General features: G+C 36.4%; 47 protein-coding genes and 1 tRNA gene (1 of these 48 cut by a window edge). 18 read left to right on the forward strand and 30 right to left on the reverse strand.

What is annotated here, in order from left to right:
* From EG849_RS03855 to EG849_RS03920, 15 genes are all read right to left on the reverse strand, one after another.
* A protein-coding gene (locus tag EG849_RS03855) for an acyl-CoA dehydrogenase family protein (RefSeq protein WP_125011770.1) crosses the window boundary here: on the reverse strand, nt 1-1313 show its 5' portion. 973 nt of this gene lie to the left of the window's left edge; the window shows 1313 of its 2286 coding nt (coding positions 1-1313); it begins with the start codon at nt 1311-1313; its stop codon lies beyond the left edge, outside the window.
* Nucleotides 1314-1388: 75 nt separating this feature from the next.
* The gene (locus EG849_RS03860) at nt 1389-1862 is read right to left on the reverse strand and encodes a nuclear transport factor 2 family protein (RefSeq protein ID WP_125011771.1); all 474 of its coding nucleotides are present in this window, start codon (nt 1860-1862) and stop codon (nt 1389-1391) included.
* A 46-nt stretch (nt 1863-1908) separates the two neighbouring features.
* Nucleotides 1909-2385 carry a hypothetical protein gene (locus tag EG849_RS03865; protein ID WP_125011772.1) on the reverse strand — a complete coding sequence of 159 codons (477 nt, stop codon included), beginning with the start codon at nt 2383-2385 and terminating at the stop codon, nt 1909-1911.
* 1 nt (nt 2386) lies between these two features.
* Nucleotides 2387-3064: a peptidoglycan DD-metalloendopeptidase family protein gene (locus tag EG849_RS03870; protein WP_125011773.1), complete on the reverse strand. Its 678-nt coding sequence runs from the start codon at nt 3062-3064 to the stop codon at nt 2387-2389.
* Between the two features lie 69 nt (nt 3065-3133).
* Nucleotides 3134-3292 (reverse strand): hypothetical protein, encoded by a 159-nt coding sequence (locus EG849_RS15570; protein ID WP_158611913.1) that lies wholly within the window; start codon nt 3290-3292, stop codon nt 3134-3136.
* A gap of 97 nt (nt 3293-3389) precedes the next feature.
* Nucleotides 3390-4397 carry an LLM class flavin-dependent oxidoreductase gene (locus tag EG849_RS03875; protein WP_125011774.1) on the reverse strand — a complete coding sequence of 336 codons (1008 nt, stop codon included), beginning with the start codon at nt 4395-4397 and terminating at the stop codon, nt 3390-3392.
* Between the two features lie 36 nt (nt 4398-4433).
* Nucleotides 4434-4865 carry a lysozyme inhibitor LprI family protein gene (locus tag EG849_RS03880; RefSeq protein WP_125011775.1) on the reverse strand — a complete coding sequence of 144 codons (432 nt, stop codon included), beginning with the start codon at nt 4863-4865 and terminating at the stop codon, nt 4434-4436.
* Between the two features lie 245 nt (nt 4866-5110).
* Nucleotides 5111-5749: a Rossmann-fold NAD(P)-binding domain-containing protein gene (locus EG849_RS03885; RefSeq protein ID WP_125011776.1), complete on the reverse strand. Its 639-nt coding sequence runs from the start codon at nt 5747-5749 to the stop codon at nt 5111-5113.
* Nucleotides 5750-5839: 90 nt separating this feature from the next.
* Nucleotides 5840-6925 carry a glycosyltransferase family 9 protein gene (locus tag EG849_RS03890; protein WP_125011777.1) on the reverse strand — a complete coding sequence of 362 codons (1086 nt, stop codon included), beginning with the start codon at nt 6923-6925 and terminating at the stop codon, nt 5840-5842.
* A gap of 404 nt (nt 6926-7329) precedes the next feature.
* Complete coding sequence (locus EG849_RS03895) at nt 7330-9735, reverse strand: alpha-ketoacid dehydrogenase subunit alpha/beta (protein ID WP_125011778.1); 2406 nt, start codon at nt 9733-9735, stop codon at nt 7330-7332.
* Nucleotides 9736-10129: 394 nt separating this feature from the next.
* Complete coding sequence (locus tag EG849_RS03900) at nt 10130-12871, reverse strand: gluzincin family metallopeptidase (RefSeq protein WP_125011888.1); 2742 nt, start codon at nt 12869-12871, stop codon at nt 10130-10132.
* Nucleotides 12872-13143: 272 nt separating this feature from the next.
* Nucleotides 13144-13869, reverse strand: a complete 726-nt coding sequence (locus EG849_RS03905; protein ID WP_125011779.1) for an LOG family protein — start codon at nt 13867-13869, stop codon at nt 13144-13146.
* A gap of 23 nt (nt 13870-13892) precedes the next feature.
* Nucleotides 13893-16724, reverse strand: coding sequence for an excinuclease ABC subunit UvrA (gene uvrA, locus EG849_RS03910; protein WP_125011780.1), 2832 nt, complete (start codon nt 16722-16724; stop codon nt 13893-13895).
* A gap of 120 nt (nt 16725-16844) precedes the next feature.
* Nucleotides 16845-18665 (reverse strand): chloride channel protein, encoded by a 1821-nt coding sequence (locus tag EG849_RS03915; RefSeq protein ID WP_125011781.1) that lies wholly within the window; start codon nt 18663-18665, stop codon nt 16845-16847.
* Between the two features lie 70 nt (nt 18666-18735).
* Nucleotides 18736-19320 carry an acyl carrier protein phosphodiesterase gene (locus EG849_RS03920; RefSeq protein WP_125011782.1) on the reverse strand — a complete coding sequence of 195 codons (585 nt, stop codon included), beginning with the start codon at nt 19318-19320 and terminating at the stop codon, nt 18736-18738.
* A 134-nt stretch (nt 19321-19454) separates the two neighbouring features.
* On the opposite strand from EG849_RS03920, the gene glmM reads away from it, so the two are divergent.
* From glmM to EG849_RS03960, 8 genes are all read left to right on the forward strand, one after another.
* Entirely contained in the window at nt 19455-20843 is a 1389-nt protein-coding gene (gene glmM / locus EG849_RS03925; protein WP_125011783.1) for a phosphoglucosamine mutase, read from the forward strand.
* Between the two features lies 1 nt (nt 20844).
* Nucleotides 20845-21201 (forward strand): CCC motif membrane protein, encoded by a 357-nt coding sequence (locus EG849_RS03930; protein ID WP_125011784.1) that lies wholly within the window; start codon nt 20845-20847, stop codon nt 21199-21201.
* A gap of 10 nt (nt 21202-21211) precedes the next feature.
* Complete coding sequence (gene def, locus EG849_RS03935) at nt 21212-21847, forward strand: peptide deformylase (protein ID WP_125011785.1); 636 nt, start codon at nt 21212-21214, stop codon at nt 21845-21847.
* A gap of 296 nt (nt 21848-22143) precedes the next feature.
* Nucleotides 22144-23634 carry an aminotransferase class V-fold PLP-dependent enzyme gene (locus EG849_RS03940; protein WP_125011889.1) on the forward strand — a complete coding sequence of 497 codons (1491 nt, stop codon included), beginning with the start codon at nt 22144-22146 and terminating at the stop codon, nt 23632-23634.
* 49 nt (nt 23635-23683) lie between these two features.
* Entirely contained in the window at nt 23684-24469 is a 786-nt protein-coding gene (locus EG849_RS03945) for a sulfite exporter TauE/SafE family protein (protein ID WP_125011786.1), read from the forward strand.
* 17 nt (nt 24470-24486) lie between these two features.
* The gene (locus tag EG849_RS03950; protein ID WP_125011787.1) at nt 24487-25896 is read left to right on the forward strand and encodes an MBL fold metallo-hydrolase; all 1410 of its coding nucleotides are present in this window, start codon (nt 24487-24489) and stop codon (nt 25894-25896) included.
* Nucleotides 25897-25982: 86 nt separating this feature from the next.
* Nucleotides 25983-27128, forward strand: a complete 1146-nt coding sequence (locus EG849_RS03955; RefSeq protein WP_125011788.1) for a TlpA disulfide reductase family protein — start codon at nt 25983-25985, stop codon at nt 27126-27128.
* Between the two features lie 161 nt (nt 27129-27289).
* Nucleotides 27290-27370: transfer RNA gene (locus EG849_RS03960), tRNA-Tyr, on the forward strand.
* A 238-nt stretch (nt 27371-27608) separates the two neighbouring features.
* On the opposite strand, the gene EG849_RS03965 is transcribed toward EG849_RS03960, so the two are convergent.
* The 9 genes from EG849_RS03965 to EG849_RS04005 form a co-directional block, all read right to left on the reverse strand.
* Nucleotides 27609-28361 (reverse strand): maleate cis-trans isomerase family protein, encoded by a 753-nt coding sequence (locus EG849_RS03965; RefSeq protein ID WP_125011789.1) that lies wholly within the window; start codon nt 28359-28361, stop codon nt 27609-27611.
* A 64-nt stretch (nt 28362-28425) separates the two neighbouring features.
* Nucleotides 28426-29334, reverse strand: a complete 909-nt coding sequence (locus EG849_RS03970) for a fumarylacetoacetate hydrolase family protein (protein ID WP_125011790.1) — start codon at nt 29332-29334, stop codon at nt 28426-28428.
* A gap of 51 nt (nt 29335-29385) precedes the next feature.
* Complete coding sequence (locus EG849_RS03975; protein WP_125011791.1) at nt 29386-30498, reverse strand: cupin domain-containing protein; 1113 nt, start codon at nt 30496-30498, stop codon at nt 29386-29388.
* A 193-nt stretch (nt 30499-30691) separates the two neighbouring features.
* Nucleotides 30692-31672, reverse strand: coding sequence for a carbon-nitrogen hydrolase family protein (locus EG849_RS03980; protein WP_199732247.1), 981 nt, complete (start codon nt 31670-31672; stop codon nt 30692-30694).
* Nucleotides 31673-31685: 13 nt separating this feature from the next.
* Nucleotides 31686-32117, reverse strand: a complete 432-nt coding sequence (locus EG849_RS03985; RefSeq protein ID WP_125011793.1) for an acyl-CoA thioesterase — start codon at nt 32115-32117, stop codon at nt 31686-31688.
* Nucleotides 32118-32150: 33 nt separating this feature from the next.
* Nucleotides 32151-33734 (reverse strand): FMN-binding glutamate synthase family protein, encoded by a 1584-nt coding sequence (locus tag EG849_RS03990; RefSeq protein WP_125011794.1) that lies wholly within the window; start codon nt 33732-33734, stop codon nt 32151-32153.
* Nucleotides 33735-33792: 58 nt separating this feature from the next.
* On the reverse strand, nt 33793-35403 hold the full coding sequence (locus tag EG849_RS03995; RefSeq protein ID WP_125011795.1) for an AMP-binding protein: 1611 nt from the start codon (nt 35401-35403) through the stop codon (nt 33793-33795).
* 115 nt (nt 35404-35518) lie between these two features.
* Nucleotides 35519-37822, reverse strand: coding sequence for an oxidoreductase (locus tag EG849_RS04000; protein WP_125011796.1), 2304 nt, complete (start codon nt 37820-37822; stop codon nt 35519-35521).
* 21 nt (nt 37823-37843) lie between these two features.
* Complete coding sequence (locus EG849_RS04005; protein WP_125011797.1) at nt 37844-38449, reverse strand: flavin reductase family protein; 606 nt, start codon at nt 38447-38449, stop codon at nt 37844-37846.
* Nucleotides 38450-38646: 197 nt separating this feature from the next.
* Between EG849_RS04005 and EG849_RS04010 the strand changes: the two genes are divergently transcribed.
* The 6 genes from EG849_RS04010 to EG849_RS04035 all read left to right on the forward strand — a co-directional run bounded on the left by EG849_RS04010 (nt 38647) and on the right by EG849_RS04035 (nt 45384).
* Nucleotides 38647-39282, forward strand: coding sequence for an alpha-ketoglutarate-dependent dioxygenase AlkB family protein (locus EG849_RS04010; RefSeq protein WP_125011798.1), 636 nt, complete (start codon nt 38647-38649; stop codon nt 39280-39282).
* 39 nt (nt 39283-39321) lie between these two features.
* Nucleotides 39322-40161 carry a hypothetical protein gene (locus EG849_RS04015; RefSeq protein WP_125011799.1) on the forward strand — a complete coding sequence of 280 codons (840 nt, stop codon included), beginning with the start codon at nt 39322-39324 and terminating at the stop codon, nt 40159-40161.
* A 22-nt stretch (nt 40162-40183) separates the two neighbouring features.
* Nucleotides 40184-41002, forward strand: coding sequence for an alpha/beta hydrolase (locus EG849_RS04020; RefSeq protein WP_125011800.1), 819 nt, complete (start codon nt 40184-40186; stop codon nt 41000-41002).
* A 101-nt stretch (nt 41003-41103) separates the two neighbouring features.
* Entirely contained in the window at nt 41104-41286 is a 183-nt protein-coding gene (locus EG849_RS04025) for a CAL67264 family membrane protein (RefSeq protein ID WP_125011890.1), read from the forward strand.
* A gap of 120 nt (nt 41287-41406) precedes the next feature.
* The gene (gene ettA, locus EG849_RS04030; RefSeq protein WP_125011801.1) at nt 41407-43101 is read left to right on the forward strand and encodes an energy-dependent translational throttle protein EttA; all 1695 of its coding nucleotides are present in this window, start codon (nt 41407-41409) and stop codon (nt 43099-43101) included.
* A gap of 78 nt (nt 43102-43179) precedes the next feature.
* A complete protein-coding gene (locus EG849_RS04035; protein ID WP_125011802.1) occupies nt 43180-45384 on the forward strand; it encodes a response regulator in 2205 nt (734 codons plus the stop codon).
* A 1-nt stretch (nt 45385) separates the two neighbouring features.
* Here the strand turns inward: EG849_RS04035 and EG849_RS04040 are convergent, their stop codons facing one another.
* The 3 genes from EG849_RS04040 to EG849_RS04050 form a co-directional block, all read right to left on the reverse strand.
* Nucleotides 45386-46222, reverse strand: a complete 837-nt coding sequence (locus EG849_RS04040) for an endonuclease/exonuclease/phosphatase family protein (RefSeq protein WP_125011803.1) — start codon at nt 46220-46222, stop codon at nt 45386-45388.
* Between the two features lie 117 nt (nt 46223-46339).
* The gene (locus EG849_RS04045) at nt 46340-47599 is read right to left on the reverse strand and encodes a DEAD/DEAH box helicase (protein ID WP_125011804.1); all 1260 of its coding nucleotides are present in this window, start codon (nt 47597-47599) and stop codon (nt 46340-46342) included.
* Between the two features lie 154 nt (nt 47600-47753).
* A complete protein-coding gene (locus EG849_RS04050; protein ID WP_125011805.1) occupies nt 47754-48791 on the reverse strand; it encodes a formimidoylglutamase in 1038 nt (345 codons plus the stop codon).
* Between the two features lie 108 nt (nt 48792-48899).
* Here EG849_RS04050 and EG849_RS04055 point away from each other — a divergent pair, with 108 nt between their 5' ends.
* Nucleotides 48900-49781 (forward strand): hypothetical protein, encoded by an 882-nt coding sequence (locus EG849_RS04055; protein ID WP_125011806.1) that lies wholly within the window; start codon nt 48900-48902, stop codon nt 49779-49781.
* A 78-nt stretch (nt 49782-49859) separates the two neighbouring features.
* On the opposite strand, the gene hutI is transcribed toward EG849_RS04055, so the two are convergent.
* Nucleotides 49860-51095 (reverse strand): imidazolonepropionase, encoded by a 1236-nt coding sequence (hutI, locus tag EG849_RS04060; protein ID WP_125011807.1) that lies wholly within the window; start codon nt 51093-51095, stop codon nt 49860-49862.
* 297 nt (nt 51096-51392) lie between these two features.
* Between hutI and corA the strand changes: the two genes are divergently transcribed.
* Nucleotides 51393-52472: a magnesium/cobalt transporter CorA gene (corA, locus tag EG849_RS04065; RefSeq protein ID WP_125011808.1), complete on the forward strand. Its 1080-nt coding sequence runs from the start codon at nt 51393-51395 to the stop codon at nt 52470-52472.
* A 42-nt stretch (nt 52473-52514) separates the two neighbouring features.
* Nucleotides 52515-53213 (forward strand): DUF1003 domain-containing protein, encoded by a 699-nt coding sequence (locus tag EG849_RS04070; protein ID WP_125011809.1) that lies wholly within the window; start codon nt 52515-52517, stop codon nt 53211-53213.
* A 120-nt stretch (nt 53214-53333) separates the two neighbouring features.
* On the opposite strand, the gene fumC is transcribed toward EG849_RS04070, so the two are convergent.
* Nucleotides 53334-54731: a class II fumarate hydratase gene (fumC, locus tag EG849_RS04075; RefSeq protein ID WP_125011810.1), complete on the reverse strand. Its 1398-nt coding sequence runs from the start codon at nt 54729-54731 to the stop codon at nt 53334-53336.
* 167 nt (nt 54732-54898) lie between these two features.
* On the opposite strand from fumC, the gene EG849_RS15695 reads away from it, so the two are divergent.
* Nucleotides 54899-55069, forward strand: a complete 171-nt coding sequence (locus tag EG849_RS15695; RefSeq protein ID WP_199732248.1) for a hypothetical protein — start codon at nt 54899-54901, stop codon at nt 55067-55069.
* A gap of 98 nt (nt 55070-55167) precedes the next feature.
* On the opposite strand, the gene EG849_RS04080 is transcribed toward EG849_RS15695, so the two are convergent.
* Nucleotides 55168-57666: a TonB-dependent receptor domain-containing protein gene (locus EG849_RS04080; RefSeq protein ID WP_125011811.1), complete on the reverse strand. Its 2499-nt coding sequence runs from the start codon at nt 57664-57666 to the stop codon at nt 55168-55170.
* Nucleotides 57667-57671 lie beyond the last annotated feature (5 nt).

Below are 57671 nucleotides of genomic sequence, written 5' to 3' on the forward strand. Positions count from 1 at the left end.
AAGGCTGATTTTGCAACAGCCAAAGCCGAACGCGGAATGCCGATTCGACCGCCCACCAAAGTGCCGAGCATCGTAAAGAAACGTCGGTTGTCACTGGAAATCGGGCTTTCGAATTCGCCTTTACTGTTTACTGAAGCAAATCTATCAAGCATATTTTCCTTTGGAATGACGACGTTTTTGAAATAAATAATCCCGTTATCAACGCCGTTTAAGCCCATTTTGTGACCGCAATCTTCAATGGTTATTCCATCTAAAATAGTGTTTTTTGAATCGCGAATTGGAACGATAAAAGCGTTTACTCCGTGGTCTTTTCCGTCAATAATCAATTTGGCGAAAACCGTGGCCATTTGTCCGTCACGTGCGGCATTTCCGATGTATTCTTTTCGTGCTAATTTATGAGGCGTATTTACCGTAAAAGTTTTGGTTTTGTGATCGTAGGTTGCGGTAGTTTCTAACGATTTTACATTGGAGCCGTGATTGGTTTCGGTCATCGCAAAACAGCCCGGAAGTTTTAAGCTTCCCACATCTTTCAGGTATTTTTTATAGTGTTTTTCTGTTCCCAGGGATTGGATGCTCATTCCCCAAAGCCCAAATTGCACTCCGAATTTGATGACCAAGCTTAAATCATGGTAGCTCAATGTTTCCATAATGGAGAAATAAGCTTCCACATCATCTTCACCGCCATGCTCTTTTGGGTAAGCCGTTGCTCCAAGACCTTCTTTGGCTAAAATTTTACACCATTTCAAAACTTTTTCACGGTAGACCTCGGTATCAGTCGATTCTTCGTATTTGAAAGCAGGCAGGGTGAATATTTTTTTTACTTTATTGATGGTTTCTGCTTGAGAACCGTCGAGAATTTCGGTGAGTTTTTCTACTTCAAAAGTAGCTTCAGTCACGTACTTTGAAGTGATCGTATCGTGTTTTTCTTTAAATGCAAAAATAGCTTCGCTACTGATTATTCCTAAAGATTTTTCAAGTTCTTGAAGAAAGAAATATAGTTTTTTTAGCTCCTCATTATCCGTTTCTGGATTTTCTACTAATGCTAATTTTAGGGCAACATCTGTAAGCAATTCGTCGTCATTGTTGTCATCGACTCCTTTTGAAATTATTTCTTTCCACTCGTTTATTTGAGATCTTGAAGGTGGATTTTCAACGTCTATTTTTGAGAAAAGTTCGTCTTTGTCGGTTTTTGTAAGCCAATCTTGAGAATCGATTGCGTCTTTCATGGTTTTCATTTCTGTTTCTGTCAGCACATCGTCAAACCAGGAAATGTAAAATAACGGCAGGAAGGAATTTAAAAGTGGATTTGCCATACTGTTTAATCTTAGAAATTGAGTTTCCTTAAAATTAAGCAATTACAGCTCATTTCAATTTAAATGTTTGTTAATTTACAGCGTTTTTTGTTGGTATTTTCTTAAGGATTCAAGCGCTTGCCTTTGCACTTTTTTGCGAAGGAAAGAGCTCCAGCCTAATAGTATGCCAGTTATTCCTAATGCTTGTTTGGACCAGGTATGAAAATCAAAATGATCGTTATGTTTGATGATCAGTCCGTCTTTAAATTCAAAATAGGCATGAATTTTATTGACAACATTTCTATTTGTTTTTGCAAAATGGTACTTCGCTACCCATTTTGCATTACCGCTTTTATCATTTGCATGGATATCTGAAAAAGAAATGTGAAGGTTTCCTTTTGCGCGGTCAATAAGCATGTGCCACATGTCAGCAACATCTTTTCCGTGCAGTTTTCCAAACGCGGGATCTTCAAAAACAATATCGGGATGGTAGCAACTTGCCATTGTTTCAGGATTCTGCGATGCAAAAGCAGCATAAAATTCTTCGATAATTTGTTCGTGGGTATTCATTCGGCGCTTGTTTAGAATTTAAAAATACACAAAATAATTATAGAAATTACGGCACATAAACATCCGTCCAATCGGTTGATTTTATGGCCGCTACTTTGTTTTCGTCGTTCATCGTTACTTGCAATTCTTTTTGAATAAATTTTCTTTGGTATTCGGCTTTATATCTAAAAATATGGGAATTATCTTTATTATTTTTAATTACTTCTACTAATTGAATGTCTTTAAATTGTCCGTATTTTAATAAATATTTCGAACAAGTGCTTGATAATCTTTCTAAAGTTGTGTTTTGAATCACCTTATCTGTGGCTTCCTGAGTTGTAAAAGGTTTGAATTTTGAAGTATTGCAAGTGTTCAAGATTCTTTTTCCCAATCCGTATGCTTTTGATTTTAAAGCTGGATTTATCTCTTCAGAAGCTAAAACTTCGATGTCTGGTTTTTTAGTTGAATTAAAAATTCCTGTTGATTTTGATTTACACGCGCTTAAAAAAGCTACGGCCATTAGAAGTAAAATTACTTTTTTCATTTTAATTTATTTTTAAGAGTAGGTTGGGATCAGGACAGTTTTCGAGATAATATGCTAATTTATTTTTGCTACAGACTCCGGGATAATCTCCAGAATTTTGATCGATATTTTTAATTATTTGAAAATGTAAGTGGGGCGAATATCCTCCATTGACGCTTGCATTTCCCAGCGTTCCAATTTTCTCGCCTTTTTGAAATTGGTCTCCGATTTCGAGATTTGAAATACTTTCAAGAGAAAGGTGGCCATATAATGTATAGAATTTTACATCTTCCAATTGATGTTCCAAAATAATTGTCGGTCCATAATCGCCCAGCAAATTATTGAAGTTAAAACTGTGAACGGTGCCTTGCAAAGCAGCTACGACATCGGTTCCTTCCTTTATCCAAAGGTCTAAGCCGATGTGGATATTTCTTTCGTCAAAATCTTCGCCATTGAAAATCGTGCTCCTTTTGTACAGATTTCTAATTTCATTGTAACCTCCAAATGCAACTAAAGCATTTTTTTTTGCTAGATAATTTTCGATGTAATTTTCAAAAGCTGCGGCGTCTGACAAAAGTTCTTTATTCAGGTCAGGATTTTTATCGGATAAATCTATAGCAACATAATCCGCATAAGAAATGCCGGGAGCGATAACTTTTACATCAGTAAGCTGGGTTATTAAATTTTCGAATGGTGCCATATATTGGTTTTGGAATACAATTTAATTTGCTGTTGCTTATGGTTTTGGTGCTGTTGAAATGGAAGTGCTTTATTGTATTTCAGCCGATTCCAATGATTGCGTTTTAGGATCAGGAGTCGGCACTGGATTAGTAACAGGAGGGGTGGTTGGCGCAGGATTTGGCATATTTTCTTTGCAAGAACTGAAAATTAGAATTAACAGTCCTAAAATGAGAAGTGACTTTTTCATCTTGATGGGTTTTAGTTGGAATTTATCGGTAAATCAATTTTGAATTTACTGTTTTTAACGGAAAATTACAACCAAAAAGTATCATTTTGGGAATTAATTATGATTCTAAAAATAATTTTGCCAGCAGTTCATACGATTTTTTTCGATCATCAAAATCATCACAAATTGTAGCAACCATCACTTCATCGGTCTGATAATCAGTTGCGATCTTTTCAATGGAAGCCTTTAATTTTTCTGGATTTCCGGCAATATATCTCCCTTTGTTATATGCGATTCTTGCTTTTTGATTTAAATTGTATTTCATTGCTTTAATTTCTTCAAGAGAAGGTAGTTCTCCTGACGCACCTGATTCAATGTGCAACAGCCTGTAATCAAATTCAGTAATCCAATCTTTTACTTTTTGCTCATTTTCAGAGCAAAAAGCAAAAATACCTACGTTTACTTTCGGTTCTTTTAATTCTGGCGAAGGCTTGAAATTTTCACGATAAAAAGCAGCTGTTTCAGCGCCGCCATCCGGATTTATAAATTGCGCAAATGAAAGCCCGATTCCAAAATGTGCCGCAAATCGAGCGCTTCCGCCACTTGACGATAAAATCCACAAATTAGGAATAACATCTGGTTTTGGATAGGATTTTACTTTTTCGTGAACAGTTTCCGGAGTTTCTTCGTGGCGTAAAAAACCTTTCAAATCTGTTAATTGTTGGTAATATTCTTTTTCGCTAAAAGCATTTGAAGGATTTAAAAGATAAGAAGACATCCTGTCGCCGCCTGGAGCGCGGCCGACGCCAAGATCGATTCGGTTTGGATATAAAGTTTCCAGTAAGCCAAAAATTTCTGCTACTTTAAAAGCACTGTGGTTGGGAAGCATTATTCCGCCAGAACCCACTTTTATTTTGGTAGTCTTTGAAGCAAGATAAGGAATAAGTACTTCTGGAGCAGTTCCGGCAAGCATCTTGAAATTGTGATGTTCTGAAACCCAATAGCGCGTGTAGCCTAATTTTTCAGCCAATTGAACTAGTTCGCCTGAATCATTAAGCGCCTGTTTTGCAGTTCCATTTCGTCGTATTTGGGATTGGTCAAGAATGCTTAATTTGATTTTTTTCATAATGTAATGATGCGTAACTATATGTTTTTATTGCTTTTAGATTATGAAATTTAATAATTTATTTAAATCAACAAGCAGTAATTGCAATTTCTGGGTTCGATTTCGGGTAATTTCTAAAATCTTGTCCATTTTAATAACCTGCCACATAGTGCCGTTGGCTTTGCCATAGGTTGCATTAATTAATTCAACTTCTTTTTGCTTGAATTTTATCCATTGGCGCTGTGAATCTTTAAGTTTCTGTTCTGCTTTGGAATCTAATTTGGTCTGCAGCAATTTATAGGTGGCATTTAATTCTAAGTCCCATTCAGCAAGCGCGTCATTAAGGCATTGTGACATCGCGGCGGTCGATTTGTTTTCTTCCGCAGTTAAACAATTCTTTAATTCTAGATCAATTTTATGTGTTATTTTTTCTTGAGAAAATGTGAATACAGTAAAAAATAGTGCAAGGAGTTTAGCGGTGTTTTTCATAATTGTAAAGATACGGAACAATTAATTTTTAGAACTTTTTTGGACATCTCTTAGTTGTTATATTTTTTATAAAGTTTACTTAAAGCTTAATAATTTTTTATTCCACCACTACAATTTTAAAGATGATAGCGCGATGGAAATTGGTCAAATCTGTAAGTTTTGACAATTTTAAGTTATAAACTATTGACAGTGATTAAATGGATATTCTTCTATGAATATCTGTTTTGAAAAAAATATATGAGAATTTAAATCTGCTTAATTTCTTGGGAATCGTAAATTCTTACCCCCGCTTTTTTTAAAAAAACAACAGTCATTAGTGATCTTCCGATTATTCTTGCGTGAATTGGCTTGTAATTTTTTAAGGAACCAAACAAAAATGGACTTAGAAATTTTGCAACTGCTAGTCCGATTTTTTCCCCCAACCTTTTCTCTTTTCTTTGGCCATCGATAATTGCCGGCCTGAAAATAGATAAGCTTTCAAAACCAATTTTTTGCATCTCCTTTTCCATTTTTCCTTTTACCTTAGCATAGAAAAAAGTAGAATTTTGGTCAGCTCCCATGGCTGATATTACAGCGGCGGTTTGACATCCGTTTTGATATAAATGATTCGATAAATAAAGGGGTAATTCCAAATCAATTTTAGAAAAGGCTTCTTTTGAGCCTGCCTTTTTAATTGTAGTTCCTAAACAACATATAAAAGCATCGGCTACAACTTTGGTGTTGAGCTTATTGTCTTCTAAAATAACTTCTTCTAATTTTGGATTTTGAATTCCTGTTGATTTCCTTCCAATAGAAATTACTTTGGTTATTTTTAATTGAAGCAGAAGATATTCAAGACAGTAAGATCCAGTAAGTCCTGTGGCGCCAGCGATTGCTATGATCATAATTTTGGGTTTTACTTAAATTTACGTAAAACCTCAAAAAAATGTCCGAACTTCGATTTACTTTAAGATTATTTTAAATAATGTTGAAAGTTATACTACTATTTGAGTTTCGACAAAAACCAACATTCGAAGTCCAATTGCCATAACGCCTGCGGCTACTTTCATAAAATCATCCATAGAACAATTACATGTTTTTATTCCTATGCTACGATTGTTGTAAGGTTCGTAAATTTCAGGTTCAGTAATTGAAAATAATCCGACAGTAGGCGTGTGAACGGCACTAGCTAAATGCATAATTCCGCTATCAGCACCAATAAATACCTTGGTATTGGCTATCAGTGCTCCGATTTCTCGAACATCTTTGCTGTAAAATGTAGGTGCTTTAAAATTGATTCTCGAAATATTTTCTATGGGTAAAACTTCAATAATATTGTATTCGGTGTATTTTTCTTTTAAAGAAGTATAAAAAATTTGCCACCATTCTTCCGAATAACATTTTTCGCCTGTGGCATAAGTAAAGATGCAAATTGTTTTGCGGTCATTTTTTACAATTTTTTGTAAAGCCTTTTTACCTAATGTAATTTCTTCAGAAGTTAATTTTAAATCAAGAGAAGGAATTGGTTTTTTATTTTCAGGAAAACCGAGCCTGTTTAAAAATAACCTTAAATTATACACGGGATATTTTGCAATATGCATTTGGTCCTCATTTTTAATTTCATCAATAGCATCTCCAAAATATTTAAAATTTGCATTAGAAAGCTTTGTGGATAATCGGCCTGAGGAAGAATTTTTGCTGACATTGATTACCAAATCATATTTTTTTCTTCTCAATGAAATCCAGCTCGCTATATATTTTAGTAAACTTTTAAAAGGTTTTTTAGGAAGCTGAATAATTTTATCGACGTTTTTATAGTTTTCAAAAAGAATAGGAGCGAGGCCGCCTTTTACTAAAATATCAATTTTGCTTTCCGGAAATGTTGCAATAACATCTTGTAATAAAGGGGTAATAAGCAACAGATTTCCTAATCGACCATTGGGCCTACTGATCAAGATCTTTTGGATTTCAGGCAATTGGTCACTATCAAATTTTGTAATTTCAGACTTCCTACCTATGTTTTTGGTCAGACCTTGCATTAATTGTCTTCTGACACGGTTTACTATTTTTGGAATTTTCATTCGCAATCTATTTTTTTTGGTTGGTTAGTAGTTTTGGATGCAATTTTTATCAAATATAATCCAACAACTAAAATAAGACCTTTAAATTATTAATAAAGTTCAAATTTTATTTGGAAATATTTATGTGCTAAAATTCTAAATATTTGAAAGACCAATATAAATAGAAAAATAGGGTATTAATGTTAATATAGAGTAAAGATACAACTTGATTTGTGAATGTTTTAGTGATTATTTAATGAATATTTAATGATTTAAATCAATTTCGTTTCTAATTTGAAATAAAATATATTTTTTATAAAGTATACTATTTTTTATTACTATATATATTCTAATTTTAGGCATAACTGTAAAAAAAAATCCCAATCATTGATTGGGATTTCTATAATAAATAAGAATTTAATTATTTAAAACAAGCTCGGATACTTGGAAGGGTTCACTTCGCTCATGATCGCATATACTTTTTCATAAATATCTTCCACAGATGGTTTCGAAAAATAATCTCCATCCGTTCCATACGCTGGACGGTGTGGTTTAGAAGCCAAAGTTTCTGGTTTGCTGTCCAAATGTCTGTAGCCGTTTTGAACATCTAAAATTTCTTGCAAAATATAAGCTGAAGCTCCACCAGGAACGTCTTCATCAACTACCAAAAGACGGTTGGTTTTTGCTAAAGACTTCACGATATCGTGATTCACATCAAAAGGCAATAACGATTGAACGTCAATGATTTCTACGTCAATTCCGACTTCTAATAATTCTTTGGCAGCTTGTTCCACCAATCTTAAAGTAGAACCATACGACACCAAAGTAATATCTTTTCCTTCTTTTAAGGTTTCCACAACACCAATTGGCGTTTTGAAGTCGCCCATATTGGTAGGCATTTTTTCTTTCAATCGGTAACCGTTCAAGCATTCTACAACCAAAGCCGGTTCATCAGTTTCCAACAATGTATTGTAAAAACCTGCTGCTTTTGTCATATTCCTCGGAACCAAAACATGAATTCCACGAATCGCATTGATGATCATTCCCATTGGTGAGCCAGAATGCCAAACACCTTCCAAACGGTGTCCGCGTGTTCTGATAATCAGCGGTGCTTTTTGTTTTCCTCGAGTTCTGTATTGCAAAGTCGCCAAGTCATCACTCATAATTTGGATGGCATATAAAAGGTAATCCAAATACTGAATTTCAGCAATCGGGCGCAGGCCTCTCAAAGCCATCCCGATTCCTTGCCCAAGAATTGTTGCTTCGCGAATTCCTACATCGGCAACACGAAGTTCCCCGTATTTTTCCTGCATTCCTTCCAAACCTTGGTTCACATCGCCAATGTTTCCGGCATCTTCACCAAATACCAAAGTCTCTGGATATTTGCTAAAAATAGCGTCAAAATTATCACGGATGATTAATCGAGCATCCACCTGTTCAGCAGATTCGTCATACGTTGGAAGCACTTCTTTTACAGAGAAAACATTTTTATCAGACTCAGAAAATAGATTGGAACTGAACTTCTTTTGTATGGTTTCGGTGTACTTTTCAATCCATTTTGCCAATTGGTTTCTGCCGTTTTCTTTTACGATAATTCGCAAAACTTTTCGGGCAGTTGACAAAATATCTTTACGAATCGGCTCCTTGATCGCCTTTAATTCGTTGCTGTATTTTTCTATGAAAACTTTATTATCGCTTGAATTTGCAATAGTTTCCAAAATTGAAATCAATTCCTTTTGTTCATTTTTGACTGGTTCTACAAAAGCGTTCCAAGCGGCTTTTTTACCCTCAAGAACTTCTTTTTTAATGGCATTGTCAATTTCTTCTAATTCTTCCGGCGAAGCCATGTTAGTAGCAATCATCCACAATTTCATCTGGCGAAGACAATCAAAATCAGCTTCCCAGGCCAATCTTTCTTCATTTTTGTAACGCTCGTGCGAACCTGAAGTAGAGTGTCCTTGCGGTTGCGTCAGTTCTTGAACGTGGATCAAAACCGGCACGTGCTCTTCTCTTGCAATTTGCGAAGCCTGTTCGTAAGCCGTGATTAATGCTGGATAATCCCAACCTTTCACTCGAATGATTTCGTATCCTTTATTTTCAGCGTCTCTTTGAAAACCTTTTAAGATTTCAGAGATGTTTTCTTTAGTGGTTTGATGTCTTGCGTGAACAGAAATTCCATATTCATCGTCCCAAACGCTCATGACCATTGGCACTTGCAAAACTCCGGCAGCGTTGATCGTTTCAAAAAACAGGCCTTCAGAAGTACTTGCGTTTCCAATGGTTCCCCAAGCGATTTCGTTTCCGTTGATGGAGAAATTGGTTTTGTTATTGATTCCCGTAACGTTTCTGTAGATTTTTGAAGCTTGCGCCAAACCTAACAAACGTGGCATTTGGCCAGCGGTTGGAGAAATATCTGAACTTGAATTTTTTTGCATCACCAAATTTTTCCAAGAACCGTCTTCGTTCAAACTGTGCGTTGCAAAGTGCCCGCCCATTTGGCGTCCCGCAGACATCGGGTCATGGTCAATATCTGTATGGCCATATAAACCCGCGAAAAATTGCTGAATTGACATTTGGCCGATTGCCATCATAAAAGTCTGGTCGCGGTAATATCCTGAACGAAAATCTCCATTTTTAAATGCTTTGGCCATTGCCAATTGCGGTACTTCTTTTCCGTCGCCGAAAATTCCGAATTTAGCCTTTCCTGTCAAGACTTCACGTCTTCCTAAAAGACTGCATTCTCTACTGGTTACGGCAATTTTATAGTCATTTAGTATTTCTGTTTTGAAATCTTCAAACGAAAGTTCTTTTTTGGAAGCTATATGTGTCATAAATGAAATTTCTTTGTATGGAAAACAAATTTAGTCAAATAATCGTATAAAACAAAATAGCAATGATTTAATTATGTGCAATCGATTTACTGAATAAAGGGGTTTTAATGAAGTATAATCAGTAAAAGCCTTTTAAAATTATTTTATGTGTAATTTTATTCCGGTTATTCTATTATCCCAAGTTTTTAAGAATGTGTCTTATTTACTGTAACGGCCTGATTTTTAGTTATTGTTTTGATTTTTAGCCCAGATAGCAGGGGAAAGCCTATTGTGCAAGAAAGCTATTTTTTCTTGCCGGAAAAGAGCGCCCAACGGAAGCTACTTTTGTGGCGCAGAAAAAAAGATTTTTGCGCAAGAGCTTGTAACGGATAGCTGGATTGGCTTCTAAAAAAGATTAAAGCCACTTTCGGGTAATCAAATTTGTCAGTGTTTTTGGGCTTATGGTAATGATAAATCGAATTCTTTCGTTGTAATTGGGCTGTGAGATTTCCCAACCGTTAATGGAATATATCGGGAAATAAAGCTCGAAATAATCGGTGACCAAATTCAGCCGGATGCCACTGTCGTACACAAATTCAGGATTGCTGGAATGGTCTTTTAAAAACCCGACATCGCCATAGGCTTCGATCCAATTCCAGATGCTGGCGCTGGCGTTAAAGGTGGTCATCCATTGGTTGGCAAAGGGATTTGTGAGCTTCGACTTAAAACCGCCTTCGGCAATAATGTACTGCTGGCTGTAAATTCCGGTACTTTCAGAACGTCCCAAATAGCCGTAATCAAAAAGATAATCGGTCGGGCGGTCTAATGCAAAACTGAAAAAATCGGTGTCGGTTTTGTTGTAAATAAAGGTTCCGGCAAAGAGGCGGAAATTAATCTGGCGGTTGCTGTCAAATAGTTTTCGATATTCAAATTCAGTAGTAAATTTCCCGAATTTTCCAGACAATTGTAAGTCAGTATTGAAGTTGAAATGGTTGGTTACTTCGGTTTTTGTATTGAAATATTTGGCATTAAAAACGGTGTAGTTTTCTGTTTTTTCGACGTCATACATCGACTTTTCACGATCTACAATCACTTGCCTGAAAAGCACGGTTTGTTTGCGATTATCGCGAAAATCATCTGGACGGAAGCGCATGCTTACCGACGGCGTCAACTTTAAATACGTCGCGTCAGGCGTGTAATGAAAGTAAGAGCCGTTCATATTATAGCGAATATTATACAGCTCAGCATCGCGGTTGTTTTGGTTGACGCTAAAGCCAAACGAGCCTGAAAGTGATTGCGTTTTTGACGAATAAATTGGGTTGATGTCAAAGGTAAACGGCTTGTCTAAAATGGTTTTATTGTGAAAGCGCATTCCAGGCGAAATTCCGTCATATAAATTGTAAGAAACCGTGGGCACATACAGAATTTGGTTGTAATAGGGATCTTCCAAATCCTTCATAAAATTGAATTTTACCGGACGATTTTGCGATAAAAAACCCTTTAAAGATTTCCAATTGTTTCGGAGATTGTATTCTGGAACTTCGTTCTTATAGTTCAAAACAATTTTGTCTGCATCGTTTCGAGGCAACGTGATTGTGGAATCATTTTTAATATTATCAAGCCATTTTTTGAAAACAACTTCGCCTTTTTTTACTCCATAAATAGGAATCGGAACGACAGTATTCGTTTTGTTTCTGATCGTGAAAGTCACGCTGTCATTGGTTTTCCGCACCTCTGTAAATTTATAATCTACGATGTTTCGGGAATCAATAATGTTCTTGAAAAACCAATTGATATCTTTATCCGCATTTGTTTTTAGAAGGGATTCCAGATCACTTCTAGTGGTTAGCTTTTGCTGGTTTAGAGTATAAAATTGCTGAATGCTTTTTTCAACTACATCATTTTCAAGATAGTTATCCAAGTATTTAAGGCTCAATCCGGCTCTGTATTTGCTGGCAATCTGTTCATTGAATTTGATCAAGGCATTTTTTGGGTCACCGAGAGATTGGTCTAAATTTTTTCGAGCCATCAGCATGTAAAAATAACTGTATTGCTCGTTAAAATCAATCGTAGTCAAATTATAACTTTTCAATAAGCGCCATTGCGCCACACGACCCATCATTTTGCTGTCAGGATGATGTTCTTCAATATATTTCATCATCATATAAATCTGGATTCCGTCATAAACCCAGTTGTCATAACGCGGATTCAATCGCAAAGAGGTCTTGAGGTAATTATTCAAATAGGTCTTTAAAAACTTAATTTCAAACAAAAATTCATCAGAAAATGGACTGATAAAAGCCGGAAGCTGGTTCAACCCATAAAACGGACTTCGTTCATAATCGGTCTGCGAAACCGTAATTTTTTCAAAAGGATAATCCCCGATGTTTTGGCTTACATAATTGACCACGCGGTCAATGACAATCGCCTTCTGGATATCATTCAGTCGATTTTCTTTTAAGTTGGTTTCCACATTTACCACGCTATTTTTATAGCTGTAAAAGGTGGTTTTTGGCTCGATGAATACATTAAAATCAGTTCTGTTTTTTCCCGATAATATATAAGTAGAAGTTAAATTTTTTTTAGAAACGCTAATTTCATCCAGATCTGAAGTAACTTGGGCATTCTGTACCGTTAAATTGACCTCGAAATCAGAAACTCCGTTAGAAATATCATCTAAGTTATTGTTGCTGTATTTTACAAATTCGTGGTTTTCAAATCGGGCAGGAGTGAGGAACCAATTTTTTAAATTATAATTTCCGTTGTCGTCCCAGCCATATTTGGTGAATTTGTCTTTTGGAAGTTTTACAGCATAAGTCAATTTCAAAATTCCTTTTTGGTAAGGCCCGATTTTAGTTCTAAGATTCACTTCAATCACATCGGGATGTTTTTCAAAACGATGCCATTGCAAGAAGGATTGGTTTTGATCCAGAATCGTGATATTGCTCGTGTTTCCTCGTTCAGATTCCTTTGCCAAGTGAAAATTTCGAACAAATTCGTCTGAAAAACGTGAAGCCAAAGGCGTATTTTTATTCGAATAAGCCTGATTCCAATCGTTTAAAATGATGGAAGAAAGGGTATCGCCAGATTGGTTGTAAAACGAAATTTCTTGCTGAACATAAGCCGTTTTTTCTTCATTATTAATTTCAACATTCATCTTGATGGAATGCTGTGCGTTTAATTTCACCGAAAGAAAAAGGAGGGAAATTCCGAGAACAAGTTTGAAGAAAGTATTCAATTTAAATTTTTATATGATATACGGTAAAACGCTAAAGCAAGTTTAGTTATTATAAGATACATTTCCTAACATATGGTTGCTTTTGATTTCTTAAAATAAAAAAAGCCGTCAGTGCTGACGACTTTAGTATGTTTTTTGTGACAAACAGAGAAACTTTGCAACTCTGTAACTTTGAACCTTTACAACTTTTCTTAAAAATTCGGACTCAAATTGTATTTTTTATAGAAATTATCTAAAACAGTCAGCACTTCATCTTCATTATCTACTATTTTAATCAAATCCATATCGCCAGGAGAAACGTTTGCATATTTTTCAATAAGAACCGTTTTTACCCAATCCATAAGGCCTGACCAGAAATCTCTTCCGACTAAAATGATTGGAAATTTTCCGATTTTTTTAGTTTGAATCAAAGTAATCGCTTCAAATAATTCATCTAAAGTTCCAAAACCTCCTGGCATTACCACGAAACCTTGAGAATATTTGACAAACATTACTTTTCTTACGAAAAAGTAGTCGAAATTTAAGTTTTTATCTTTGTCAATATAGGGATTAAAATGCTGTTCAAAAGGCAAATCAATATTTAAACCAACAGAAGTTCCGCCACCTAAATGAGCACCTTTGTTTCCAGCTTCCATAATTCCAGGACCACCGCCGGTGATCACTCCATAACCCGCTTTACTGATTTTATAAGCAATTTTTTCTGCCAATAAATATTGAGGATCGTCTGTTTTGGTTCTTGCCGAGCCAAAAATAGAAACGCAAGGACCGATTCGTCCCATTGTTTCATAACCGTTTACAAACTCGGACATAATTTTAAAAATAGCCCAAGAATCATTACTTCTTATTTCGTTCCACGTTTTTTGTTTAAAAACTTCTTGAATTCTATCGTCTTCGTTTTCGAATATTTCGTTTTTCATCTTTCTTAAAATTTTTCAGCCTGCTAAAGTAATTCTTTTTTCAAGAATTTAGCTGTATAACTTTTCTTATTTTTTGCTACTTCTTCTGGAGTTCCTTTGGCGATCAACTGTCCGCCACCTTTTCCGCCTTCAGGACCAATATCAATGATGTAATCGGCCAATTTGATGACATCCATATTGTGTTCGATAATCAAAACCGTATTTCCTTTATTAACCAATTTTTCAATGACTTCCATCAAAACCCTGATGTCTTCAAAATGCAGTCCGGTTGTGGGTTCGTCTAAAATATAAAATGTATTTCCGGTATCCTTTTTAGATAATTCTCCTGCCAATTTAATGCGTTGCGCTTCTCCGCCAGAAAGTGTGGTACTTTGCTGTCCAAGAGTAATATAGCCCAATCCGACATCTTCCAACGCTTTTACTTTTCTAAAGATTTTAGGGATGTTTTCAAAGAAAGGAACCGCTTCGGCAACCGTCATATTCAGTACGTCAGAAATCGATTTTCCTTTATACCTAATTTCTAAAGTTTCTCTGTTAAAACGCTTTCCTTGGCAGGTTTCACATTCCACATAAACATCTGGAAGAAAGCTCATTTCAATCGTTCTTACGCCCGAACCTTCGCAGGTTTCACATCTTCCGCCGTTGACATTAAAACTGAAACGTCCCGGCTTGTAACCGCGAATCATGGCTTCAGAAGTCATGGTGAATAAGCTTCTGATTTCCGAGAAAACTTCGGTATAAGTCGCTGGATTTGAACGTGGTGTTCGTCCAATTGGCGATTGGTCAATGTCGATAATTTTATCAATATGTTCCAACCCTTCAATCTTTTTATAAGGCTGTGGTTTTTTTACGCCATTGAAAAAATGCGCATTTAAAATCGGATACAATGTTTCATTAATCAACGTCGATTTTCCGCTTCCAGAAACTCCTGTCACGCAGATTAATTTCCCTAAAGGAAGTTCAATCGAAACATTTTTTAAGTTATTTCCGGTGGCTCCAGATAGTTTTAAAAGTTTTCCGTTGCCTTCGCGACGTTTTTTCGGAACCGCGATTTCCATTTCCCCATTTAAATAAGAAGCGGTTAAAGTGTGTTCTTTCAGTAATTCTTCCGGAGTTCCTTTGCTAATAATCTGACCGCCATTTTTACCCGCTTTTGGACCAATGTCAATCACGTAATCAGCACGTTCGATCATATCTTTGTCGTGTTCAACAACGATAACTGAGTTTCCAATGTCGCGCAATTGTTCTAAAGAATGAATAAGTTTTTCGTTGTCTCTTTGGTGCAAACCGATACTTGGTTCATCCAAAATATACAGCACGCCAACCAATTGCGAACCGATTTGCGTTGCCAGACGAATTCGCTGTGCTTCTCCGCCAGAAAGTGATTTTGAGCTACGGCTTAATGACAAATAATTTAAACCGACATTGACCAAAAAGCTCAACCTCGACTTGACTTCCTTGACAACTTCAGAGGCAATTTTCTTTTGATTTTCGCTTAAATCTTTATTTAATTCTTCAAACCAATTGGCCAGATCAGAAATATCCATATCGGTCAATTCGGCAATATTTTTACCGTTGACCTTAAAATACAACGATTCTTTTCGTAAACGCGAACCTTCACAAACCGGACATTTTACTTCGTCCATGAATTCTTTTGCCCAGCGTTTTATTGTGGCAGAACCGCTTTCGTCAAATTGATTTTTGATAAAATTAGAAATTCCTTCGAAGTCAATTTTGTAATCTTTGGTAACGCCCAAAGTTTTTGAAGAAACCTCAAATTTTTCCTTTCCGCCATGCATGATCACTTCCATCGCTTCCGCGGAAATTTTCTCAATTGGATCCGTCAGTTTGAAATTGAATTTTTCTCCAATAATTTCCAATTGCTTGAATATCCAAGTACTTTTATATTCTCCCAAAGGTGCAAAACCGCCTTGTTTTATAGACAATTTTGGATTTGGGACAATCTTCTTCATATTGATTTCATTCACCGTTCCCAGTCCGTTGCAACTTTCGCAAGCGCCTTTTGGAGAGTTGAATGAAAAATTATTCGGTTCCGGATTTGGATAGGAAATCCCAGAAGTAGGACACATTAAATTACGGCTGAAATATCTTGCTTCCTGCGTATCTTGATCAATAATCATCAAAATATCTTCACCGTGATACATTGCGGTTTTGATGCTTTCTGCTAAACGTTTGTCGTTTTCAGGGGTATTTTCAACCAGCATTCTGTCGATCACTGTTTCAATATCGTGGGTTTTATAACGGTCCAATTTCATTCCTGGCGTAATATCTTTGATATCACCATTGATTCGAACTTTTAAAAATCCTTGTTTCGTGATTTGTTCAAATAATTCACGGTAATGCCCTTTACGGGAGCGGATTATCGGGGCTAAAATGTTGATTCTTTTTCCTTCGAAATTTTCAAAGATCAGCTGTTTGATTTGCTCATCGCTGTAACTAACCATTTTTTCGCCAGTCACGTAACTGTACGCATCGCCAGCTCTTGCATAAAGCAAACGCAAGAAATCATAAATTTCTGTAATGGTACCCACAGTTGAACGCGGGCTCTTGCTCGTCGTTTTTTGTTCAATGGCAATTACCGGAGAAAGTCCGTCTATTTTATCCACATCAGGACGTTCTAAACCGCCCAGAAATTGTCTTGCATACGCAGAAAAAGTCTCGATGTAACGGCGTTGGCCCTCCGCATAAATCGTGTCAAAAGCCAATGATGATTTTCCTGAACCCGAAAGTCCGGTAATGACAACAAGCTTTTCACGAGGAATTGTAACGTCTATATTTTTAAGATTGTGAACGCGTGCGCCCAAAACTTCAATAGTATTTTCAGTATCTAGCATAGATTTTTTAGCAAAAAGCAAAGGTACGTTTTTGTAATTAATTTTTAGTTAAAGACTGTTTGTCAAAAACTTAAAATTTGTGTAAAAAAAGAGGTGGGAATTTTGAAGCTAGAATCGACATTAGTCAATAACCATTTCTTTCAAGCGTTTTCGATACGATTCTAAGACTTCCATTTTAGAAATAAACCCGAAATATTTGTCGTTTTTCAAAACCGGAAGGAATTCGCAATGGCAGGTTTCAAATTTTTCCATAACGGTTTCCATTCCGTCTTCCACAGAAATAATTTCTTGCGGAACGGTCATAACTTCTTGAATAGTCGTGTATTTTACCCTGAAATTATTAAAAACAATCGGTCGGAGCTGTTCAAAATTCACAACGCCCAAAAGCTCATTTTTGGCATTGACAACGGGAAAAACCTGCTGGCGCGAAGTGGTCAAAAGTTCCACGAGAGAATCAATTTTATCTTCCAGACGAATGGTTTTGTATTCTGAATTGATATGGCTTAAGATGTCAATATTTGATAGGATGTTTTTGTCTTTGTCGCTGGTAAAAACGTCGCCTTTATCCGCCAAATGTTTGACATCCATGGAATGCGGTTCCAATTGCTTCGAAACGGCAAAACTTATGGAAGAAACAATCATCAGCGGTACCATCAATCCATAACCCCCGGTGATTTCACCAATCAAGAAAATTGCTGTTAAAGGAGCGTGAAACAAGCCACTCAAGATTCCGGCCATTCCCACGATCGTGAAATTTCCCACAGGTAATTCTCTGGTAAATCCTAAAAGGTTGAAGAATTTTGCAACAAAAAAACCAAGATACGAACCTACAAAAAGGGAAGGAGCGAAGTTTCCTCCGTTGCCACCGCTTCCTAAAGTCAGCCCGGTTGCAAAAACTTTTAAAAGCATGGTGATTCCTACGAAAAGCAATAGAATCCATTCGTTGCTTTTGTATTTATCGAGCACCGTATTCTCTAAAATCGCTTGCGGATTTGAGTTGGACAAGGTTTTGATGCTTTCATAACCTTCACCGAAGAGCGTTGGAAAAAAGAAAATCAAAACGGCCAAAAGCGAAGCGCCAAACAATGCTTTTTTGTAGGCACTATTTTTAAAATTTTTAAAAAAGGTTTCGATTTTTTGAAAATTTCTGGCATGATATACTGAAACTAATCCGGCTAAGATGCCTAAAATAATATAAAACGGAATGTTATGGTAGTCAAAAGTTTCCTGTCTTTTGAACGATAAAAGCACGTCTTCATTCAAAACAATCGTGGAAACCAACGCACCTGTCGCTGCAGAAATCATTATCGGAATAAACGCTGTAATTGCAACGTCAGTCAATACGACTTCGATGGCAAAAAGAACTCCTGCGATTGGCGCGTTAAATGCGGCAGCGATTCCGGCGGCAACACCGCAAGCCAAAAGTAAAATTCTATCTTTTTGGGAAAGCCTATATTTCTGGGCAAAATTAGATCCAAAAGCGGCACCCGTAATGGTAATCGGGGACTCTAAACCTGCAGAACCGCCAAGTCCAACGGTCAGGGAACTCGTGATTATTTGCGCATACATTTGTTTTCGGGGTAAAATTCCTCCTTTTTTTGCGACAGCGTATAAAATTCGAGAACTTCCTTTTTCTAATCTTCCATTCAAAAAATTTCGGACGACAAAAACGGTCAATAAAATTCCAATAATCGGCAGGATACTGTTGATGAAAGGTAATTTTAAGTAGCCGTTCACATAATTCGCAAATACAAAAACGTAATGCGCAAAAGCTTTTAAGATGATTACTGCAAATGAACACGAAATTGCAACAAGAATACAGGACAAGTATAAAAAATGTCTTTCTGAAAGAAAATCTTTTGCAATGAAAAAAAGGGCTTCAAATCTTTTTGCAGTTTTTCTTATAAGTAGTTGTAAACGCGATGGTTTCTTGTGGGACATTTGTGCAGTGAAATCGTTAGAAATAAATGGCTAAAATACGCTTTTTGTTAAAATTTTGCTGTAAAAAAAACTATAAAGTTTTTAATTTTTCTTTTGAATATTCTATTAATTCGCTGAAAAAAAGTGTGAATTCTTGCTCAAATTCGGTGTAATATTCTTTTAATTCTTTTACCGAAGCACCCATATTGGAATTGTGTTTTGTTCTATTGTCCATTTGAAATAAAACTCTTTCAATTTCATCAATAAACTGGTAATTGTAAAGCCAATTTCCCTGCTTCATGTACGGAAGCATGTTTTGGGTTTTTAAAGTCAGAATTTCAAAGTTGTCATCCAGCGATTTATAAAACCGATTTACGAAATCAGAAAGTTTTTCATCGGAATAATTACTCCAGTTTTTAGCAAGGAAATGATCGTAAAAAACATCGATGATTACACCCGAATAATGTCCGTATTGCTCGTGAAGCCGGTGTTTGCTTACTCTAAAAACCGAATGGGCATCAGTAAAAGTATCAATTGCACGATGCAAAATAATGCCTCTTTGAATATCTTTTGGAAAATTCTCATACTCTTTTCCGCGAATTCCATCCGCCATTAAACCACCGATTTTTTGAAAATCATTATTTCCGGAAAGATAAATGTGAGCTAAAAAATTCATTTTTAAAATTGCTTATTTTCAAAGATACAAGTTTCTAGTATCATTATAGAATGTAAATTTTATCTTCTTAAAAATTTTTTATGCGGAAACTTGGCAACTTTGTATCTTTGAACTTTAAAATAAAACTCATACAAATGACCTTAATAAAATCTATATCAGGAATTCGTGGCACAATTGGCGGAAAAGTAGGAGACAACCTGACTCCGGTAGACGCTGTAAAATTCGCTTCCGCTTATGGAACTTGGCTGAAACAACACGCAAAAAATGAAAAATTAACCGTTGTTATTGGTCGCGATGCCAGGATTTCTGGCCCGATGATCCACAATTTGGTGGTCAATACATTAATAGGTCTTGGAATTGACGTGATCGATTTGGGACTTTCCACAACTCCGACAGTGGAAATTGCGGTTCCTCTTGAAAATGCGGACGGAGGAATTATCTTGACCGCGAGCCACAATCCAAAACAGTGGAATGCCTTAAAATTATTAAATGAAAAAGGAGAATTTTTAAGCGGAGAAGCAGGCGCGATTATCCTTGACATTGCGGAAAGAGAAGCTTTTGATTTTTCTGACGTAGACAGTTTGGGCGAAATTACGGTAAATGATGCGTATATGGACATTCATATTGACGAAGTTTTAGAGTTGCCATTGGTGGATATTGAAGCGGTAAAACAAGCGAAATTTAAAGTAGTTGTGGACGGTGTAAATTCTTCTGGAGGAATTATTATTCCAAAAATTTTAGAATTGATGGGCGTGGAGTGCGTAAAATTATATTGCGAACCAAACGGTCATTTTCCTCACAATCCAGAACCCTTGAAAGAGCATTTGACTGATATTTCAGAATTGGTGGTTAAAGAAAAAGCAGATTTCGGAATCGTGGTTGATCCTGACGTGGACCGTTTGGCGTTCATTTCTGAAGATGGCGAAATGTTTGGCGAAGAATATACTTTGGTGGCAATCGCTGATTATGTTTTGAGCAAAACTCCCGGAAATACGGTTTCAAATATGTCGTCTTCGCGTGCGTTGGCTGACGTGACAAAACTTCACGGAGGAACTTATGAAGCAAGTGCAGTCGGCGAAGTGAATGTAGTGGAATTAATGAAAAAGAACAACGCAATCATTGGTGGCGAAGGAAACGGTGGCATCATCTATCCAGAATCACATTATGGGCGCGATTCTATCGTGGGCGTGGCTTTGTTTTTGACACATTTGGCACATAAAAAGATGAAAGTTTCTGAATTGAGAGCTTCGTATTCTCAATATTTTATGAGCAAAAATAAAATCGAATTGACGCCTCAAATAGATGTTGATGCGATTTTAGTAGCCATGGCTGAAAAATATAAAAGCGAAAATATTTCTACGGTTGACGGCGTAAAAATTGATTTTGCAGAAAACTGGGTACATTTGAGAAAATCAAATACAGAGCCAATTATCAGAATTTATACCGAAGCAAAATCACAAGAAGAAGCTGATAAAATAGCGTTTAGAATTATTGATGAAATTAAAGCGGTAGCGGGAATTTAATATGGAAAACTATCAAACAGAATCCTATCATGAACCAGTTCGTTTGAATCGCAAGAGACCGTTGCCTAATGCGACAACGGTTCTTGTTTTGGGAATTATTTCGATTCCCACCAGTTTTTGTTATGGAATCATCGGAATTATTCTTGGAATCATCGCTTTGGTTATGGCTAAATCGGACCTGAAATTATATCAAGAAAATCCTGAAGCCTACACAGGATACGAAAATTTAAGTGCCGGCAGAATCTGTGCGATCATCGGATTATCAATCGGATCATTGTTTTTTCTTTTCTTCATTTTATATATAACTATCGTGGCATCTGTTTTTCTGCCCGTAATTTCTGCGGCTGCGGCAAGCTAAATATCATGAAATGAAAAACACGATTCAACTGCTTTTTCTCTTTGTCACCATTACGTGTTCCGCTCAAAAATTCTCCAAAGAAGAGCGAAAACTGATTCAGTCGGGCGATGCTAAAACAATGCTAAAAGTTATAGAAACCACCGATGAAAAAGAGCTAAAAATCTTAAGATCGGTTTCAATTGACATCAACCCAAAAGACGATTTGGTTGCATTATTAGCGGAAAGAATGTTCGTGTCGATGCGCGATCCAAAAAATCCAGGCATCGGAATCGCGGCACCGCAAATCGGAATCAATAGAAATATTATTTGGGCACAGCGTTTTGACAAAATCGGCGAACCCTTTGAATTATATCTCAACCCAAAGATCGTTTGGCGTTCTCAATTACTCCAACAAGGCAGTGAAGGCTGTCTTTCAATTCCAGATTTCAGCGGAAATGTTTTGAGAAATTACATTATAAAATTGACCTATCAAGATAAAACCGGAAAACATGTTGAAGAACTGGTCGAAGGTTTTACAGCAGTCATTTTTCAGCACGAAACCGACCATTTAAATGGAATTTTGTTTACCGATCGAATGAAAGAACAAGAAAAAATAAAACTTACTTCGGTAACTGGTGAAACGAATCTTTTTCTTGAAAAAAAATAAATTTCTTTTTTGAAGCGAATCATCAGGCATTTTCAGCAAAGGCAATTCCCGCTGTATGGCACTTGCTGTTCTTCTGCCTTTCAGCAGAAGAACGAGCCCAAACAAAGCCATCATCGGGGCTATTTGAGAAAGAATTTTTGATTTTTTGTTATCATTGCGACTATTGTGTTCTCTGCAAGTTTTTAAAATAGTCTTAAATATTTTTTTTGCGTCTTTGCGACTTTGCGAGATTTTGTAAAATGGCGAGATTTTTTTTTCAAACTAAAACGCTATCTTTGAAACCAAATATTGCTGCAATGACTTCAACCGAAATTTCTACACAATTAGAACACTATTTTCAAAAATTTAGAAACAATATCATCGGCATTGACCAAGAGTTTGTTTCTCCCTTCGGAAAAAAGAAAATCATCTATACCGATTGGACTGCCAGCGGCAGATTGTATCGTCCGATTGAAGAAAAATTGATGAATGAATTCGGGCCGTTTGTGGCAAACACGCATACTGAAACTACGGTTTCGGGAACGGCAATGACCATGGCGTACCACCACGCCAGAACGAGTATCAAAAAACACGTTAACGCAAATTCTGATGACGTTTTAATTACAGACGGAACCGGAATGACGGGCGTTATCAATAAATTCCAGCGAATTTTAGGATTAAAACTTCTTGAAAACCTGAGAGAATTCACAAAAATTCCAGACGAAAAAAGACCGGTGGTTTTTATTTCACACATGGAACACCATTCAAATCAAACTTCGTGGTTGGAAACCATCGCAAAAGTAGAAGTGATTCCGGCTTGCGAAAAAGGTTTGCTCTGCCTGAATGGTTTTCAAGATTTACTAGAAAAATATAAAAATCATACGATTAAGATTGCTTCCATAACGTCTTGTTCCAACGTGACGGGAATCAAAACGCCGTATCACGAAGTGGCAAAATTGATGCACCAAAATAACGGTGTCTGCTTTGTGGATTTCGCTTGTTCAGCACCTTACGTAGAAGTAAATATGCATCCTGAAGACAGCGAAGCCTATTTAGACGCGATTTTCTTTTCGCCACACAAATTTCTTGGCGGTCCCGGAACTTCTGGCGTTTTGGTTTTCAACAAGAAATTGTATAAAAATATGATTCCAGACCATCCAGGCGGTGGAACGGTTTCTTGGACAAATCCTTGGGGCGAACACAAATATTTAGACAGTATTGAAGAGCGTGAAGACGGCGGAACTCCCGGCTTTTTGCAAGTGATCAAAACGGCTTTGGCGATCCAGTTGAAAGAGCAGATGGGGATTGATAATATTTTAGACAGAGAGCACGAAATCATTGAGTATGTTTTTTCTGAATTGGAGCCTGTTTCAAATATTAATATTTTGGCAGACCAGCATAAAAATAGGCTAGGAGTCATTTCTTTTTATATCGATGCTTTGCATTTCAATTTAGGCGTTAAACTTTTAAACGATAAATTCGGTATCCAAACCCGTGGAGGTTGCAGTTGTGCGGGCACTTACGGGCATTATTTGCTTCACGTTGACCAAGAAACTTCAAATGATTTAACGACTTTGATTACATCTGGAGATTTGATCAGAAAACCAGGCTGGATCAGGATGTCAATTCATCCGACGACCACAAATGCGGAAATTAAATATGTTTGCGACAGCATAAAAGCGTTGGCAGAAAATCATCAAGATTGGGCAAAAGACTACGATTACAATAAAAACTCAAACGAATTTACGCACAAGCAGGCGTTGCATACTGAAAAAGATTTAGTGAAGCAATGGTTTGGAGAATTGTAATTTCTTGCATTTCCCTGAAATTTAGGATGCAAATTGTTTAAACCAATCTATGGAAGAAATTTTCGGTTATTTCGGCGCGCTTTTAATTGGTTTGGTTTTAGGGCTGACCGGTGGTGGCGGTTCGATTTTAACCGTTCCGGTTTTGGTGTATTTATTAGGAATTAATCCTGTGATTGCCACCGCTTACTCTTTATTTATCGTTGGATCCACATCTACTTTTGGTTCTATCCTAAATTATAGAAAAGGTCTCGTGGAAGTAAAAACAGGCTTGAAATTTGCAATTCCTTCTTTAATTGCCATCTACTTTACTCGAAAATTCATTGTTCCGGCAATACCCGAAGTGCTTTTTAAAGTACAGGAAACTGCAGTCACAAAAGATTTTTTTATCATGGTTCTTTTTGCCATTATGATGATGCTGGCTTCATTTTCAATGCTTTCTGAAAAAAGAGTTTCCGTTTCAAAAACAGAACCGAATCCAATAGTTGTAATTATTCAAATATTTATGGTAGGCATAATCATTGGTTTGGTTGGCGCTGGCGGTGGATTTTTGATCATTCCTGCTTTGGTTTTTATGGCAAAGCTTCCGATGAAAAAAGCAATCGGAACTTCTATTTTTATAATAGCCATAAATTCCTTAATCGGATTTACGGGCGATATCGGAAATATCAATCCAGATTGGAGCTTCCTATTAATTTTCTCTTTTATCTCAATTTTAGGTATCTTTGCAGGGATTTATCTAAACAAATTTATTAACGAAAAAAATCTAAAGAAAGGTTTCGGATGGTTCGTATTGGCCATGTCCATTCTTATCTTAACCAAAGAAACTCTTTTTTAGATCCATTTATAACAACTATGAAAATCGAACAAATTTATACCGGATGTATTGCGCAAGCTGCGTACTATTTAGAAAGCAATGGCGAAGCAGCCATTTTTGATCCGCTGCGCGAAGTACAGCCTTATATCGATAAAGCGGCAAAAGACAATGCTAAAATCAAGTATATTTTTGAAACGCATTTTCACGCTGATTTTGTGTCTGGACATTTAGATTTGGCAAAAAAATCAGGCGGACAGATTGTTTACGGGCCAACGGCAAAGCCAAATTTTGAAGCTGTAATTGCAACAGACAGCCAAGAGTTTAACGTGGGGAATTATACCATAAAAGCCATCCATACGCCAGGGCACACGATGGAAAGCACGTGTTATTTACTGACGGATGAAAACGGCAAAAACCACGGAATTATCACTGGAGATACTTTGTTTATTGGAGATGTGGGTCGTCCAGATTTGGCACAAAAGATTTCGGGAGACTTGACGCAGGAGAAATTAGCTGCTTATTTATTTGATTCGCTTCGTAATAAGATTATGGTTTTGGAAGATGATTTGATCGTTTATCCAAGCCACGGTGCGGGGAGTGCCTGCGGTAAAAACATGAGCAAGGAAACCACGGATACTTTGGGGAACCAGAAAAGAACGAATTATGCGCTTAGAGCTGATATGTCCCGTGAGGAATTTACCACCGAATTATTGGACGGTTTGGGAGCGCCTCCCGCTTATTTTCCTCAAAATGTGATGATGAATATTGAAGGATACGAGAGTTTAGAATCCATAATTGAAAAATCGGTTAAACCTTTATCCGCTAAAGAGTTTGAAACTATTGCAAATCAATCAGAAGCCTTAGTTCTAGACGTAAGAAATGAAGCTGATTTTGTAAAAAAACACATTCCGGGTTCTATCTTTATCGGAATTCAAGGCGGTTTTGCTCCTTGGGTCGGTGCTTTGATCAGAGATGTAAAACAGCCGTTATTGCTGGTGATTCCAGAAGGAAGGGAAGAAGAAACGATTACTCGATTATCAAGAGTTGGTTTTGACAATGCGCTTGGTTTTTTAGAGGGAGGCATTGATGCTTGGGAAAAAGCAGGTTTTGAAACCGATTCAATTAAGAGTATTTCTCCAGAAAAATTTGCTTCTGATTTGACAGAAAAAAGCATAGTTGTTGACGCCAGAAAACCAGGAGAATTTAGCGCTGAAAGCGTTATCGGCGCGGTAAATATTCCGTTGGATTTTGTTAACGAACAATTAGCGGAAGTTCCAAAAGACAATCAATTTTACATTCACTGTGCCGGCGGTTACCGTTCAGTGATTATGTCTTCTATTTTAAAATCAAGAGGATACCATAATATGGTTAATGTGGAAAAAGGAATGAGCGGCATCAGAAATACAGACGTGAAACTTTCCACTTTTCAATGTCCGTCAACTAAATAAATTACTTTTAAATTTCCCTTAAATATTATATGAGAGAGTGGAATTTTAAATACTTTTGCAAACTAAAATCAAAAAATTAAACTAAAATGAAAAAAATCCTTTTATTGCTTTCTGTTACGGCAATTATGGTTTCGTGTAACAAATCAGAAGAAAATGAATTTACAATTACAGGAACTGCTTCAGGAGTTGAAAATGGTAAAACCGTAATTCTTCAAAAAGCGGATACCATTACAATGGGACAAATGGTTTCAATCGATACTGTAAAAATTGAAAATGGAAAATTTGAGTTAAAAGGAACTTCTGCTGAACCAGAAATTCACGCTTTGTTAATTGAAGGAAAAGGAAATATCGATTTTATTCTTGAAGGAGGAAAAATTACTGTTGAAGTTGATAAAGATACTTTAGCTAACTCAAAAGTGGGTGGAACTTATAATAATGACGAATACAGAAATTATAAAACGGAGATAAAAGCTCTTCAAAAAGATTTACAAGCTAAATCTATGGCTTTTCAACAAGCAAATATGGAGAAAATAAAAAATGCACAAGCAGCCAAAGATACAGCGGTTGTTAATGCATTGATTAAAGAAAACCAAAAAATAATGGAACCTCTTTCTGCTAAGAATTATACATATGCAGAAAAAAATCCTAAATCATTTTTAAGTGTATTGCTTGCAGAAAGTTTCTTTTACACGCAAGAACCTGATTACACTAAAATCAGAAATATTTACAACGGTTTAGAATCACAATTGAAAAATACTAGACCAGGTAAATCTGTTAAAGAAAAATTAGATGCTCACGATTCTGTAGAAGTAGGTAAAAAAGCTCCAGATTTCAGTGCAACTTCTGCTGATGGAAAGCAGGTTTCTTTAAAAGAATCTTTAGGAAAAGTTACTATTATTGATTTTTGGGCTTCATGGTGTGCGCCTTGTCGACAAGAAAATCCAAATGTTGTTGCTTTGTATGAAGAGTTTCACTCAAAAGGTTTAAATATTGTAGGAGTTTCTTTAGATCAACCAAATGAGGAAGTAAAGTGGAAACAAGCAATTAATCAAGATAAATTGACTTGGACGAACGTTTCAAACTTAAAAGGTTGGGATGATCCAATTGCAAAAAAATACAATGTAAGATCAATTCCTGCGACATTTATTCTTGACGCATCCGGAAAAATTGTAGCAAAAGATCTTCGTGGTGAAGAATTAAAAGCAAAAGTAAAAGAGCTTTTAGGAGCTTAATCACTTCAAAATATCTCAAAATAGAAAAATCTCCGTTGTGGAGATTTTTTTATTTTATTCAATTCCAACGTATTAAAAAATACTTAAAAATAAAGTTTAAAAAACGTTTGCACAAACAAAAAACAGTATTATATTTGCACCCGTAAGAAGGAAACGCTTATGGGGAGATACTCAAGCGGCCAACGAGGGCAGACTGTAAATCTGCTGTGAAAACTTCGCAGGTTCGAATCCTGCTCTCCCCACAAAAAAAACCTGAACTTTTTAGTTCAGGTTTTTTTATTTTAAAGATAGCCTAAAAGCCAATAAATAATAAAGAATAAAATGATGGTACCCAGGCAGCCACCACCTAGTTTTTTGGCTCCCCATCCGGCCAAGATTGTTTTGAAAAATCCATTCATAGTGTTAGTTTTTTAAAGGTTGTGATTTAAAGTTAACAAATTCTATGTAGGTTCTTTTTATATTTAAGATAGTTTTATCAAATCAATACCTGCCACTCAGCAAAGCACCGCCAATCGGAACTTTTGTTTCTAATCCTAATTTTTTCATCATTTCATAAGTAGTACAAATTGCCGCTGTTGTCACCGGAATCCCGATTTCTTTTTCGATTAAATCTACCGCTTCCAAAGATGGCATCTGAACGCAAGCCGAAGCGACCAAAACATCCACACCTTTCAAATTTAGCTGCTTGTAAATTTCCAGCAAGTTCATCGGATCTTGTGAGGCAACTTCCAGATTATCTGAAATTTCTAAAGCCACAAAATCAACCACTTCAAAACCTTGGTGTTCGATATAATCTACAACTAATTGAGTCAAAGGTTTCATATACGGCGTGATAACCGCCACTTTTTTAGCTCCAAGAACTTTCAATCCGTTGATTAAAGCGCCGGCACTCGTAACAATAGGAGTAGGGAAATCGTTCTTGACCGTTTCTTCGTGAAGATTTGTTTCAGAAACACAATGGTAACCGCGACCCATGCTCATAATCGCAACGAGACATGCATATCCCATCACATCAACACGAGCATCAGAAAGCTCTTGGGCACATTTTAAGCTCATCGCGTCCATGGCTTCTAATTCTTCCTTTGTTACTTTTTTCATTCGCATTCTGCTGGAATGAAACGTAAATCTTTCTGGAAAAATAGTTTCTCTTGCACGAAACAACGCCGGAATTTCAGTTTCCATCGTTACATTTGAAGAAGGAACAATTTGACCAATTTTATATTTTTTATTCATTTGTTTAAAGTTTGATGCTTAAAGTTTCAAAACGGAATACTAACTACTGTTTACGGAATACTTATTATATCTCCTTAATCGTGTTCACAATCGTCCCAATTCCCTCAATAGTGGCTTCTACAACATCGCCATCCCACATCCATTCTTGCGGTTCTCTACCGGCGCCAACGCCAGCTGGAGTTCCCGTTGCTATAATGTCTCCAGGTTCAATGGTAAAGACCGTGCTCAAGTCTTCGATCAAGTCATTAATATTGAAAAGCAAAAACTGGGTATTTGAATTTTGTTTTTCAATTCCGTTTAATTTTAGTGACAGATTCAAGTTATGCGGATTTTCAATTTCATCAGCAGTAACAATATAAGGTCCCATCGGGGCAAAAGTATCTTGGCCTTTTGAAACGATCCATTGGCCTTCGCGACGGCAATCCCGGGCAGAAATATCATTGATTATGGTATAGCCAAAAACATAGTCCATAGCGTTTTCTTTGGAAACGTATTTTCCTTTTTTGCCAATGATTACGGCCAATTCTACTTCCCAATCCAATTGTTGCGTCAGCTTTTTATTCAAGAAAATGTTTTCATTCGTACCCACAACTGCCGTCGGAGGTTTTGAAAATATAATTGGTTTTTGAGGCAACTTCCCGGTTGTATCAAGAGTTCTCGCACTTTCAGCAACGTGTTCGGTATAATTTAGGCCAATTCCGATGATGTTTTTTCTAGGTTTCGGAATCGGAGCCAAAAGTGTAGTTTCCTCAAAAGAATATGAAACTTCATTTAATGTTTCTTCATCAATATCAGCCAGAAAATCATTGATTTCAGGAATAATTTCAATTCCCATGTCAATCAATTCAAGCATTGTCGATGGAAGCGGAAAGTTTAGCGCTTCTCCAAAATCTTCCATATCAACAATGTGATCATTGTGCAAAAATCCTAATCTCGGCTCTGAAGTTGTTGTTTTATAAGTAAGTAATTTCATTATTTTGGTATAAGTTTTGTTGTTTGTGTTTTTTCTTTGACTTTACGACTTTTAACCTTTGACTATCTGAAACCCGCCATTTTCTTCATAAGCGCGTTCTTGATACAATCCAAGAGCTTCAATTACCGGCAAATCATTGAAAGAAAACAGGCAAGCATCTTCGGTTTCGCTTAAATTGACGTGTTCGTGGACCGCCCAAGAAGGAACGCAAAAAATATCACGGACTTTCCAGTCAAAACGTTTTCCGTTGATGATTGAATAGCCACTTCCTTTGGCACATTGGTATACAAAAGAACCCGTGTGCTGGTGCGCTTTTGTATGTTCGCCTGCGCGCAATAATTGCATTGACGCGCCCATGGTCTGCATCACATGGCCACCCGTCTTTGGGTTCGAATAATGCATCAAAATTCCGTCGTAATCTGAACCTTCATTTACTTTTGAAGCTTCTACCAATGCCGGATACACATTTTTCCACGAATATTTAAACAGTGGGGAATAAGGCTTGTCCCATACTTTATTATCAGGCAAAAGTCCTGGATGTCCATAAGTTAACGGCGAAAAATTAACGGGATGCTTTAAGTCCTGCTTTCCGTCATAAACGGCATAATCGTTCGCTTCCAACGCATTGACCAGCGGAATATCCAAACCGTCTTGCCAAATGCACGTTTTTCCATCGGCAGTTACGCCGTGTTCGTGCCAAGTCGAATTTGGGGTAATCACAAAATCATTGACTTCAAACGTAATTTTATGGCCGTCAACAACCGTGTAACCGCCTTCGCCTTCCATAATAAATCGCAACGCCGAAGCCTTGTGCCGATGCGCCGAAGTGCTTTCGCCAGGTCGCGTGACCTGAATGCCGGTATAAAGCCAACCCACCGCTGCAGAAACGTCTTTTCGGTTGTCATTGACCAAATAAACTACGCGTCGGCCAGCCTGTTCTGGCGTAACTAATTCAGAAGATTTCAAAACCAACGAACGGAGATTTTCATATTTCCAAAGCATCGGAATCGATGAAGTCCTTGGCTCCCAAGGCTCGATATCATTGGCAACCGTCCACAAAGCGCCCGCGCCAAGCGTTTCCAATTCTTTATAATAAGCCTCCAATTCTGGCGTGGTCTGAACGCGCGCCCGGCCAATCTGGTCGTCATTGAATTTACCTTCCATAAAATTTATTTTTTTTGAAGCGAAACTTCAGTGTTTTTCTGTAATCCATTTTCCCGCTAGAGCCACTCGCTTTGCGCCAGCTTGTTGGCTGGCACAAGAGCTCAAACAATGGCACCATCGGGGCTATTTGAGAAACAATTTGCATTCTTGTTATCTTCTGGGATGCAGTTTGTCGCTATGCGTTGTCAAAAAACTACCTTTTATTAAAATCTTCGTGATTATCAATAAAAGTAATCTTTCGTGTTGGCGCCACATTTACCCTTAAATCAAAAATGTCAAACCGATTATAATGCCCTAAAATATCATGCATCTGTTTCGGCTGAATGCATTTGGCCAGATCAATTTCGGCATACACAATTCCTTCGTCATCAATCAAAGGCTCGCCAACCACAGCGCCATTCGGGCCAATTATTCCTGAAAATGCCGAATTTTTTCGGGTCAATAATTCTTCCACATTCGGGACATCGTCTTTCAAAACATTCATGATTTCCTTTGAAATTGTGGAACAAGAAACCACCGTAAATAATTTTCCTTCAAAAGAATGCGCCGCCGCGCGAATTTTAATAGCTTCCGCCATATCATAGTCGGGTGGGGCCACCGGAAGCGATATATAATTGGCAATATGAATCAATTCGCCTTGCGAAAGCAAGGTAAACCGTGCCAAAGTATTCGTGTTTTCGCCACAAGCCAAAGTCCCGATCGGGCCAATTTCAGTATCATATACTTTTAAGGAAGAACCGTCACCGCTTGTCCAAGTGAGTTTTTCAGCCCACGTCGGAACCAATTTTCTATGTTTTCCAATAACTTTTCCCTCGTTATTGATAATTAAATTTGTGTTGTAAATCTCGCCATAACTTTGGCCTCTTTCATTGATTCCAATAACGATATGCGCGTTGAATTCTTTGGCAGCATCAGAGATTTTCTGGATTTCTGGCCCATCGGCAAGAATGGAGCATTTATATAAAACTTCATACCATTTGCTTCCTTGAACTGGCGTCATAATCCAATTCCAATAGGGATAGCCAGCAATAAAAACTTCTGGAAAAGCAACCAAGCTCGCTCCGTTTTGAGCCGCTTCTTTTATAAAAGAAATCGCTTTGTCAACAGTCGCATCCGCATTTAAAAATACGGGCGAAGTTTGAACGGCTGCTGCTTTAAATTTTTTGAATTCCATAATTAGTTATGAATTACAGTTCGTGAAATAAATATTTAGAGATTTTTTCTTTCATTTCCGCCGAAAATGAGGCAGCTTTAATATCGTTTCTTTCTTCATTGAAAGCGACATTGACTAAAGTCACTTCGCCTTCCAGACATGTTATATCCTTTTCATCTGCGAAACGAAAACCGCAGTGCACAGAAGCGCCGCCAAGGTTTTTTACCCAAAGCGATTTTGTCAAAACTTCGCCCAAACGGGCCGCTTTTTTAAACTGTACTTTTAAATCCACCGTCGGAATTCCGTTGGTTTCGTGAATGGTTGAAAAAGGTCTCTCCAGCGCTTCTTCAAACCAATCTTCAACCAGGTCGTTCAGCATTTCTAAAAACCTTGGATAAAAAACAATTCCAGCATAATCAACGTGCTTGAAACGTATTTTTTCTTCTTTTACAAAATAATTGCCCATACTTTTTAATTTGATTTAAGCTGCTGTTCCCGATTAAAAACTTTCAACACTCGCTTTTTTCATATAATATTTAAACGTTTCCGGAATCGCGTTTTCATCTAATAGGCAGCCTGTTTCCAATTCTGGGTAGGTTTCAGCAAACGTTTGGATTTTTGTTCGGTCCACGCGCATGCTCACCACACTTCTGTCCACTTCATCAGGATGGCGAATTCCTGCCGAAGCCATCAAATCCATTGCGTTTTTTACGGTCTCTTGTTGAAACCTTGCTACACGAACACTTTTTTCTTGAGGAACCAAGCCTTTTACTAATTTGGGGTCTTGTGTCGCAACCCCAGTCGGGCAGGTATTTGAATGGCATTCCAAAGCTTGTATGCATCCCAAAGCGAACATCATACCGCGAGCAGAATTACATAAATCTGCTCCAGTCGCAAGCGTTTTTATAATATCAAAACCAGAAATAATCTTGCCGCTGCATATAATTTTTATTTCTTCTTTAATTCCGAAACCTTTTAGTGAATCATAAACAAACGCCAAAGCATCGCGAAGTGGCATTCCCACATGGTCAGAATACTCAATTGGCGCGGCTCCGGTTCCGCCTTCACCACCGTCAACGGTAATAAAATCGAAATAGGTCTGTGTTTGGACCATCGCTTTGCAAATCGATAAAAATTCAGATTTATTTCCAATACAGATCTTCATTCCGATTGGTTTTCCGCCCGAACCTTTTCGTAATAATTTAATGAAGTCCATTAATTCTAAAGGCGTTGTGAAAGCAGAGTGGGTAGGAGGCGAAATGATATCTTTTCCTCTTCCGACCAAACGAATCGCAGCAATTTCATCCGTTACTTTTTCCTTTGGAAGAATTCCTCCGTGGCCAGGTTTTGCACCTTGAGAAAACTTAATCTCAATCATTTTTACATTTTCAAAATGGGCTCTTTTTTCAAAATGTTCATACGAAAAGTTTCCGTCTTCATCGCGACAGCTGAAATAACCGGTTCCGATGTTCCAAACGATGTCGCCGCCGCCGTCAAGGTGGTAAGGAGAAAGCCCGCCTTCGCCGGTATTATGGTAAAAACCACCTTGTTTTGCACCTGCATTTAAAGCAATAATTGCATTTTTACTTAATGAACCATAGCTCATCGCACTGATATTATACAAACTTGAAAAATAAGGCTTCTCGCATTGCGAAGATCCAATTTTTACTCTTGGATTCATATCAATTTGATCAAACGGAATGGCTTTTATGCTGTGGTTTATCCACTGATATCCAATATTATAAACGTCTAGCTGTGTTCCAAAAGGATGCGAATCGGTTTCTTTTTTACTTCTTTGGTAAACCAAACTTCTTTCCAAACGATTAAAAGGTGTTCCGTCAAGATCTGTTTCAACGAAATATTGTCTGATTTCTGGCCCAATTGACTCTAATAAATAACGCATTCTTCCTAAAAGCGGAAAGTTTCTTCTGATGGTTTTTTTAGATTGAAACATATCATAAAAACCCATTATGATTAAAGGCAGAAAGATTAACAGAAGAAAGATGGATTTCCAATTAATGAATGTCAGAAGCGTGATTATGGCTAATGACGTGATGCTAAAAACAACAAAAACTTTTCTCATTGAGATTTTATTTGGGTATTAATAATTGAGGGTTAATATTAGTGATTTTTAATCAATTTTAGGCATTAATTCTTTTCAATTTGAACCTTTGAATTTTTCCGGTTTCTGTTTTTGGAAGCTGCTCTAAAAAACGAATTTCTCTTGGATATTTATAAGGAGCCGCATTTTCTTTGAACCAATTTTGAAGTGATTTGGCGTACTCCTCGCAAGCTTTTGATTTGTCATTTAAAACGATGTAAGCGCAGACCAACATCCCGCGATTTTCATCAGGAAGCCCTACAACAGCGCATTCAGCAATGTCATTGTGTTTTAAAAGGACGCTTTCGACTTCAATTGCCGCAATATTATATCCGGACGAAATGATCATGTCATCGCCTCGGGCTACAAACCAAAAATATCCGTCTTCGTCTTTTTTGAAAATATCTCCGGTAAGATTCCAGCCGTTATGCACATATTCTTTTTGCTTTTCGGTGCGATTTAAGTATTTGCAGCCCGTAATTCCTCTTACTGCCAATCTTCCGGCTTCATTTATTCCCAATTCGTTTCCCTTCTTGTCTATTATTTTTGCTTCGTAACCAAATACGGGCAAGCCGGTGGCGCCTTTTTTCATATTCTCTTCATTAGAAGAAATAAAGATGTGCAACATCTCGGTGGCGCCAATTCCGTCAATAATTTTCAAGCCGGTGGCTTCGTGCCAATCTTCCCAAACTTTTTCCGGCAAGGTCTCCCCGGCAGAAACACATTTTCGGAGCGATGAAATGTCAAAATCTTTCGCTTTTGTTGTTAAAATTCGATAGGCCGTCGGCGCCGTAAAAAGTATGGAAACCTTATATCTATCAATGGCTTCAAGCAATAATTCAGGGGAAGGTTTTTCAATTAAAAAAGTGGAAGCTCCGTAATAAAACGGAAATAAAACCAAACCGCCAAGGCCAAAAGTGAATCCTAACGGCGGACTTCCTGTAAAAATATCTTCAGGTTTTGGTTGCAAAGCATATTTTGGAAAAGCTTCGCAGATAAGCAAAATATCTTTGTGATAATGTGCCGTCATTTTTGGGTTTCCTGTCGTTCCAGAAGTAAAACCGATTAATGAAACAGCGTCTGCTTTTGAAGGGAAATTTTGAAAATCTTTGGATTTATTGTGCATCAGCACTTCTAATTTTGAAGTTGCCGTTTCAGTTCCGTCAAAAGTAATTGTCTGTTTTAAAAATTTAGATTTTACCGCTACTAAAGCTTCTTCCAATCGATAATCGCAAAATGCGTGTGAGATTTCCGCGCTCTCAATCATTACTTCGAGTTCTTTTTCGCGAAGCAAAGGCATCGTGGCAACAACAATTCCTCCAGCTTTTAAAATCGCAAACCAAATTGCCACAAACATCGGATTGTTCGCCGAACGAATCAAAACGCGATTGCCAGAAACCAATCCCAAATCATCAACCAAAACGTGCGCAATTTGGTTCGATTTTTCAAATAAATCTTGAAAAGTCCACGTTTTCTCAAAAGTTCGAATGGCGACGGAATCGCCACGACCTTCCTTAATATGATGGTCTAATAATTTTTCTACGCAATTTAAATCTTCCGGAAACTGAAAATTTTCTCCATCATAAATATAATCCGGTTGGTATTTCTGCGAAGGAAGATTTTTGTGGGCGAAATTATCGACGTAATTCATTTTTAAAATTTCTAAGGTTTAAGTTGCTAAAGCGCCAAGGTTGTTAAAATTATCATTCCCAAGAAGGAGGAATTTAAAGTTATAATAACTGCTATTCAGCCATAATTCGTAATTCTTAATTCGTAATTTTTTTATGGCTTTCTGGTTTCAATTCTTTTTTCATGGTTTCAATGGCTTTTCTTTCGCTTAATTTATACGGATATAAATGTGAAATTCCTGCTTCATATTGTTTCGGAATATCATCTGCCTCAAATTGCTCGTAGGCTTGAGCGTTTCTGACAAAATTGGGGTCTAATAGTAAAGGTCTTCCTAAAGCCACTAAATCGGCTCTTTTGTTTAAAATAATCGTGTTGATTTGGTCAATATCTTGAATCGTTCCTGTAGTAATTGTCGGAATTTGGACTGTATTTTTTATGGCATCAGAAAACGGGGTCTGGTACATTCTTCCATAAGCTGGTTTTTGTTTGGCTACCGTGTAGCCTGTGGAAACATTGATGATGTCAGCTCCAGCTTCTTTAAATGCTTTGGCAATTTGCAACACATCTTCTTCAGAGATTCCATTTTCAGCCCAATCAAAAGCAGAAATTCGGATAGAAATCGGTTTGTCTTGATGGAAGTTTTCTCTGACCGCTTTGAAAACTTCCAAAGGAAATTTCAATCGATTTTCAATGCTTCCACCAAATTCATCGGTTCTGCTATTTGTCAATGGCGATAGAAAAGAGGCTAATAAAAACCCGTGATTGGCTTGAATTTCGATCATGTCAAAACCAGCTTCTTCGGCATTTTTGGTGGCTTGGATAAATTCTGAAATCACCAATTTCATATCTTCAGAATCCATTTCTTTTGGAACCGACATTTTATCTTTGTAAGGAATTGCAGAAGCAGAAAGTAAATTCCAGGCATTTTCTAGCGGAAGATTATAACCTTCCCAAGGCAATTTTACACCACCGCGACGGCCAGAATGCCCTAATTGAATTGCAATTTTAGCTGTACTATTTTTATGTACAAAATCCACAACATTTTTCCATCTATCTATTTGGTCTTTAGACTTTATCATGGCGCAACCTAAAGTAACTTTTCCAATATCAGAAACGGCAACAGATTCGGTAATAATCAAACCAATGCCACCGATGGCACGGCTTCCGTAATGCACTAAATGCCAATCAGAAATCAGTCCGTTTTCAGCGGAATATTGTTCCATCGGGGCCATCACAATTCTGTTTTCAAGATGCATTTTTCTTAAATCATATGAAGAAAAAGCAGGAGGCAATTTTGTGTTTTTATTATTTATAGCGTTATTAAATTCCGTCAAAACCGCATTTGTAAAAGAAGTATCTCTTATGGCTAAATTTTCAAAAGTTACTTTTTTAGAACGTGTCATTACGCCAAAAGCAAACGGCAGAAAATCGTGCTGTTTGTGGCGCTCCATATCTTCAAACCATTCTAAAGAAACCTTTGCTGCGTGCTGAATCATTTCGACTCTTTGCCTGCGTTTGTTGTCGTATTCTTGAAATGCTTTTGGAATATCATTTTGATTTTCAGCAATAGAATCGGCCAGCGCAATAGCGCATTCCATCGCTAATTTTGTTCCAGAACCAATGGAATAATGGGCAGTTGCTTTGGCATCACCCAAAAGTACAACGTTGTCTTTGTGCCAGTTTTCATTGGTAATTATCGGGAATTTTCGCCAATGGGAACGATTTGAAATTAATCCGTGGCCGTCTAATTCTTCCTTAAATATTTCTGAAAGCTTTTGAATTGTATCTTCTTCATTTTCGGTTGTAAAACCTGAATTTTTCCACGTTTTTTCTGTGGTTTCAAAAATCCAGGTGCTCATTCCTTCTTGGTATTGATAGGTGTGGGCAACAAAAATTCCGTGTGGCGTATTCCTGAAAAAATACGTAAAGGCGTCTAAGGGTTTTGTGGAACCCATCCAAACGAATTTGTTTTTTGTGTATTCAATTTTTGTTCCAAAATCGTCTTTAAATTGTTCGCGCAGTCCGCTGTTAATACCATCTCCGGCCACAATTACATCGGCATTTAAACTCGAAACATCCTCAATATTGTACTCAAAATGCAGGTTTACACCTTCTTCTTTACAACGCTGTTGCAATAATTGAAGCAGTGTTTTTCGGGAACAGCCACAAAATCCGTTGCCTGTGATTCGTACTTTTTCGCCATCACGAGCTACATCTAAATCGTCCCAATAAGCGAAACGGCTTCGGATTAATTCATAAGATTTTGGATCTCTGGATAAAAATTCGCTTAAAGTTTCATCCGAAAAAACTACTCCAAAACCAAAAGCGTCGTCGGCCTTATTACGTTCATACACATCAATTTGGCTTTCTGGCATTGCTTTTTTTGCCAATATTGAAAAGTATAAACCGCCGGGACCTCCACCAATTACTGCTATTTTCATTATATTTTGTATAGAAAATTTTTAAGTTCTTTTAATGTCGAAAATTTCTCCAATTTTGGAATAACTGGCACCGGCCAATCTTGAAACTGGTTTGTAATTCTCTAAATTTATTTTGTAGTTTTCAAGCAATACTTCCTCCTTAAAATGAAACATTACAATTCTTCCAATTACAATTGTGTTGCCACCAAATTTGTGATTTTCAAGTGTGTAATGATGTACCAATTCACATTCAAATGAGATGGGACTTTCTTGAACTCTTGGCGGTTTTATTTTTACAGAAGCTACCGGAGTAAGGTTTGCCAGCTCAAATTCATTTACATCGTGCGGTACATTTTGTCCGGTGATATTCATTTGTTCTACAAATTCTTCAGTAACCATATTGACCACAAATTGCTTTGTATTCAAAACATTAGTAAGGGTATCTTTCTTATGATTGTTGGCTTGGGAAGTAGAAAACATCACGTGTGGCGGATCGTCGCCAACTACGTTAAAAAAGGAAAAAGGAGCCAGGTTCAGCAAACCTTTTTCGCTAATTGTAGAAATCCAGCCAATCGGCCGTGGAATTATCGCTCCGGTAAGCAATTTATAAATGGCTCTTTGGTCTAATTCGTCAGGATTGAATTCCATTTTTAATTTTGTGTTTGTGCAAATTAAAGCAAATTTTCAGAATTATTTCAATACATAATAATTTTAAGAGGTAATTTTTAAGGATAGTTTAAAAATAGTAGAAATATAATCTTTGGCTATGCATTAAAAGCAATTTCCGTAAATCTCTATTTTAGAATAGAAATGTTTAATTTTGGTCAGCAACTAAATATTAAAAAATGGATTTGTTCAGTAACGAAATGGGGCCAAGCCGAAATTTACTTCCCAAAGAAGGAATGGTGCATTATTATGGAACCATTTTTTCTCACGAAGAAGCAAATCACTATTACCATACGCTTTTTTCAGAAATAGAATGGAAAAATGACGAGGCTATTATTTTTGGCAAACTAATTATCACCAAGCGAAAAGTAGCTTGGTATGGTGACCGTGAATTTAAATATACCTATTCTAACCGAACTAAAAAGGCGCTTTTTTGGACTCCAGAATTGCTAGAATTGAAAAAAAAAGTGGAAGAAATTACAGGAGAAACCTATAATTCGTGTCTTTTAAACTTGTACCATTCGGGAGAAGAAGGAATGGCGTGGCACAGCGACGGAGAAAAAGATTTGAAGAAAAACGGTGCGATTGCTTCGTTAAGTTTTGGAGCAACTAGGAAATTTGCTTTCAAGCATAAAGAAACAAAAGAAGTCGTGACTATTATATTGGAACCGGGAAGTTTATTGGTGATGAAAGACGAAACGCAAACACACTGGCTGCATCGTTTGCCACCGACCAAGACAGTTCAAAATCCGAGGGTAAATTTGACTTTTCGAACGATTGAAATCGAGGAAGAAATTTGGATTCCGATTAAATAAGAACATTTTATTACTAAATTGTAAGACTAAATACTTTTTATGAAATACTTCTATCAAATAATTATTCTAGTATTGATTGTCTCTTGTCAAAGTAAGCTAGATGATAAGCCAAAAAAAGAAAAACAACAAAATATAGCTCTTGAAATTTTAAATTTTAAAAGTGCAAGTATTTCAATTTATCCATCATTTGATCAAAGCTTACACATAGAAATTGATTATGAAAAACGTGAGATTAAATTGAATAAATCGGCTGATGTTTTTGTTGCCGATTCGTTGAGTGTTAATTCATTTACGATTATAGATTCTAGTAGATACAAAAGAATTCAAAATTTTCTTCCAAAAGGTATTTCTGAAGTAAGAAAATTAAGCGATTTGCAATTCGAAAAAGTAGATGCCTTTCTTCATAAGTTTGGAAATTGTACTGATGAAGAATCTGAAATCGGACCAGACGGCACCACAATGTTTGTTTCTTTGACTTCAAAAGATTTAAAAACCAATGAATGTAGGTATTGGTTGGGTGGTGGTGACCAAGAAATATTTGATTTATTTATACTTTTTGAAGAAATTTATGATGAAAATTCTACTTTGGTAGATGCAGTTGAAATGACATCAAGAAGTCTTTTTTACAGAGTTTTAAAAGTAAAGAGTAAAAATCCTCTCTATGTAAAATTGTTGCGTTCACCAAGAGAATGTTTTGAAATGTCTCAAATTATGGATTCTTTACCAAAAGCAAAAGAAATATTTGTTGATATGACAAATTATCGTGGTCAAGATTTAAGTTGTATTACAGTAGCACTTCGTAATAAATATAAGCACATCAGATGGATTGTCAATGAACCTTTTGATAAACATCAGGAAAATATAATTAATGGAAAATAACTGAATTCGAGTTTATAACTATATGAAATTTATAATTACTATTTTTTTATTTTACAGTTTTATTACAGTAAAAGCACAAACAAGTCAAGACGCAAAACCTTTTATCATTGGCGAAACAAGAATTTTAAAATCAACTATTCTCAATGAAGACCGAACTTTAAACATTTATCTTCCCGAAGGTTTTGACAAATCAAAAAGCTATCCGGTGATTTATCTTTTAGACGGTTCTGCCAATGAAGATTTTCTGCACATTGTGGGCTTGGTCCAATTTTATAAAATGCAATTCAATATGCCTGATTTTTTGGTTGTAGGAATTGCGAATATAGATAGAAAGCGCGATTTTACGTTTCATACCGATTTAGACGACTTGAAAAAAGACTATCCGACCACGGGATATTCGGGTAAATTCATGGAATTCATAGAAAAAGAATTGCAACCTTTTGTAAATAAAACCTACAAAACGACCGAAACAAAATACATCATCGGGCAATCTTTAGGCGGACTTCTGGCTTCAGAAATTTTATTAAAAAAACCATCTTTATTTACGCACTATTTAATTGTGAGTCCGAGTCTTTGGTGGGACAACGAAAGTCTTTTGAAAGAAGCTAAAAATCTTTTGGATAAACAAAAAGAGATGAATCCTTATGTTTACATTTCGGTTGGATTGCAGGAACATAAAACGATGGTAAAAGATGCTGAAGAATTTGCTGAAGTATTGAAAAAAGCAAAAAAATCCAAATTAAAAATCGATTATATGCCTTTAGAAAATGAAAACCACGCTACAATTTTACACCAAAGCATCAGCGAAGCGTTTAAAAAATTATTTCCTTTTAAAGCATAATTTGCAGAAGAAAGCCAAAGAGTTTTAATATAGAATCTTCCTTTCAAAACACAATTTAAATGTTGATATTTGCATTTGCTAAAAAAGGAAAATTAAAAACTATGGGAATGAATAAAAATACCATTTTAGGATGGGCTACTTTTATAATGATCTTGATGGGAATGTTGCTGATTGGTTTGGGCGCTTTCCGATATAATGATGTTGCCGGTTGGGGATTTGGCGCTGTAGGAATCGGATTCTTTGCTATTGCATGGGTTTTCAGTTCTTTAAAAGGGAGAGTTTGAAATATTTATAAGTTATGAATTAGGAGTTATAAGTTTTTAGGATGTCTAAAATCCAAAAATCAAACTATCTAAAAGTCTAATAGTCCAAGAAATTTAAAAAATAATCTAAAAGTCTAAAATATGTCTGACGATAAGAAAGTAATTTTTTCAATGCAGAAATTGAGTAAAACCTACTCAAGCAGTGATAAACAAGTATTAAAAAATATTTACCTGAGCTTTTTCTACGGAGCAAAAATTGGTATTTTGGGTCTTAACGGCTCTGGAAAGTCTTCCTTATTAAAAATCATCGCCGGTGTGGACAAAAACTACCAAGGTGATGTGGTTTTTGCGCCAGGATATACTGTTGGGTATTTAGAGCAAGAGCCTCAATTAGACGATACTAAAACAGTTATTGAAATCGTGCGTGAAGGAGTTGCTGAAACTATGGCCGTTTTAGAGGAATACAACCAAATTAATGACTTGTTCGGTCTGGAAGAAAACTATTCAGATCCGGATAAGATGGATAAGTTGATGGATCGCCAAGCCACTTTGCAAGATAAAATTGATGCTTTGGGCGCTTGGGAAATTGACACCAAACTTGAAATTGCAATGGATGCTTTGCGCACGCCAGAACCAGATACGCCAATTAAAAACCTTTCAGGTGGAGAGCGTCGCCGTGTGGCTTTGTGCCGTCTTTTACTGCAACAGCCTGACGTTTTGCTTTTAGATGAGCCAACGAATCACTTGGATGCAGAATCTGTACTTTGGTTAGAGCAACATTTGGCGCAATATGCAGGAACCGTAATTGCGGTAACGCACGACCGTTATTTCCTTGATAATGTGGCAGGTTGGATTCTTGAATTAGACAGAGGAGAAGGTATTCCTTGGAAAGGAAATTATTCTTCTTGGCTAGACCAAAAATCAAGCAGAATGGCTTTGGAAGAAAAAGTAGCTTCAAAGAGAAGAAAAACGTTAGAACGTGAGTTGGACTGGGTTCGCCAAGGTGCAAAAGGACGCCAGACGAAACAAAAAGCGCGTCTTCAAAACTATGACAAGCTTTTAAATGAAGATCAAAAACAACTGGATGAAAATCTGGAAATCTATATCCCGAACGGACCGCGTTTAGGAACAAATGTGATTGAAGCAAAAGGTGTTGCCAAAGGTTATGGTGATAAATTGCTTTATGAAGATTTAAATTTCACGTTGCCTCAAGCCGGAATTGTGGGGATTATTGGACCCAATGGTGCTGGTAAAACCACTATTTTCAGAATGATTATGGGCGAAGAAACTCCAGATAAAGGAGAATTTTCTATCGGAGAAACGGTAAAAATCGCTTATGTAGACCAAGCGCACTCGAATATTGATCCGAATAAATCAATTTGGGAAAACTTCTGTGATGGGCAAGAATTGATAATGATGGGAGGAAAACAAGTGAATTCTAGGGCTTATTTGTCACGTTTCAACTTCGGCGGAAGCGACCAAAACAAAAAGGTGGCCACGCTTTCGGGTGGAGAAAGAAACCGTTTGCACTTGGCAATGACTTTAAAAGAAGAAGGAAACGTATTGCTTTTAGATGAGCCAACGAATGATTTGGACATCAACACGCTTCGGGCTTTAGAAGAAGGTCTTGAAAACTTTGCGGGATGTGCTGTTGTAATTTCTCACGACAGATGGTTTTTGGACAGAATTTGTACGCATATCTTGGCTTTTGAAGGAAATTCAGAAGTTTATTTCTTTGAAGGAAGTTTCTCTGAATATGAAGAGAACAAGAAAAAACGCCTTGGCGGTGACTTGACTCCAAAGCGTATCAAGTACAAAAAATTAATAAGAAATTAATTCGTACAAAAAATCTCGGCTCAGTCCGAGATTTTTTTTTAATTTATGATGTATATTTGAATAAAATTTAATTATTCTATGCCCCAAATTAGACTAATTTCATTTATTGCTATCTTATTCTTTTTCGGCCATTTCGGGTTCTCTCAAGAGCGGACAAAAAAAGAAATAAGAAAGGAAATATATGATTACATCTGCGAGGCGGATGCTTTATTGAATGAACTCAAGTTTCAGGAATCACTTCAGATTTCTCAAAAGGCACTCAATTTAGCATATAAAAATAAGCAATACGACTATGTTGCCATGTCGTATAATACCATTGCGGGCTGTCACGAAGAACTTTTAGATGTCGAAAAAGCACTTTCTTATTATGAAAAGGCATTGGCTTATGCGAACAAAACTTCCAATGACACTATAAAAGATTGGATCCACAACAATATTGGAAACATTTATAATTTTGATTTAAAAGATTTTGACAAAGGAATTTATCACTATCAAAAGTCTTTAGCTTTTGGTAAAAAAATTCAAGATACTTCTGAAATTATATTTACGGAATTAAATTTGACGTGGGCTTATTTCAACAAAAATGAATTCAAATCAGGATTGCCTCACTTGAAATATATTGAAAAAAATCTGGTAAATCATGAGGATATAGAATCTCAAGTGATTATGAATAATCTTTTTGGAATGTATTATAGTTCTCAAAAAGATGAAAAATTAGCTGATTTTCACTTTAATAAAGCCATTCAGATTGGTCTAAAATACAATCAAGATATGGCCTTGTCAGATGTTTATGAAGAATATGCAAAACATTTGTACCAAATAAAAAATTTTAAAGAGGCGTACATAATTAAAGAAAAAAATGAAAAGCTTAAAGAAGTAATTCACAATCAAGAAAAGGTAAAAAGCGCTCAAATTGCCGGAATTCAAATTGAACTTGAGGACTCCAGAAGAGAAATTAATGAAATTGAGCTGGAAAGATATGCACAGGAAAAGACTTTAAGATATTCAAAAATCATAGTAGTTTTATTTCTGGCGGTTGTAATCGTATTATTATTACTTCTTTATACTTTTTATAAAAATAATTTATTCCGAAAAAAAGTCAATCAGCAATTAGTGGAAAGTAACGCGGAACTTAAGATTGCAAAAGACAAAGCCGAGGAATCTTCCATATTAAAAAGCCAGTTTATTTCAACAGTAACGCACGAATTGCGAACGCCACTTTATGGAGTTATTGGAATCACTGATTTGATTTTAGACGAACATCGCGAGTTAGAAAATAGTCCTCATATTAATTCGCTTAAATTTTCAGCCAAATATCTTTTGTCTTTAGTCAATGATTTATTACAAATTCACAAAATTGAAGATCGAAAAATTGTGCTTGATGAAACGCCATTAAATGTTTCAGATGAAATTGAAAAAGTGAATCAAGCGCTTCAATTTATCGCCATAAAAAATCAGAATAAAATTACGGTTGAAATTGATCCTAATATTCCGGAGTATTTAATTGGCGACCGACTTCGGCTATCTCAAATTTTAGTCAACTTGACCAGCAATGCCTTGAAATTTACCCAAAACGGTGAAATAAAATTGATTGCAAAATTAGAAAGAAAAGACAGAAATGTAAATTTTATCACATTTGAAATTTCGGATAACGGCGTTGGAATTGCCACAGAAAATCAAAATAAAATTTTTGAAAAGTTTGTTCAAATTGATCGAAAAGAAGGTGGCGATTACCAAGGTACAGGTTTGGGACTTTCTATCGTGAAAAAATTACTAGAATTGCTGGGGAGCGAAATTCATTTGGAAAGCCGGGAGAATTTTGGAACTACAATTACTTTCACAATTCCCTTTGAATACAACGAAGAAACAACTAAAAAATATATTGAAAACATTGACGTTGATACCACAAGCGCGTCCAATTATAATATTCTAGTGGTAGAAGACAATAAAATAAATCAGTTGGTTACTCGAAAAATTATTGAAAAACATAATTTTAAATGTGCCGTTGTCGATGATGGATATACCGCTTTAGAAATCTTGAAAACAGAAACTTTTGATTTGATTTTGATGGATATCAATATGCCTCTAATCAATGGTTTTGAAACAACCCGAATGATTCGAGAAAAAGGAATAACCGTTCCAATTGTGGCATTGACCGCTTTTGACAAAGATGAAATCTCTGACGAAGCAAAATTATCAGGAATGAATGATGTTTTAATCAAGCCATTTGAGCCTGTCCTCTTGTTTCAAGTGATCAGCGCTCAAATAGCCAAATCTAAATAATTTATTTTTTGAAATTTATTTCTGCATAAACGGGCAAGTGATCTGATGGATACCTGCAATCTTTTGAGTCACTTAAAGTAGCAAATTTGGTCACTTCCATTTTATTTCTGTTGATGAAAATGTAGTCAATTCGCATGGTTACGGGTTTGTTGAATTCAAAATTGTTGAATGTTCCTTTGGGTCCAAAAACAATTCCCTTGCATACTTTTTGAGCATCGTCTAACTCTTCTTTAATCAATTTTAAAGGAAGCGTTTCATGCTCTAAGTTGAAATCTCCGGTCAAAATCACAGGAAGATTGTCTTTGTTGATTTCTCTAATTTTGGCCAAAATCATTTTTGAACTTTCTGCTCTGGCAATATCACCGACGTGGTCAAAATGGGTGTTGAAAATCAGCATCTTTTTCTTAGTGGCTTTATTTTGAAACAAACCATACGTACAGACTCTCGGATACGCCGCATCCCAAGCTTTTGAGGGTGTAGAAGGCGTTTCAGACAACCAAAACGTATTTTCTTCTAACAATTTGAACTTATCTGAATTGTAAAAAATAGCGCTGTGTTCTCCTTTTGACTGGCCGTCATCACGGCCTTTTCCGATGAATTTATGCGAAGCCAAAGCAGTATCAAGATATTCCATTTGGTTGGGCAGAGCTTCTTGAACTCCCATAAAATCTGGATTGTAGAATTTTACTTGATCCGTTAGATATTCTTTTCTGTTGGACCACTGATTTTCTTTGTCGCTTGCGGTATCAAGGCGAAGATTGTAGCTCATTATTTTTAAATCTTGAGCAAAGGCAGTAATTTGGGACATAATTAAAAAGGTAAAAAATAGTTTTTTCATTGTATTTCGGTTTTGTAGATTCCATGTAAAAAGAAACCACTAATTACACTAATTTTCACGAATTGATTTGTGAGAATTGGTATAATTCGTGGCTTGTGGCAATAATGCTAAATTATTTTAATACCAGCGTTTCTTATTCTTTTTTGAAGCGTCAGATTTTCTTGAATTGTTCTCTTTGGCTTTATTTTCCTTCACTTTATTCTTATTTCTTAAATCAGGCTTGGCGTCCGGATTTCCTTCTTTCCAAGGAAATGGATGATCGTTAACCGTTTTCACGTTTACTTTGATCAAACGCTGAATGTCTTTCCAATATCCTTCTTCGTCTTTTGAACAGAAAGAAATGGCAACACCGCCGTTTCCGGCACGTCCCGTTCTTCCAATTCGATGCACATACGTTTCTGGTATGTTCGGCAGGTCAAAATTGATGATAAACGGCAATTTGTCAATATCAATTCCACGGGCGGCGATATCAGTAGCTACTAAAACGCCAACTTCTTTGCTTTTGAAAGCATCTAAGACACGTTGTCTTGCATTTTGAGATTTGTCTCCGTGAATGGCTTCGGCAGCGATACCTTGCTTTCGCAATGCTTTGACTACGTTATCAGCTCCGTGTTTTGTACGAGAAAAAACCAAGACATCAGAAATATTCTCGTTTTTGATCAAATGGTATAAAAGCTGTCTTTTGTCTTCTTTATTTACGTAATACAATCGTTGCTCGACAGTTTCTGCAGTTGAAGAAACAGGTGAAACCGATACATATTCTGGTTTGTTCAAGAAAGTTTCTGCCAATTCACGAATTGCCATCGGCATCGTAGCAGAAAACAAAAGCGTCTGCCTGTTTTTTGGCGTAAGCTTTACAATTTTCTTAACGTCATTGATGAAACCCATATCAAGCATTTGATCGGCTTCGTCTAAGACCAACGTATGCAAGTGGTCTAAATCAATAAAACCTTGCTTGTGCAAATCCAATAAACGTCCTGGAGTTGCAATCAAAATATCAACACCTTTTTGCAAAATATCAACTTGGGGCACTTGAGAAACGCCACCAAAGATAGTTAGCTGGTTTAGGTTTGTATATTTTGCATACGTCTCAAAACTTTGCCCGATTTGAACCGCCAACTCACGCGTTGGAGTTACAACAAGTGTTCTGATGACTTTGGCTTTTTTTGATGAACCGACAATGCGGTGGATATGATGAACAATCGGAATTGCGAATGCGCCTGTTTTTCCTGTACCCGTTTGGGCGCAACCCACAAGATCGGTTCCGGCTAAAACTATCGGAATAGATTTTTCTTGAATAGGTGTGGCTTCCAAATAACCGATTTCAAAAACGGCTTTCTGAATACTTTTGGAAAGTGATAAATCTTCGAATAACATAAAATGTAAATTAATTCCCTGCAATTTTCGCAAAGACTGTGCAAAGATAGTTTTTATTATTTAAAGAGAAGTTGTGCTAGAGATTGGCAGATTTCTTACTTTTAAATTTTGGGTTTAAATGATACTTATCGAAAACGCTATTGAAGTATATGCATTATTCTAATTCGTTTTTGGCTTTTATAAAATCGGTAACCAGATAACCGATTAATTTTCCGACCAGATGGCTGTTTTTTTCATCCCCTAAATCGGGTGCTCCTTCACAAATGTGCAAATAGGCAGCATTTTCGTTTTGACTGAAAAAGTGGATGAACTGGCGCAATTCTTCTACAGAAAAACCACTTAAAGTCATCGCGCTCGAAGGAATATTGGGGATGGAATCTAAGTCGATTTCAACGCCATAACAATCATTCTTAATAAAGGCGTAGGCTTTTTCCATTTCTTGCCTAAAACCTTTCTGTTTCCTGATGTTTATTTCGTCGTACGTATTGATTCTTACTCGATCTTCTATCTTTTTAATTTCATGCAGTACACTCTTTGAAGTATAGCTTTCGTGCAGTCCAAAAACAAAATATTTTTTAAGGAAACCTTCTTCAAAAGCATATGAAAAACCATTACCGCTGTGCCTTCCTTCTAAAATTCTAAAATCAGAATGTGCGTCAAAATTGATGGCATTGATCGCTTTTCCTTTGGCAAGAGCGGTTCCTTTAATATTTCCGTAGGCATTATTGTGGCCTCCGCCAATGATAATCGGAATTTTTCCGGACTTGACAATCGTGAAAATAATATGAGAAACTTCTTTATCTATTTTTTCAACCCATTTTGAAAGTTCTTTTCGTTCTTCGATTTGATTAAAATCAAGATTTTCTACCGCTTTCATTTCTTCCGAAACGTCAAGATGCCCTAAAATTAAAATCTGGCTTCCTTTGTTGAATCGATTGTGCTGAATGTTGGCAATACTTTTAATGGCACTTTCCCAAGCAGATGCCGCGCCCGGCCGTCCATGGTTGGCACGCACGCCAATATCTTCAGGAACGCCGAAGAGCACGAATTTGGCATCCGATTCCTTTAAGAAAAGGGCTATGTCAGCATCTTTTGGAATCGTTTGCATTTTTTCGCCAAACTTGACTTCCCCGCTTCTGAAATTGGTAACTTTTGCTAAGTCGTGGACTGTGAACGGAATGAGTTTTTCCATAAAATTTATTTGCATCAAAAATAATATAATTATATAAACTTACGTTAACACAATGATAAATCCCCTAAATTTATATTTAATTTGTTTTAAACCTTACCACTAACCACTATGGAAAATCAAAAAAGTAATTCAAGCCTAAAGGCGATTATCGTCGTTTTAGCAATCTTGCTCGCGGGGAGTTTAGCTTACATGTACAAAATCAGCAGTGATGCAAAAACTACTGAAACCGCTTTAGTAAAAGATAAAGATTCAGCTATGACTGAACTTATCCAGTTAAAGCAAAAATTAGATGCTGCCATTGCAGAAAACACTTCAGTTTCTGACGAATTGATAGCAGAAAGAGAAAAAGTTGTCAAATTGATGGCTGATCTTGAAAAATCAAAAGGCGATGTTGCTTCTTTGAAAAGAATTCAGTCGCAATACAATGCTTTGAATGCCAAATTTAATGCTTTAGTCAAAGAAAACGGCTTGCTGAAAGACCAGAACATGACTTTGGTTTCAAAAGTGGACAGCTTGAATATGGCTTTAGGCGAAAAAATCAGGTTCAATGACACTTTGGTGATCCAAAATGAGAACTTGGCTAAAACAGTTGAAAAAGCACAAAGGCTTGTAGTCATGAACTTGAGAACACAAGGAATCAAAGAAAAAAGTTCTGGTAGAGAAGTGGTTACGGAAAAAGCAAGAAGAGCTGACAAATTGAAAGTTTGTTTCTCAATCGCTCAAAATGAAGTAGCGCAATCTGGTGATAAATTGTATTACGTTCAAATTATCGATAGCAAAAACAATGTTTTAGGTGAGAAAAAAGTAGAGAACTTTGGCGACCAAACGTTGACGTACAGCTTCACAACAACTGTGGCTTATGAAAATAAATCGGTTGATGTTTGTGAGTCTCTGGATAACAACGGAGTTGATTTTGAAAAAGGAATGTACTTTGTGAACATTTTTGACAAAGGAACTTTGGTTTCAAAAACTAGCTTCACGCTGAAATAACAAACAAAATACCAAAAACTTAAACTGCATAAAAAAGGAGCCATTGGCTCCTTTTTTTTTAGCTCTATTGTAATAGATTTAAATCACTTTTCCTTCAATAATTACTTCATCAATTAAATTAGTTCCGAAGGCGTAAGGTAATTGGTAATAAGAAGTTATGGGTTTTGTGATAATTAAATTAGCACGCTTTCCTTTAGTGATTGAACCGTGCGTTTCAGAAATCCCCATCGCGTATGCTCCATTAATCGTCGCAGCGTTAATTACTTCTTCTGGCGTCATTTTCATCTTGATGCAAGCGGTTGCGATAACGAAATTCATGTTACCGGAAGGCGTTGTCCCAGGATTAAAATCAGAAGCCAATGCCAATGGCAAACCTGCATTCAGCATTTTTCGTGCCGGCGTGTAAGGAATGCTTATGAAATAAGAACAAGACGGCAGAGCCACGGGAATCGTTTGAGAATTTTTTAGAATTTCAATATCTTCATCAGTAACGATTTCTAGATGGTCGACTGACAGAGCATTGTGTTTTACGCACGCTTCGATTCCGTTGATGGCGGTGAATTGGTTGACGTGGATTTTTGCGGTCAAGCCGTATTTTTTTCCGGCTTCCATAATTCTTTCGGTTTCTTCAATGGAGAAATAACCGGTTTCAAGGAAAGCATCGATGTAATCTGCCAAGTTTTCTTCGGCTATTTTCGGAAGCATTTCGTTAATAATTACGTCAATGTAACCTGAATGATTTTCTTTAAATTCTGTTGGAAAAGCATGCGCTCCAAGGAACGTTGCTTTAATGGCAACCGGATAATTTTCTTTTAATTTTTTGATTACGCGAAGCATTTTCAATTCGCCTTCGACTGTCAATCCATAACCTGATTTGATTTCTACAGCGCCAGTTCCTTGTTGCATTACTTCTTCAAGACGCAATTTTGATTGGTTGTAAATTTCTTCTTCGGAAGTTTCGTTGAGTTTCTTGGCTGAATTTAAAATTCCGCCACCACGATTGGCAATTTCTTCATAAGACAATCCGTTGATTCTATCGACGAATTCTTGCACGCGATTTCCTGCGTAAACGATGTGCGTGTGGCTGTCACACCATGTAGGAAGCACGACTTTTCCGGTCGCATCGATGGTTTTATCAACGCTGATTTCAGGAAGGTTTTCCATTTTGCCGAATTCAGCGATTAAATTGTCTTCAATTAAAAGATAGGCGTTTTCGATTTTTGGAAGTAGGGCCATTTCGGTTCCTGAAACCTTGGCAATTGGCGTTTCTCTGACTTGAATTAGTTCTTTTATGTTGGTGATTAGTGTTCTCATTTTTTATTTATGAGTTAAGATTTTTTATTTATGAACTCTTAATTGTGGTTTATTTCGCGCTTTTTAAACGTTATTATTCAGAAGTTTAAAAGTAAGCCTTTTGTTTGCTTTGTAGCCCCGATTGGCGGGAGTAGCCTTTTTTTAATCCGTTTAGGGTTAAAAAAGCTACTGCAGAAAGCGGTAAAATGGACAACCGATAAATCACTAACCATTCGCTTCAAAAGGGAACCAGAATATTTTTGTAAATGTAAAATGGAATTTTAAAAACTCCTATCTTTATGACAAATTAAAGTGATTTTGAGACGAATTAAATATAAGGAAGTGAGGCGCGTACAGCCGAATTATTTTGAATATACCGGAATTTACACAACAGAACCTGTTGAAGTACAGTTGTTTGTGTATGATGATTTGGGTTATGAGGAATATAAAAATGTTTCGCTTGATCGTGTGAAAAAAGAGTTGGAAGATCCGTTGCAAAAAGAGGATGTGAAGTGGCTAAATGTTCACGGTTTGCACGATGTGAATTTGATAAAAAACGTGGGAGAGCTGATTGGCATTGATAATTTTATTGTCAGCGATGTTTTAAATGTGTCTCGGAGAACGAAAATGGACGAATTGGACGAAGTTTTGTTTTTCAGCATCAAATCGGTTTTGCAGAAGGAAGATGCTGACGTGATAAGAGTGGAACAGATTAGTTTTCTGCTGAAAGACAATTTGCTGGTTTCTTTTCAAGAAAAAAAGAGTGAATTTTTTACGCACATTCGGGAACGAATCAAGACGCACAGCGGGATTGTGAGGAAAAAGAAAAGCGATTATTTGCTGTATCTTTTGCTTGATGCAGTGATGGAAAACTTTTTTATTACGATTGAAAATTATGAAAATGGCGTGGAAAATCTGTTGATTGAGGCCAAAAATAATCATCGTTCCATCGTTTTGGAAAATATTGAGCGCGAACGTGAAAATTTGAATTTCTTGAAGCGTGCGATTGTGCCCTTGCGCGATGCTTTGTTTATTTTAAAATCGGGTAGGGAAGACGAGTTGGCTTTGATTGACAAGTCAAATTATGCGTTTTTTGAACGTTTGCATCAGAAGAGTTTGGAGATTTTAGATCAAATAGATTATGATTTGAAATCGCTTGAAAGTGCTTCAAATATATTTTTTTCGATGCAAAGCCAGCGAATGAACCAGATTATGAAAACGCTGACCATTTTCTCGGTGATTTTTATGCCGTTGACTTTTATTGTGGGCGTTTATGGAATGAATTTTGAAAATATGCCGGAATTGAAATCAGAAAACGGTTATTTTATTGTGCTTGGTGTGATGTTTTTGACGGTTATTGGAATGGTTTATTATTTTAAAAGGAAGCATTGGTTTTAAAAAAGTTTAAAGGTTTAATCTTTAAAAAGTTTACGAAGGAGTATGAAAAAATTTACTAGCGATATTTCTGGAAAAGAATATTTGGAATCAGAGCGTGTTTCGGCGAAGCTGGTTCGAAAATCTATTTTGGATTTTATTAAAGAAAAACATCCTGATTTCGAGGGCGAAAAATGCATGTCAATGAGTGAACTGCATTCTTTTCGGGAGAAATATATTGCTGAAATGCTTATTAAAGAAACGGGAGAATTGTCTTCAATGGAGCAAACTGTTCTGAGTGCCTTGAGCGATAATGCCACGATTTCCGACAAATTGGATGAAGAAATTCAGGATTTTACCTTTGGGCAAAAAGTGGCTGATAAAGTGGCTACTTTTGGCGGAAGCTGGACTTTTATCATTTCGTTTTTAAGCTTTTTATTACTTTGGATCGCAGCAAATGTTTTTATTTTGGCCAATAAAGGTTTTGATCCGTATCCGTTTATTTTGCTGAATTTGATTTTGTCCTGCGTTGCCGCATTACAAGCTCCCGTGATCATGATGAGCCAAAATCGAACAGAAGAAAGAGATCGCGATCGTGCCAAAAAAGATTATATGATTAACCTGAAATCAGAATTAGAAATCAGAATGTTGCACGAGAAAATAGATCATTTATTATTGCATCAAGAACAATCAATGGTTGAAATTCAAAAGGTACAGATGGATATGATGCAGGATATTTTAGAGAAAATGAACGAGAAAAAATAAGTTGGCAGTTTTCAGTTTTCAGTAAAAAAAGAAGGTCATAAGTTTTTTGCTTTAAGCACCAACTTATGACCTTCAAAAAATAGTATAATTATAAGTCAACTTATAATTTATGACTTATGCTTATTTCAAGCTTCCCACCATATCTTCTGGTTTTACCCAAGCATCAAAATCTTCTGGCGTAACGTATCCTAAACGAACTGATTCTTCTTTCAAAGTTGTTCCGTTTTTGTGAGCCGTTTGAGCGATTTCTGCCGCTTTGTAATATCCAATTTTTGTATTTAAAGCTGTAACCAACATCAATGAATTATCAACCAGTTCTTTGATTCTAGTATAGTTTGGTTCGATTCCTTGAGCGCAATGTTCGTCAAAAGAAACACAAGCATCACCTAACAAACGAGCCGATTGCAAGAAGTTTGCAGCCATCAAAGGCTTGAAAACATTCAATTCATAATGACCTTGGGTACCGCCAATTGTAATTGTCACGTCGTTACCCATTACCTGCGCACAAACCATTGTCAACGCTTCACATTGTGTAGGATTTACTTTTCCTGGCATGATTGAAGAACCTGGCTCATTTTCTGGAATCAAGATTTCTCCAATCCCTGAACGTGGTCCAGAAGCCATCATTCTTACGTCATTTGCAATTTTATTCAATGAAACCGCTAATTGTTTCAATGCTCCGTGTGTTTCTACGATTGCATCGTGAGCCGCTAAAGCTTCAAATTTATTAGGAGCCGTTACAAAAGGATGTCCTGTGAATTTAGCGATATATTCTGCTACTTTCACGTCATAACCTTCTGGAGTATTCAATCCCGTTCCAACGGCAGTTCCTCCTAAAGCTACTTCTGATAAATGCGCTAAAGTATTTTTTAATGCTTTTAATCCGTAGTTCAATTGTGCAACATATCCAGAAATTTCTTGACCTAAAGTCAAAGGAGTAGCATCCATTAAATGCGTTCTCCCGATTTTCACTACGTTTTTAAACGCTTCTGATTTAGCTTGAAGTGTATCTCTTAATTTTTCAACGCCAGGGATTGTTACTTCCACCACTGCTTTGTAAGCCGCAATGTGCATTCCTGTTGGGTAGGTGTCGTTTGAAGATTGCGATTTGTTTACATCGTCATTTGCTTTGATGAATTGTTCGCCTTCGCCAATTTTGTGACCCGCTAAAACCTGAGCCCTGTTCGCAACCACTTCGTTCACGTTCATGTTGCTCTGTGTTCCAGAACCGGTTTGCCAGATCACCAATGGAAATTCTGCATCTAACTTTCCGGCTAAGATTTCATCACAAACTGTTGCAATGGCATCTCTCTTCTCGATTGGCAAAACACCTAGATCGCAGTTAGCATATGCTGCTGCTTTTTTCAAATAGGCAAAACCTTCGATGATTTCTTTTGGCATTGATGCCGATGGACCAATTTTGAAGTTGTTTCTTGAACGTTCGGTTTGAGCTCCCCAGTATTTTTCTGAAGGAACTTTTACTTCACCCATCGTGTCTTTTTCAATTCTGTATTCCATTGTATGTATGTTTGTTATTTATAAAAGATGATTTTTTAAAATCATCCCAAAATTAAGGATTATAACTAGGTTTAAAAAATGATTTAAAAATTATTTTCCCTTATTTTATTGGTAAAAAGCTTTATTCCGCTTATCTTTGACAGATATTCAAAAAAATTCCGGAAAATATGTTTGAATTTCAACAGTATTTAGGTTTCTTACTTTTCTTAAGCGTTTTAACGTTAGGCTTTTGGTTAATGATTTTCTTGGTTGGCTTCGTGCAATATTGGCTTGGAGGCTCAATCATTGAGTTAATCAAAGAGAGAAGAGCAAAAAAGAAACAAGAGCAAACAGTTTAATCTGTAGTTCTTAAAAATGTAAGGGAACCAAATGGTTCCCTTTTTTTATGAGAAATAAAATATAAAAAAGGGCAATCAAATCGATTGCCCTTTTTTATTTATCCGCCATATTCTTCACCGCCATTATCTGAATCTGATCCAAGTCTTTTGGTTGTTTTTTCTCTTTCGTTTTTCGTTTTGTTAAAACGGTATGTAAACGATAATGTTATTTGTCTTTCTCTCCATTGCATTTCAGAATATGCATTTTGAGATAGTAAATTTGTTTCAGTAATTCTTTTTCTTGAATTAAAGAGGTCATTTACATTTAAGGCAATCGTTCCTTTGTCTTTTAAAACATCTTTACTGAAAGCCATATTTACACTTGCAATTCCTTTTGAACGACCTTGTGCATTGGTTTGTGGCGCATTGTATGTTGCGTTTGTTTGCCAATCAATTCCTAATGGGAAATTAACTCTTGAATTTATTCTTGTAAACCAAGAATAAGCCGTGTTGCTAAAGTCAATTAAAGTAGGAGTTCCTTCAAAGTCTAAATAAGTGTAACTTCCTTTTGTTTGATTTCTAAATAAATTGAAATTACTGTTCAATCTCCACCATTTATATGGATTGTAAGAAAGCGTAAATTCAAATCCAAAACGGTCTTCAACACCAATATTTACTGGTCTTGTTACCAATACTTCTGTGTCCACACCATTAAAAGGCAATGTCTCTGTGTTTCTAACATATTGAACTGCATCGTTAGTTCTGTTAAAATACATCGAAGTATTAAAGGTAAACTGGCTCCATTTTTTCAAAAACCCTAAATCAAATGAATCTGTCAACGAAGCATCTAAATCGGGATTACCTGTAAACAAGTTAATGTTACTTGATAAACTTGAAAATGGATTAATCGAGCGTGATCTTGGTCTTGAAATTCTTTTGCTATAACTTAATGAAGCAGAACTTGATTCGCTGAATTCATAAGCTACAAAGGCACTTGGAAAGAAATTGTTGTACTTTTTTGTATTAAAATCAGATGTTGTAAATTGATTGATTTCAATATTAGTGTCTTCCCAACGAAGTCCTACTAAATAAGAAAATTTATTAATCTTAGAACCAAAACTAGTGTAAAGTGCGTTTACATTTTCTTTATATTCTAAAGTATTTGTATACAAAGGATCATTTAACCATTGTCCGCCTTGCAAGTTTTCAACAGCATAATCAGTAAGCAATTCAGTGAAATTACCTCTGTAGCCCGCTTCAAACTGACTTCCTTTGCCAAAAGGTAAAACATAATCTGCTTGTACCATCGTGCGGTTTTGATCTTGAATATTATTAGTTCTTTGATTTCCTACAATTGGTGCTATCGATCCAACAGGTGTTTCGATATTACTGATTCCTGAGTCATCATCATCTGTACTCTTCGAAACTAAAAAGTCAACTGTCAGTTGGTGTCCTTCTTTCTCAAATTTTTTGATAAAATTAGAAGAGAAATCAATATTTATATCTTTTCTGTTTTGGGTATTAAAACGATTTGTAACTGACTGCAAATTTCTGTCAGCATCATATCTGTATTGAAAAACGTTATCCGGATTTTCACCTGTACTTCTTCTGTATCCAAAAGTATTTGTCCAAGTAATCGATTTATCTAAATACCAGTCAAAACCAAAATTACCGTTATAGCTTTTATTTAGTCTTTCATTATTTCTTGTTTCATCTAAAAAACTAGTCGTTTCACCTGTTACTTCGTCTAAATACTCTGTATTGTTCAAGAAGTTTCCAGGCCCTTTTCTATAACTATATCCTTGCGTTGTAAAAAGGTTAAAATTCTCTGTTTTATAATTCAAAGTTCCAGTAAAACCGTGGTTTGCAGGATCGCCAGTAGTAACTGTTACAGTTCCATTTATTCCCTGGTTTTTACCTTTTTTCAAAATAATATTTAAGATTCCACCGCCACCTTCAGCATCATATCTAGCAGAAGGATTGGTGATAACTTCCACTTTATCAACAGCGTCAGCCGGAAGCAATTTTAAAACATCGGCAATATTTACGCCGCCGGAAGGTCGTCCGTCAATTAAAATTCGAACGTTTTCATTGCCACGAAGGCTTACATTTCCTTCCACATCCACAGAAACAGAAGGTACATTGTCAAGAACATCGCTCACGCTCCCGCCTTTAACGATCATATCGTTTCCAACATTGTATACTTTTTTGTCTAACTTGATTTCAACAGTAGATCTTTCTGCACGAATTTCAACAGCATCCAGCATTTCTGCATCAAGATCAAGGCCTATACTGCCTAAGTTTTTACTGTCTTGAATATTTTGAGATTTTAATTCTAAAGGTTTAAAAGAAATAAATTCAAACTTAATATCATAAGTTCCAGCGTTTACTTCAATTTTAAAATCCCCGTTTTCATCTGCCAAACCGCCAGCAACGGGCACTTCAGGAGAAGCGCTATTGTGTAGCGAAACCGTGGCGTAACCAAGCGCTAAGCCAGAGGCTTTTTCAGTAATTTTTCCAGAGATAATAACTTTTTTTGATTGAGGCCGCTCTTGGGCATAACTCAAAACAGAAGCGAAAAGCAATAATAGGGGTATTGCAAATTTTAAATTTTTCATTAATT

The organism is Flavobacterium macacae (assembly GCF_003865365.1).
GTDB classification, from domain to species: Bacteria; Bacteroidota; Bacteroidia; order Flavobacteriales; family Flavobacteriaceae; genus Flavobacterium; species Flavobacterium macacae.

Bases quoted from the DNA above. Each gene is read 5' to 3' on its own strand.
- EG849_RS03860 (WP_125011771.1), bottom strand. From the start codon at position 1,862: ATGAATACCCACGAACAAATTATCGAAGAATTTTATGCTGCTTTTGCA.
- EG849_RS03865 (WP_125011772.1), bottom strand. From the start codon at position 2,385: ATGAAAAAAGTAATTTTACTTCTAATGGCCGTAGCTTTTTTAAGCGCG.
- EG849_RS03870 (WP_125011773.1), bottom strand. From the start codon at position 3,064: ATGGCACCATTCGAAAATTTAATAACCCAGCTTACTGATGTAAAAGTT.
- EG849_RS15570 (WP_158611913.1), bottom strand. From the start codon at position 3,292: ATGAAAAAGTCACTTCTCATTTTAGGACTGTTAATTCTAATTTTCAGT.
- EG849_RS03875 (WP_125011774.1), bottom strand. From the start codon at position 4,397: ATGAAAAAAATCAAATTAAGCATTCTTGACCAATCCCAAATACGACGA.
- EG849_RS03880 (WP_125011775.1), bottom strand. From the start codon at position 4,865: ATGAAAAACACCGCTAAACTCCTTGCACTATTTTTTACTGTATTCACA.
- EG849_RS03885 (WP_125011776.1), bottom strand. From the start codon at position 5,749: ATGATCATAGCAATCGCTGGCGCCACAGGACTTACTGGATCTTACTGT.
- EG849_RS03890 (WP_125011777.1), bottom strand. From the start codon at position 6,925: ATGAAAATTCCAAAAATAGTAAACCGTGTCAGAAGACAATTAATGCAA.
- EG849_RS03895 (WP_125011778.1), bottom strand. From the start codon at position 9,735: ATGACACATATAGCTTCCAAAAAAGAACTTTCGTTTGAAGATTTCAAA.
- EG849_RS03900 (WP_125011888.1), bottom strand. From the start codon at position 12,871: ATGAATGTTGAAATTAATAATGAAGAAAAAACGGCTTATGTTCAGCAA.
- EG849_RS03905 (WP_125011779.1), bottom strand. From the start codon at position 13,869: ATGAAAAACGAAATATTCGAAAACGAAGACGATAGAATTCAAGAAGTT.
- uvrA (WP_125011780.1), bottom strand. From the start codon at position 16,724: ATGCTAGATACTGAAAATACTATTGAAGTTTTGGGCGCACGCGTTCAC.
- EG849_RS03915 (WP_125011781.1), bottom strand. From the start codon at position 18,665: ATGTCCCACAAGAAACCATCGCGTTTACAACTACTTATAAGAAAAACT.
- EG849_RS03920 (WP_125011782.1), bottom strand. From the start codon at position 19,320: ATGAATTTTTTAGCTCACATTTATCTTTCCGGAAATAATGATTTTCAA.
- glmM (WP_125011783.1), top strand. From the start codon at position 19,455: ATGACCTTAATAAAATCTATATCAGGAATTCGTGGCACAATTGGCGGA.
- EG849_RS03930 (WP_125011784.1), top strand. From the start codon at position 20,845: ATGGAAAACTATCAAACAGAATCCTATCATGAACCAGTTCGTTTGAAT.
- def (WP_125011785.1), top strand. From the start codon at position 21,212: ATGAAAAACACGATTCAACTGCTTTTTCTCTTTGTCACCATTACGTGT.
- EG849_RS03940 (WP_125011889.1), top strand. From the start codon at position 22,144: ATGACTTCAACCGAAATTTCTACACAATTAGAACACTATTTTCAAAAA.
- EG849_RS03945 (WP_125011786.1), top strand. From the start codon at position 23,684: ATGGAAGAAATTTTCGGTTATTTCGGCGCGCTTTTAATTGGTTTGGTT.
- EG849_RS03950 (WP_125011787.1), top strand. From the start codon at position 24,487: ATGAAAATCGAACAAATTTATACCGGATGTATTGCGCAAGCTGCGTAC.
- EG849_RS03955 (WP_125011788.1), top strand. From the start codon at position 25,983: ATGAAAAAAATCCTTTTATTGCTTTCTGTTACGGCAATTATGGTTTCG.
- EG849_RS03965 (WP_125011789.1), bottom strand. From the start codon at position 28,361: ATGAATAAAAAATATAAAATTGGTCAAATTGTTCCTTCTTCAAATGTA.
- EG849_RS03970 (WP_125011790.1), bottom strand. From the start codon at position 29,334: ATGAAATTACTTACTTATAAAACAACAACTTCAGAGCCGAGATTAGGA.
- EG849_RS03975 (WP_125011791.1), bottom strand. From the start codon at position 30,498: ATGGAAGGTAAATTCAATGACGACCAGATTGGCCGGGCGCGCGTTCAG.
- EG849_RS03980 (WP_199732247.1), bottom strand. From the start codon at position 31,672: ATGGAATTCAAAAAATTTAAAGCAGCAGCCGTTCAAACTTCGCCCGTA.
- EG849_RS03985 (WP_125011793.1), bottom strand. From the start codon at position 32,117: ATGGGCAATTATTTTGTAAAAGAAGAAAAAATACGTTTCAAGCACGTT.
- EG849_RS03990 (WP_125011794.1), bottom strand. From the start codon at position 33,734: ATGAGAAAAGTTTTTGTTGTTTTTAGCATCACGTCATTAGCCATAATC.
- EG849_RS03995 (WP_125011795.1), bottom strand. From the start codon at position 35,403: ATGAATTACGTCGATAATTTCGCCCACAAAAATCTTCCTTCGCAGAAA.
- EG849_RS04000 (WP_125011796.1), bottom strand. From the start codon at position 37,822: ATGAAAATAGCAGTAATTGGTGGAGGTCCCGGCGGTTTATACTTTTCA.
- EG849_RS04005 (WP_125011797.1), bottom strand. From the start codon at position 38,449: ATGGAATTCAATCCTGACGAATTAGACCAAAGAGCCATTTATAAATTG.
- EG849_RS04010 (WP_125011798.1), top strand. From the start codon at position 38,647: ATGGATTTGTTCAGTAACGAAATGGGGCCAAGCCGAAATTTACTTCCC.
- EG849_RS04015 (WP_125011799.1), top strand. From the start codon at position 39,322: ATGAAATACTTCTATCAAATAATTATTCTAGTATTGATTGTCTCTTGT.
- EG849_RS04020 (WP_125011800.1), top strand. From the start codon at position 40,184: ATGAAATTTATAATTACTATTTTTTTATTTTACAGTTTTATTACAGTA.
- EG849_RS04025 (WP_125011890.1), top strand. From the start codon at position 41,104: ATGGGAATGAATAAAAATACCATTTTAGGATGGGCTACTTTTATAATG.
- ettA (WP_125011801.1), top strand. From the start codon at position 41,407: ATGTCTGACGATAAGAAAGTAATTTTTTCAATGCAGAAATTGAGTAAA.
- EG849_RS04035 (WP_125011802.1), top strand. From the start codon at position 43,180: ATGCCCCAAATTAGACTAATTTCATTTATTGCTATCTTATTCTTTTTC.
- EG849_RS04040 (WP_125011803.1), bottom strand. From the start codon at position 46,222: ATGAAAAAACTATTTTTTACCTTTTTAATTATGTCCCAAATTACTGCC.
- EG849_RS04045 (WP_125011804.1), bottom strand. From the start codon at position 47,599: ATGTTATTCGAAGATTTATCACTTTCCAAAAGTATTCAGAAAGCCGTT.
- EG849_RS04050 (WP_125011805.1), bottom strand. From the start codon at position 48,791: ATGGAAAAACTCATTCCGTTCACAGTCCACGACTTAGCAAAAGTTACC.
- EG849_RS04055 (WP_125011806.1), top strand. From the start codon at position 48,900: ATGGAAAATCAAAAAAGTAATTCAAGCCTAAAGGCGATTATCGTCGTT.
- hutI (WP_125011807.1), bottom strand. From the start codon at position 51,095: ATGAGAACACTAATCACCAACATAAAAGAACTAATTCAAGTCAGAGAA.
- EG849_RS04070 (WP_125011809.1), top strand. From the start codon at position 52,515: ATGAAAAAATTTACTAGCGATATTTCTGGAAAAGAATATTTGGAATCA.
- fumC (WP_125011810.1), bottom strand. From the start codon at position 54,731: ATGGAATACAGAATTGAAAAAGACACGATGGGTGAAGTAAAAGTTCCT.
- EG849_RS15695 (WP_199732248.1), top strand. From the start codon at position 54,899: ATGTTTGAATTTCAACAGTATTTAGGTTTCTTACTTTTCTTAAGCGTT.
- EG849_RS04080 (WP_125011811.1), bottom strand. From the start codon at position 57,666: ATGAAAAATTTAAAATTTGCAATACCCCTATTATTGCTTTTCGCTTCT.